Origin of the sequence: Noviherbaspirillum soli (assembly GCF_015352955.1) — a bacterium.
Taxonomy (GTDB): Bacteria; Pseudomonadota; Gammaproteobacteria; order Burkholderiales; family Burkholderiaceae_D; genus Noviherbaspirillum_A; species Noviherbaspirillum_A soli.
Map to the genome: position 1 here is coordinate 57672 of NZ_JACYOX010000014.1, position 56177 is coordinate 113848.

Sequence of the window (56177 nt, forward strand, 5' to 3'; positions counted from 1 at the left end):
TACGCACCATCCTTGACACCGGCAGCTGGTCTGATAACCGTACCGGAATTCGCACCATCAGCATCCCGGGCGCAATGATGCGCTACGACCTGGACCAAGGTTTCCCGGCGGTGACCACCAAGAAGCTGGCTTTCAAGTCCGTGGTCGGGGAACTGGTCGGTTTCCTGCGCGCCTCGCGCAGCGCAGCCGACTTCCGCGCGCTGGGCTGCAAGGTCTGGGACCAGAACGCCAATGAAAACGCCGACTGGCTGGCCAACCCTTACCGCGAAGGCCCGGACGACCTCGGCCCGGTGTACGGCGTGCAGTGGCGCCAGTGGCCCGCCTACAAGCTGCTCGACGCCGATGCCGCCGCCCAGATCGACGATGCGCAGAAGCGCGGCTTTCGCATCATATCCAGCGTGCAGGACGAAGGCCGCAGCAAGATCCTGCTGTACAAGGCGGTGGACCAGATCCGCGACTGCCTCGACACCATCATCAGGAATCCCGGCAGCCGCCGCATCCTGTTCCATGGCTGGAACCCGGCCGAACTCGACGCCATCGCCCTGCCCGCCTGCCACCTGCTGTACCAGCTGATACCGAACGCCGCCACCCGCGAGATTTCACTGTGCCTGTACATCCGCAGCAACGACATCGGCCTGGGCGCGCCATTCAACCTGGCAGAAGGCGCGGCGCTGCTGCACCTGATCGGCCGCCTGACCGGCTACAAGCCGCGCTGGTTCAGCTACTTCATCGGCGACGCCCACATCTATGAAAACCATGTGGACATGCTGAAGCAACAGCTGGAGCGCGAGCCTTATCCGCTGCCGCGCCTGGTCATTTCCGACCGCATCCCCGACTTCGCCCAAACCGGCCGCTACGAGCCGCAATGGCTGGAACAGGTCGAGCCATCCGACTTCTCGCTCGAAGGCTATGTCCACCATGCGCCGCTGACGGCGCCGATGGCGGTATAAAAGCCGGCAGCCGGCGCTCATCCCGGCGCCAGGCGGTTTCCCCCAGGCAGAAGGCTGCCGCAACGTCCAAGCCCCCACGCAGGCATTTGCCCCCATTGAAACCTCGGTCAGGCGTGCCGTCGCCTGCGCATGGCGCATGGCGCATGGCTTAGCGACGAAGCGTGCAGGGAATCTGACCTTCGGACAAATCGCGGCGGCGCAAGAACCATTTCAATGCGCCTGTCTACTCAATCTTGGCAGCGCCGAAATCCGCCATGCAGGCAAGCGCAAAGCAATGTCATTCATTCACTTTCATCGCTGCGGTTACGCCTTTTCTATCGGAGAAACAAGACATGGCTTCCATATTTTCTTCTTTTTTTCGTCTTCTCTCCGCACAGGAGGAAAAGCCGGATCACCTGGAGAACGATAAAAAACCGAAAGGCAGCAACGCACTTCCTGTTCGGGCGCAGCAGACCGGGCAAAGCATTACGCCCAAGGAGATCAAGGGCATCACCGAACGCAAGTCCGTTTCCCTGCCCGCCGTCCTGGGTCGCATATGGGCTACATTGAAATACCGCGCGGAACTGAGTAAAGCGGCATCGGACTGCAGCAAATTTCTGGCGTCTCTTTCAGGATCCAACTTTGAACTGATTACCGCCGCTTCTTTATTTGGACCTTTAAAACATCTGGAGGACGGGGAATTTAAAAAATTATTCGAGCAGACAATCAATGAAACAATTGTGAAGTTCGCAACGAAAACGCATTTCCCCGACTTGCACGCAATAAAAGCCAAATTAGACCAAAACATTGCGGGATTCTTCGACAAGCCAAGACAAGCCAATTACAACAATGCATACCGCATAGCGAACCAATGCGCGGCCGCCCTTGATCTATCCATTGCCGGACAAGCCATAACGGTCAACTGGACAATATTCGAGAAAGGTGACGCTGATGGCAACGGTGATTAGCCAGGCCGGGCGACTGATGCTGCGGCAGTGTGCAGGACGCCTGTGCATGTTCACACGTCTCCATGGAACCCAGGAAGATTGCTGCCTACTCACCTTTGCCTGTCATCCAGACCGCTCTAGCCACCTCCCCAGCCTGACGACAGTCATCACGACATTCATTAAAGGAGACACCGCATGCATGCCCACGACATCGTCCGCGAATTTGGCGCCCTCGCGAAACTTCCCGAATTCTCCCTGGACGACCGCGGCATGGCCCGCATGCAGCTAGACAGCACCATCATCATCGACTTCGAGTACGACGCCACCAATGACGTGCTGCACCTGTACTCCAGCATCGCGCCGGCGCCCGACGACTGTGCAGCGCAGCTGAAGCTGCTGATGGAAGCCAACCTGTTCCTCGACCGCAGCGTCGGAACCACCTTCGCGCTCGACAGCATTACCGGTGAATTCATGTGCTGCCTGCGCCTCGAACCGGAAAAAATGGACGCGGCGGATCTGGTCAGGCAGGTGGAAAGAATGGCCGACGCGGTCGAGCGCCTGCGCGCCGACCTCGACGGGCTGGATGAACCGGAGGAATCAGGCGCACCGGCGGCGCTGTCGGCGCTGGACCTGAACGAGCTGCGCCGGGGGCCGCTGCGCGGCTAGCGCATTTCCAGCCTGGCTGGCATCAACCGGCCAGTTAGTAGGGTGCAATACCCGAAGGGCATTGCACCGCGGTCCCATACCGCAAAGATCATATCAAGGACCTCCACCCGGGGTCCACGCATGGTGCAATGCCCCTTCGGGGTATTGCACCCTACTGCTACTGAACGCGCTTCGCCGGGCGCCGCGCCGTCATGCCGCGCCGTGCAGCGTCAGCCCTATCGTATTGACGCCGCCCGTACTGCGCGCAAACACCGTGCCCCCGTGCATCTTGGCGATGGCTTTCACGATCGCCAGCCCAAGTCCGTGGTTATCCTGGCTGTAGGCGCGCGACGGATCGGCGCGGTAGAACCGGTCGAACAGCCGGCTCAGATGCTCGCCCGGAATTTCAACGCCCGGGTTGGACACCGCCACTTCGATGCCGCGCGCCTCTTCCCGCATTTCCACCCGCAGCCGGCTGCCCGGCGGGCTGTACTGGATCGCGTTGTGCAGCAGGTTGCTCATCGCGCGCCGGAACAGCGCACGGTCGACCGACGCCACCGCGTCGCCCAGGGTCTCCACCGCCAGCGACTTCTCTTCCATCAGCGGCTCCAGGAATTCAATGGTCTTGTGGACCTCCGCCGCCAGCGACGCCTGGGCCAGGCCATTGGCGGTTTCGCCGCGGTCGGCGCGCGCCAGGAACAGCATGTCGTTGACGATGGCGCGCAGCCGCTCCAGCTCTTCCAGGTTGGACTGCAGGGTTTCCTCCAGCTCGGCCTTGCTGCGCTCGCGCGTCAGCGCTACCTGAGTGGCGCCGATGATGTTGCCGATCGGCGTGCGCAGTTCATGCGCCACATCGGCATTGAATCCTTCCAGCTGCGCATAGGCCGCTTCCAGCCGGTCCAGCGCGCCGTTGAAGGAAGCAGTCAGCGGCGCCAGCTCGCTGACCGCCGGCGCATCCAGCCGCTGCGACAGGTTGCGGGCATTCAGCGCCCGCGCGCCGGCGCACAGCCGCGCCAGCGGACGCAGCCCGAAGCCGGATACCCAGTAGCCCAGCATCGCCACGCAGGCAATGCCGCACAGGGAAATCACGGTCAGTGCAATGGCGAAGTCATGCAGCGTCCTGGCCTGCGGCTCGGTGCTGATGCCCACCGCCAGGTAGATTTCCGGATAGTCGGGAAAGGGCTTCAGGGTGTCGCCCAAGGTCTTGAGCGGATAGGGACTGTCCTTCACCGTCACCAGCTTGACCGAGGTGCCGAATTCCGGATGGCCGCCTTCGGGCGTGGAAAAGCCATAGTTCAGCGCCGTGTTCTCGCAGGCGATCCAGAACCGGGTGTTGCCGTCGGTGGTGGTGATGGTGGTCAGCGTATTGCGCAGCTGGTCCCAGCGTTCGACGCTGCGCACCTGGCTGATCAGCCGCGTCGCCACTTCCAGCTTGCTGCGCAGGTCGGTTTCCTGCTGGCGTTCCAGCGTGGTGGCCAGCGCCCGGTACAGCGCAAAGCCGGACAGCGCGAACACCACCGCCGCCACCAGAGCGAAGGTCACGGCCAGGCGCACCGCAATCGAGCGCATCATGCCGCCTCCCCGTCCCGCCGCGCTTCCAGCACATAGCCCATGCCGCGTATCGTGTGCAGCAGCTTGCGCTCGAACGGTCCGTCGATCTTGGTGCGCAGCCGCTTGATGGCCACTTCAACCACATTGGTGTTGCTGTCAAAATTCATGTCCCACACCAGTTCCGCGATTTCCGTCTTGGACAGGATCTGCCCCTGGCGCCGGCCCAGCGTGGTCAGCAGCAGGAACTCCTTGGACGTCAGGTCCAGCCGCATGCCGGCGCGCGAGGCCTTGCGGGCGATCAGGTCCACATGGAGGTCGGCGATCTGCAGTTGCGCCGCGTCCTGCGGCTTGCCGCGCCGCACCAGCGCCTGCAGCCGCGCCAGCAGTTCCAGGAAGGAAAACGGCTTGACCAGGTAATCGTCGGCGCCCGCCTGCAGGCCGCGCACCCGGTCTTCCACCCGGTCGCGCGCGGTAAGCATGATGACCGGCGTCTGCCGGCGCTGGCGCAGCGCCTCCAGCACCCCGAAGCCGTCCACGCCCGGCAGCATCACATCCAGCACGATGGCGTCATAGTCGTTCTCCAGCGCCAGATGGCGGCCATCCAGCCCGTTGCGCGCCACGTCGACGACGCAGCTGTGCTCGGTCAGGCCCTTGTGGAGGTAGTCGGCGGTCTTGGTTTCGTCCTCGACGATCAGGATCTTCATCTGGCAGATTATCCCGTGAATGCAGGTATTGCTGGATTACAAAATTGTCAGATTCGTGACAGGATGGCGTCGGGGTTGCTTCCCTACACTCTGCCCTCATCCGTGCGCAGTAAAACGGATGCGCATTGTAAGCCGGACGGCAGCGAGCCGCCGATCCGGTTTCCACCAACTGGCCCACACTCAAGAGAGCACGACCCATGAAATTTGCATCCCGCCTGTCCCTGTCCGCCATCGCCCTGGCTTCCCTGCTGACCGCCGGCGCAGCCAGCGCCGCCGCTCCGGCCGGCAACTACAAGATCGACCCGGTCCATTCAGTCGCCTATTTTGAAGTCGGCCATGCCGGCGGCATCAGCCGCTTCATGGGTCGCTTCAACGACATGTCCGGCGACCTGGTGGTGGATGCGCCGGAAAAGAGCAAGATCCGCGTCGACGTCAAGGTCGACAGCGTCGACACCAAGAACGAAGGCCTGGACAAGCACCTGAAGAGCCCCGACTTCTTCAATGCGGTGCAATTCCCCACGCTGAGCTTTGTCTCCTCCGCAGTCACCCTGAACAGTAGTGGCGAGGGCACGGTGGCCGGCAACCTGACCCTGCACGGCGTGACCAAGCCGGTCACCTTCAAGCTCAAGGAAATCGGCGCCGGCCCCGGCCCGCGTGGCGACAGCCGCGTCGGCTACACCGCCAGCACGACCATCAAGCGCAGCGACTTCGGCATTGCCTACGGCATCCCGAAAGCGGCTACCGACGAGGTGGACCTGCGCATCAATATCGAAGCCATCAAGCAGTAACGCATCCAGCCCGCTGCCTCGTCTTCCCTGGGCAGCAGCGGGCTTCATTCCCTGCCCCTTTATTCCGTTTCACTCCCATTCGCAGCCGCCATGCCCGATCCCTCTTTCCTGCTTCCCCTGCTTCTGCAAAGCCTGCTGATTCCCGCCGCCGTCAGCGGCGTGATCCTGCTGCTGTTCTCCGCCAGTCATCGGGCCTGGCCGGCGCCGCTTGCCGTCGCGGCTGGCCTGCTGGCGTCCTACATTGCGACCTTTCATGCGCAGTGGTCCTTTCCGCCGCATCAGGCCCTGGACTGGCTGCCGCTGGTACTGGCCCTGGCGCTGGGCGCGATCGCCGCAACGCGCAGCGACGCGCTGGGTCCGCGTTTGGCGCTTGCGCTGCTGGTGGCGGCCGTTGCCGCCATGCCGGCGCTGGGCAGCAACGGCATGGGCAAGACGCTTCTTGTCATTGCCGCCATTGCCGCGCTGATCACAGCCGCATGGAGCAGTCTGACCGCCGCCAGGCCAAATGGACAGGCCGCCTCGCTGGTTCTGGCCATCGTCGCCGGCGGCGCTGGTCTGGCGCTGATGATCGATGCCAGCCAGCTTTTAGGGCAGCTTTGCGGCGCGCTCGGCGTGGCGCTCCTGGTGTGCGCGCTGCAACGGCGTGGCCGCCTGCATTTCGGCACGGCAGGCATCGGCCTGGCGACCCTCGTACTGGGCGCCTTGCTGGCCTACGCGCACATTTATGCCGGCTTTAGCCTGCTGATGGTGCTGCTGCTGGCCGGCGCACTGCTGGCTGCCTCCCTGGCAATGCAACAGGCGTCCGGGCCGCGCGCTTCGATCGCCGGCGTCGTCGTCGCCGCATTGCCAGTCCTTGCCGTCATTGGACTGGCCATCAAGGCCATGCAGGACTCCGGCGGCTATTGATCAGGCCGCACGCTTTCCTGCGCGCGATGCACACTCCACTCATCTTCTTTCAGGGCGGGCGGTCGATTTTCCATTAGCCTCTGGCTGCTTCACAAAGCGCCGGTTTCCTGCATGGTCCATGCATCAACTGGCGCTTGCGGGTTACGGAGGTAGGAAAGGATTCGACCATGCCTATTTCCACACCCGCCGTGCGGCGGCTTTTCTGGCTCGCGCTGGTTGCGCTTGCCGGCTGCGGCAGCGGCACTGACTCCCGGGACTCAGCCCGGCAAGCCGACGCGCCGGCAGTGCTTTGCCCTTATGGCGACGCAGGCAATGCCAGCGCAGTCATCCTCGTTTCTCCGGATGGCAGCGACAGCGACAGTTGCGGCGGCAGCGCCGAGACGGCCTGCGCCACCATCTCCGCCGCCATTGCACGCTGCAGCGTTGCAGATTGCGCCGTCGCGGTCCGGCATGGCCTGTACCCGATCACACAAACCATCGTCCTGCGCGACGCCGTCAGCGTGCATGGCAGCTGCCGGTTTGGCGATGAACCCGACCATCACTACCGGACCGTCATCGAAGCTGCGCCGCCGGCAGGCATGCCGGCGATCGACGCTAACGCCATCAACTCCAGCACCATCATCAGCGGCTTGCTGGTGCTGGGCAAGGATGAAACAGCACCCGGGGAAGCCAGCGTCGGCATGCGGGTGAGTGCAAGCAAAGGCTTGACGCTGGCGGCTGTAACGCTGGCGTCGGGAACCGGAGGCGACGGCGCGGCGGGCAAGGGCGCCAACGGCGGAACGGGAGGCAATGGAGAAGCACCACGCTTTGCCAGCACTGCCGACAATGCGCCTGGCGGGCTCGCCTGTCCGGGCGAACCGTCACAGGCGACGGGCAGAGGTGGACTCGGTACGGAATCCTTTGATTTCACAGCCGCTCCGTCAAGTTGCGGGTTTGCCTGCAACTGTTATCCAGTGGAACCAAAAAAGAAAGACCCGGCACTTGCTTCCCTGTTCATGGGGCAAGGCAGCGGAGGGGCCAGAGGCGGAATGTATGGAGAAAACGGCAATAGTGGCCCGTCCTGCAATCCTTATGGCGTGCCTCCGCCAACAGCTGGCCAGCCCGGGAACAACGGCGAATTGGGGGACTGCGGCCAAGCCGGCGGCAAGCGCAATGAAGAGGAACAACCAGCCGGTCCACCGCGCCTTGTCGATGGCCGCTGGCTTGCCTCGTTTGGCGCAATGGGTGAGCGCGGCGGCAATGGCAGTGGCGGCGGCGGCGGCGGCTCGGGAGGCTATGCCTATTACAACGCTGAAAAAGAAATCTACTACCGCGGCCTGCCGGGCGGCGGCGGCGGCGGCGGCGGCTGTGGCGGCGCAGGCGGCAGCGGCGGCCAACAGGGCGGCGCCTCCATTGCTCTTATTCTCGTCGACACCACCATCTCCGGGCTTGCGAATGCCGTCCTGATCCCCGGCAAGGGCGGACATGGCGGAGGCGGTGGAAACGGTGGCGGCGGTGGCCCTGGAGGATTGGGAGGTGCGGCGCCTTTCCCACAACAGCCGTGGCCCGTTCTGGGCGCTTTCAAGGTGCCAGGCCTCGGCGCAAAAGGCGGTGACGGAGGCGCGGGTGGCGCTGGCGCCGGCGGTGCCGGCGGCAACGGCGGCCCCACGCCTGCCGTGGCGCTGGCAGGCAATTCACCGGCGCCGGACCTGACGGCAGGCATCGTCTATTCCGGCACGCCCGGCATGCCGGGCGCACGTGGCATTGGCGCCACCAATCCAGCCAAGACCAACAACCCCAATAGCCAATGCCGGGCCAGCGATGGCGAGGACGGCGTCGCTGGCAGTGCTTCATCCACGCTTCGTATCGAGGGAACCAACTGATGCGCAAATGCCATTTCACCAGATGGGTTCAGCTGCCCCTGCTCTTTCTGTTGATGATATCGGGGTCATTGTTTCTTTTACCGCAATTACAGGAAGGCGCGATCGACTCTCCCTTCAACACCGCCCATGGCCAGCCGGCACCAGTGTCCTGCCCCAACCTTCCTGGCAATCCGGCTGGTCCTGACTTCAGCAACCAGGACCTCTCCAACATGAACTTCAGCCGACGCGACCTGCGTGGCGCCAACTTCAGCGGCGCCACCCTGAAAGGCACCGTATTCATCGGCGCCAATCTGGAAGGCGCGAACTTCAGCAATGCCCGGGTGCAGGCAAGCGACCGGGAAGACCTGCGCCCCACCGACTTCACCAAGGCCAATCTCAACCGCGCCTGCTTCAGCAACATGACATTCAGCGGCCGTACCTATTTCACTTACGCCGACATCAGTTGCGCGGATTTCTCCCGCACCAATCTTGCTGCGGGCCTGGCTATCTTCGGACCAAGCCCGCTAAGGATCGATGACAATACCTGCAAGCCCTCCTTCCGCGGCGCAGTGATGCACTGCGAGTTCGTGGCGGACTGGCCGCGGCTCGACCTGGGTTCCATCAGCGAGACCATGCGCACCGACCTCAGCGCATGCGCCAGCCAGCTCGGCAAGCTGAGCCTGGACAAGGCAGACCTGAACTGGGCCGTGTTTGGCAACGCCGTGCTGGACGGTGTCAGCATGGCCGGCGCCAATCTTGCCGGTGCCGATTTGCGCGGCGCCAGCCTGGGATGCAGCAACGGCAGATGCGCCAACCTTGCGGGCGCGGTTCTCGACAAAGCCAGGCTCAGCAACGCAAAGCTGGATGGAATCAATCTCGCTGGCGCCAGCATGATCGGCGCGCAGCTTGATCGCGCCAGCCTGCAGTGCGTCGAAAAGCAATGCGCCAACCTGCAGCAGGCAGTTCTGCATGGCGCCAATCTGGCAAAAGCCAATCTTTCCGGCGCCAACCTGTACGGAGCAGCGCTGAGCAAGGGCAGCATCGGGGTCGCCGCGAACCTTGCAGGCGCCCATCTGAAGAACGCAAACCTGTCGTTTTCGCTGCTGACAGGCGCTGATTTCAGCGCTGCGAACTTCTATAGCGATTATCCCGGCCTGTGCGCCACAACCGGGCCCAACCATGGCGGAACAACCAGGCAATGCGCCAGCGCCTATAAAGCGCAAATGACCGACACGAATTTTTCCAGGGCCTATCTGTACGGCGTCGACTTCAGCGGCGCACAGATTCGCGGCGGCCTGTTTGACAATGCGGTCCTGACCGCAGCCAGCTTCGCTGGCGCATCGATCGATGCCAACAGCGACGGCGTCCGGACCCGCTTTGCCAATGCCCGCCTCGAAGGCACCGACCTGGCTGGCGCCGCCTTGCTGGAGTATGCGGATCTGAGCAACGCCTATCTGGATTTCAACGCCCGGGGCAATCTGCTCTATCTGAACCTTGCCGCCTCCCTGCACAACAGCTTCGCCTGCCCGCCACAGGGATGCACGCCACCCGCAGCGAGCGATGTCTGCGTCCTGCTGGCCTACCTTCCAACACCAGTCCCGTTATCCGGAACGATCATCTGCCCCGACGGCGCCGCCGCGGGCGCGGACGGCGCGCCAGGTTGCGGCCCGGCGCAGGCCGATGGCAGCAACCCGCGCTGGAAGTCGCGCGTTGCCCAGAGTGATCCCGCTGCCTGGTATGCCGGTGCTGCCACTTACACACCCGCCGCCGCGCCGGCCAGTGTTTGCAACGGGTATCCGGACCGCGCCCGCGCCAGCTGGTAATCCGCCCTTTTCCGGTAAAGAGGACAACTGATGAACACAGAAAAATACGCACTCCTTTCCCGGCTCCTCAATAGCAGCCGCCTCACACGCCGCCAGTTCCTGACACGCGCCGGCGCCGCAGGCATGGCGCTCGGCTTGCCGCCTGCCCTGTCCGGCTGCGGCGGAACGTCCGATAGCGCAAGGACCATGGAAGAGCGCACCCTGTTCTTCAATCTGTCGCATCTGGGCTCCGGGCCCGACACCCATGTGCTGCATATTGCAGGCAAGCGCTTTCCGTTAACGCCCATCGCCGACGCGCCGCATGTGCTGGCACGTGCCAGCCAGGCCAACGCCTTCTTGAATGATGCCAATGTGGCCAGGCACATCACGCACCATGTCGAGTCCGTGTCCCTGCCGGCCGACGCGGTGATGCTGGCCTATCTGACCTCGATGGAAGACCCCGAAAAAGGCACCTGGCAGATGAACATGATTCATCTCGTGCTGCCACCACAAGCGCACCAGCGTGCCTATGCGGCGATATCGGCTGGCGCCACCGGCGCCTTTCCCCACTCCGCCAAGCGGATGCGTTATGGCTTGCCTGCGGCCAGCAGCGCGCGTGAACTCATGGAAGAAAGCATGCTGGTCGATGTAAGCGATCATGCCCAGACCCTGATCGGCATGCATGCCGAACTGGCCAGCCTCGACCCCGATACCGCCGCCCATGTGCATGGCAGTTATATTGCGCCCAGCCCTGCCACGTTCAGGCTGGCCCGGCAGCTTGCCGACCTGGGCCCGGCGACGGTGCAGCAGGCGGCTGGCCAGGCCAACCAGAACGGTTGGGCCACCCTGGTGCCCATGATGAACAACCGTGTGCAGCCGCCAGCGCCCTTCAAGAAAGGCGACGGCAGGCTCAATCTGTATCGTCCGGATTGGAACAGCCAGGTGGATATGGGGGTGGCCTATGCGCTGCGCTCCATCAAGCCCCTGGTGGCCAATGATCCCGCGCTGGGCATGGATGTCACTTCGGTGACCAAGGGCCAACCCTTGCAGCCCGAAAAAATCAAGGGAAAGCTATGGAGCTGGCATCAGGGCGAGGCTTATCGTGAACGTAGCCCGGTCACCGCAGGTGAAGCGGCCCCGACGCTGACGATCAATAGCATCACGACAGAAACAGGGCTGGCTGTGGGCCAGCCTACCGTCAGCAATGAAGGCGGCACGGTGAAGGTCACGCTGGACAACGTCAACAATTGGTACCTTCGCTGGCTGGGCGTGTGGCTTCAGTTCCGGCGCGCCGGCAGCAACGACCTGATCCCGATTGCCAGCTTGCCGGCCGACACGCTGCAAGGAAGAACCGGGCCATCTCCCATGGACAGGCCGTATGCCATGTTTGCCGGCATGATGCCCCCGGTGAGTGTGCTGGCGGGCATTCCCGTCGACCCGGGAAGCTTCGCGCCCACCATCAGGATTCCCACGACCGCCGCGTCCACAGAAGTCCTTTATGGCGGCCTTGGCCTGTCTGGCGTCAAGTCGGGCCTGGTCAGCGACGCCGACCTTGCGGCGCTGGTCAAGCCCGGGGTGATGATGACGGTACTGGTCAATTACGTACTGGTCGAACTGTTCATGGCGCTCGGCGCCACGCCCATGCCGGATACGATCTCGACAATCGTGGAACTGGTGGCGGAAGGGCTGGCCATCGTCCTCGTCGACCTGATCACCGAAGTGGACTTTAACAAGGCCAGCCCCGGCGAGGTCATCAAGGCGATCGTCACAGACCTCGCCCTGATGATAGTCACCAAAGGTGTGAACGAGCTGATCGACAAACTGATTGAAAAAGTGGTGCCCTCCGCCTTGGCCCAGCAGATCATTGATTCCATGCCTGTCGTCGGCGTGATTGCGCGCGCGGTGGCTGACGGGCTGGATCTGCTGGAAATTGCCGAAACCACCGTAGAAATCGCCATTTCCCCGCCCATCTATAGCTTCAGCATGGTGCTGACCCGCAAAGTCACGGTGACGCTCCTGCCCGATGCAACATCGAAATCGTTTCCAACGAAGGAAGACAGCCAGGCCTTCTATTACAAGCTCAGCTATCAATTCGACAGCGGCCCATCGCATGTGCTCACTGCGGTCGACCTGCCGTCCATCGGAAAGGGTGCTGCATCGCTGGCCATTGTCCTGGACGGCATCCCGCTCGGCGGCAAGGTGAATGTTGCGATAGCGATCTATGTACGCAATGCGTCAACGCCCGTCGGCCAGAGCGACTGGTGCGCCGCGCAGGCCAGCAGCGGGCTGCAGGCAAACGACGCCAGCCTTGCGCCGGTTCTGACGCTGACCAACAACAAGATTCCGATCAATGCCGGCACGACCTATCTCCATCGAAGACGCAGCGTGCTGGCCGGCGACGGCACGCATCGCTGGCAGAACGACGGCAATGCCCCGCCCTACCTGCCTCCGCCCGGCGACCAGCAGCCTGGCCTGGGCGCCTTGCGCAATATCACGGTGCGGGAGATGACGGTCCGCAACGAAGGCTATGTCGGCTACGCCTGGCAGGCATTCAGCAGCGGCGTGCCGGGCTGCGGCACCGACCAGGGACAATACGACTACCTTGCCAATCTCAACACGGATAGCGCCAGTGCGCAGCAGGGTTATGCCAGCAGCCCATGCGGCCTGCAGAGCGGCGCCCAACTGAGCTACAGCCTGCTGTCGGACGACAACCTCAATCTTTACCTGGACCCTGGCCAGCTTTACCTGCGACCGGTCCAGCTGGGCTCGTCTCCTTCCTTTGCCGGCACCGGGCTTGCCTTTGGCCAGCTCAACGTGGCGCCGACTGCGCTGCTGCTGCATCCGGCAGGACATGTCGTCAGCATTAACCAGGAACACCATATTCTGGAAACACTGCGCCTGCCTTCCGCGGCGGTGGACGAAGCCACGGCAGCCGTCAATCACCGGGCGCGGGTGCACTCCGGATTGGGATCGCGGCCCGGCCTGATGAACAAGCCCGTGGCGGCCGTGGTGTCTGGCGACGGCATCATCCTGGTGCTGGAAGCCAGCGATACCAACAACCGCATCCAGGCTTTCGATCTCGGCGGCAATCCGGTGCCTTACTTCAAAGGCCAGACCGAGCCCTGGTTCCTGCGCCTGAAGACGCCCGCCGGCACGATTTATCTCGATATTGCCGTCGAATTCGGCGGCTACATCTACGTGCTCTCCCGAGACGATAGCGGCATGCACCGGCTGGACATCTATGCATCGCAGCAGCAGGGCATCGACCCCGTCTGCACGACATTCAACTTCAATGCGGCGGCGATTGCCGTCGACTATGCGCGTACCCTGTATGCGCTCAATTACCAACCACTGACCTTGCCGGGCGGCGCCCTGCCGGCGCTTACTGAACCCTCGGTCAGCCAGTGGAGCCCTCCCCTGCCCTGAAGCGCATTGCCCCGCGCACTGCTCACGCGAAGCGCCGTGCCGCGTCCAGCGCCAGGCCGGTGCCTATGCTGCCGAACAGGTCGCCCTCCACCCGCTGCGCCTGCGGCACCTGCGCGGCAATGCGCTCGCGCAGCAATTGCACGCCGCTGGCGCCGCCCGTGAAGAACACTGTATCCACCGTATCCGGTCCCACGCCGGCATCACGCAGCAAAGCCTGGACTGTGCGCTCCACGGTATCGACCAGATGCGACACCGCGCGCTCGAAACCCGCGCGGGTCAGCGCCAGATCGATCGGCGGCGCCAGGCGGTCCAGCGCCAGCGTGGCTTCCGGTCGGGCCGACAGGGCGATCTTGCCTTCCTCGACTTTCAATGCCAGCCAGTGGCCGGCACGCTCCGCGATCAGGTTGCGCAGGCGGTCCAGGGCCACCGTATCGCAGGCATCCCGGTACAGGTCCTTCAACTGCAGCACCGCTTTCTGCGTGTAGGCGAAATTGATGGTGTGCCAGGTGGCCAGGTTGAAGTAGTAACTGGATGGCACCTCGCTGCCGCTTTTCAGACGGCTGCCCAGGCCGAGCAGAGGCATCACGGCCGCCAGGCTCAGGTACTTGTCGAAGTCGGTGCCGCCGATATGCACGCCGCCGTTGGCCAGGATGTCTGCACGGCGGTCTGTCATCTGCGCGCGTTGCGGTGATAACCGTACCAGCGAAAAATCCGAGGTGCCCCCGCCGATGTCGGCTACCAGGACCAGTTCTTCCCGGGCAATGCGCGACTCGTAATCAAAGGCGGCGGCAATCGGCTCGTACTGGAAAGCCACGTCACGGAAGCCGACCGCCAGCGCAATCTCACGCAGAGTGTCTTCAGCCAGGCGATCCGCCTGTGGATCGTCATCGATGAAATGCACCGGGCGGCCGAATACCGCGTGCTCGAACTGGCAGCCGGCCGCTGCCTCGCCACGGCGCCGCAATTCGCCGATGAACTGGGCCAGCAGGGCGCGAAATGGCAGCGCCCGCCCCAGCACCTCGGTCTGGCCATCGATCAGCGGCGTGCCAAGCAGGCTTTTCAAAGAGCGCATCAGGCGTCCCTCATAGCCGGCAAGATACTCGGTCAGGCCGGCGCGGCCAAAGCTGGCGCGTTCTTCCTCGGCATTGAAAAACACGACGGATGGCAGGGTCGGCTTGCCATCCTCCAGAGCCAGCAGAGCGGACTCACCCGGCCGCTGCCAGCCCAGCGTGGAATTGGAAGTGCCGAAATCGACGCCGCAAGCAGATGCCATGACCATGTCCGGGAGAATGGGGAAGGCCGGGATTTTAAAGCAGATTCGTCTTCACTGGCTTGTACCGGGCCGAGGCGGACTGTCACTGAAAATAGGCTTGCCGGCATGCGCTGGCGGCGCCACCGCAGTGGCGGCGCAATCTCGCTGGCGCCGCCGGGAGGCTCCCCAATCCGGGCCTGTCTTCAAGCATACTCGCTGGCGCCGCATGGTTTGTATCCGGACGTAACAAACAGGCAGCAAGGTTCAAACGGATTTACACTTTTACTATTGCATTTCTGGAGATCGTCGTGAAACCCGCAAGATTGATTCTGGCCGCGACGCTATTGCTCGCCGGGCTCGGTGCCACCGGCAGTGCATTGGCGCATGGCGGGCATGGGCATCGTGGTGGCCATGCAAGCCTGGGACTGTACTTCGGTGTGCCGCTGGCAGCGCCTTACTACTATCCGCCTGCGTATTATTATCCGCCGCGCTACTATTACCCGGCGCCAGTGGTCGTGGCGCCTGCCGCGCCAACCTATTACCTGCAGCAGGATACGCCGCCGCCCCCGCCGCCTGCCGGCTACTGGTACTACTGCCGCGATCCGCAAGGCTATTATCCGCAGGTGCCGCAATGTCCCACGCCCTGGCAGCAAGTGCCGGCACAACCTTCAACCCGATGAGCGCATCTCCATGTCACTTCTGAAAAGAACCCTTCCATTCCTCGGCATCGCGGCGCTTGCCGCCTGCACCACCATGCCCAGCGGACCAAACGTGATGGTGCTGCCGGGCAGCGGCAAGAACTTCGACCAGTTCCGGGCCGACGACTTTCAGTGCCGCCAGTACGCACAGTCGCAACTGGGCGGCGCCACGCCGGAAACGGCAATGAGCGATAGCGGCGCCCGCAGCGCCGCCCTGGGCACCGTGCTCGGCGCAGCGGCCGGCGCGGCGCTCAATGGCGGTCGCGGCGCGGCGGTGGGCGCCGGCACCGGCCTGGCTTTCGGCGGACTGGCCGGCACCGGCACTGCCCAGGCATCCGGCTATGGCCAGCAGCGTCGCTACGACTATGCCTATATGCAGTGCATGTATGCCCAGGGACACCGGGTACCGTCGGCCGGAGGTTATGCCAGCGATCAGCGCATGACGCCGTCCTATGCACCGCCAAGCGGCTACACTGCGCCCTCTGGCGCTAGCTCCGCCTACCCGAGTCCGCCTCCGCCGCCGCCTGGCCCGGCCCCGGCCCCGCCACGCTGATCACCACGATAGGCGTCCGTCAGCGCCAGCGTCGTCAGCGCATTCGGCACGGCGGCGCCGCTGGCGGTGTTATCAAATATGCACCACACTTCCCGCCCCTGGCGCTGCTGCCGCGCCAGCCAGGCCGCGTTGCGGCGCAAACAGTCTTCCGGGTAATCCGAGTGGTAGATGACTGGGGAGCCGTGCAACCTTACGTACACCAGTTCCTGATACAGGGCCGGCGTGGGGTCCAAGGCCACCTGCGGGTCTGCCAATACCCTTCCCACCTTGAACTTTGCCAGCAATGCCGTGGCTTTCTCGCCAAACCAGCTTTGGTGACGCGGCTCGCAAGCAATGCTGGTCCCCAGGCGCTCCCTCAGACGGGCAAATAGTGCACTCGCGGCATCCTGGTCGAACGCCAGGCTGGGCGGCATCTGCACGAGCAGGCAACCGAACCGGTCGGCAAGTTGGCTGGCTGCGTCCAGGAATGCGGCCACCGGCTCGGCGATGTCGCGCAGCCTGCGTTCATGGGTAATTTCCCTGGGCAATTTCAGGGAAAACCGGAATCCGGGCGGAACACTGTCGCGCCAGCGGGCATAGGTGGAAGGCTTGTGCGGTCTGTAGAACGATGAATTGATTTCCACTGCGGGAAACACTTGAGCATAACGCTCGAGGTGGCTGCCTTCCCCCGGAAAGCGCGGCTGTACTGCCGAGGAAAGACTCCAGCCGGCACAGCCCACCATGATTCCGGCAGGCGGCGCCGGTCTCGCTTGTTCATCGAATAATATGCCTTGCTGCGCCTGGTCTGACATGCACACCTTCTTCCTTGGGAGACATGGCAGTCATCTTGCCCTGGCCGTCCCCTCGCCTGCTTTGCGGGCATGCAATACCGGCTTAGTTTTCCGTTATTCCTACATCGCTATGGGTCGATGTCCGATTCATCAGTTATCTGTCGACTGATAGGCTGGCGCCAATCAATGCATGCAAACCGATCAATTGCTTGTTCAGACATCGGAGAACGTGATGGGCAAATACTTTTTGGCATGGCTGCTTGGCGTACCAGCCATCGTGCTGGTGTTGATTTATTTCTTCATGCATTAAATGACGGCGTAAAAGCAGCTTGCCGGCCCGGACAGGGTTGTCCCGCTGCTTCGGAAAGCCAGGACAGGAATGCAATGATGGAGCAATACCGACTCGAATCAACTGATTATGTTGAAGCAACGTGGCAACAACAAACAATGCAGAAAGCCGCGGTGCCGGGTCGGATCGTTGGTTTGGTAAACAATCAAGCCTTCCGCATCCTGCTGATTGACGATAACCGTGATGCGATTGATGCGATGGGCGCTCTGCTGAGCCTGCTCGACTACGACGTGCGTACCGCGGAAGATGCGGAGTCCGGTCTGGAAATTGCGCAGGATTTCTCGCCCCATCTGATTCTGTCAGACATCGGCTTGCCCGGCATGGATGGCTATGCGCTGGCGCCGGAACTGCGCAAGGCGGCAGGTTCGCGCAAGCTGATCCTGGCCGCCGCCACCAGTTACGGACTGGCCAGCGACAAGCGCCGGGCGCGCGAGGCTGGCTTCGACTATCATCTGGTCAAGCCGCTGGATGCAGACTTTCTGATCAATTTTGTAGCAAGGCAACAGAACGAATTCTGAGCATCATGCCGGAACTGGCCGCCGCATGATGCGCCACCGACGAGAAATGTTTTCCTTACAGCCTGACTGGTTCTTTTATCGGAGCATCCATGAACAGCACCTTTTTCACCGGCATCGCAATGATCTGCGCTGGCAAACTGCAGCAGGGCGCTGGCTGGCTCATCGGCAGCCGCAAGCATCAGATCCTTGGTTTCGATCGGGAATTGCGCGGCAAGACGACCATCGCGCTGAGCCAGGCCGACCGCGCGCTGCGGATGTCGCAGCAATTGGTCCCGGTGCGTATACGGCAACAGCGCCGCACCGGCGAACGCCGCTGAAATGGCAAAAGCCGGCATGGAAGCCGGCTTTCTCTATTCTGGTGGGAAGTGCTGGTTTCGAACCAGCGACCTATCGCGTGTGAGGCGATCGCTCTACCCCTGAGCTAACCTCCCGGGTCGGCGCGAATTATCGCACAGATACGCTGACGAAATCAATTGGCCGTCAAAGTACGCCAGATACAGCTGCCGCGTACTTCCTTGTCCAGGCTGTTCATCACCAGTTCATGGTCCGCGACTTCCTCTTCCGAGGCGCGCATCACCAGCACCTCGGCTAACGCGCCGCTAATTGGTCCGGCATCGCCCCGCGCCGCGGTTTCCTCGACTTCCAGGTCGATGGTCAGGCTGTTCTGGCCACGCGTCATTGCCAGATACACTTCCGCCAGCAGTTCCGCATCCAGCAGCGCGCCGTGCAGAACACGGTGCGAATTGGAAATACCATAGCGATCGCACAGCGCATCGAGTGAATTGCGCTTGCCCGGATACATGCTCTTGGCCTGTACCAGGGTGTCGATGACTTCCGCCACATGCTCGGTGAACGGCGCCACGCCGAGCCGAGCGAATTCCGCATCCAGAAAGCCGATATCGAACGGCGCATTGTGAATGATGATTTCCGCGCCGCTCAGGTAGTCGAGCAATTCTGCCGAGACCTGGGCGAACTTCGGCTTGTCGCTCAGGAATTCCGTAGTCAGGCCGTGGACAGCGAGCGCGCCTTCTTCCGAATCCCGTTCGGGATTGATATAGAAATGCAGGTTGTTGCCGGTAAGGCGCCGGTTGATCATCTCGACACAGCCGATTTCGATGATGCGGTCGCCGGAACGCGGGTTCAGGCCGGTGGTTTCAGTGTCAAGGACGATCTGGCGCATGGGTTGATGGATTGATTGCTTGTTGGACGGGAGGCGATTTTACCGGCACGGAGCCGGGATTCACATGACAGAAGCGCAACCCCGGTTGGCCAGTTGATCGGCGCGTTCGTTGCCGACATGGCCCGAGTGGCCGCGCACCCAGCGCCACTCCACCTGATGCCGCGCCTGCGCCGCATCCAGCGCCTGCCACAGATCGGCATTCTTGACCGGCTCCTTCGATGCCGTCTTCCAGCCGCGTTTCTTCCAGCCGTGTATCCATTCGCTGATGCCCTTCTGCACATACTGGCTGTCGGTGTGCAGTACGACATTGCAGGGCCGGGTAAGCGCGCTCAATGCCTCTATGACCGCCATCAGTTCCATGCGGTTGTTCGTGGTATTTCGCTCGCCGCCGCAGATTTCCTTCTCGTGTTCGCCGGTTTTCAGCCAGGCGCCCCAGCCGCCCGGACCAGGATTGCCCTTGCAAGCGCCGTCGGTAAAAATTTCAACCTTGTCCATACTCATTCTTGTGATTGATATGCTTGTTGGCCACCGGCACCCGCTGGCGGGCGCTGGCCTTCTTCTTGTTCCAGGCAGGACCGATCAGCCGCATGCCCTTGACCCGCTTGATGGCCTGCACTATATAGACACCGCCCAGAAATGGCCACCAGCGCGCGCCGGCACGCTCCATGAAATCGAAGCGCTGCAGCCAGCGTTCGGTGTCGCAGGGCGGCGCGTAACACCCGAAATGGCCGGGGTAGACTTCCATGTCGAGCAGCTTCAGCCAGTCCTTGATGCGCGGCACCCCGATCAGTTCGCCGCTCTCTGGCAGGAAAGGCTGTTTCGTCAGGCGGGTGGCGGCCTGGCGCGCGCCCCACAGGCTGGCGGGATTGAAGCCGGTGACGATCACCTGCCCTTCCGGGATCAGCACACGGTCGACCTCGCGCAGGATCTGGTGCGGTTCGTGCGCAAATTCCAGGACATGCGGCAAAACCACCAGGTCCAGGCTCTGGGTGGCGAAGGGCAACTCGGCGAAATCATGCATCACGATCGCCTGCAGGCTGCTGCAGCGCGGTATGTCCGTGTCGGCAATCCAGCGGTGCGGCATGCGGCTTGCCGCCAGCCCGTCGATTTCGGGCACTCCGATCTGCACGGCATTGAATCCGAAAATATTGGTGGTCAGCGCCGCGAGTTGTGCCTCTTCCCATGTCCGCACATAGAGCCCGGCCGGGCTGGTGAGCCATGATGCGAGCGCTATAATTGGTTTTTCGCTAACCGAACTGTTCATGCCTATGTCGCTCCCCAGACCTCTCAGTGTATTGGCTGTTCCTGCATTTGCCGACAACTATCTGTGGCTCATCCATGACGGCGTTCATGCCGCCGTGGTTGATCCCGGCGATGCCGCCCCGGTTTTGAACACCTTGCAGGACCGTGGTCTGGCGCTGACCGCCATTTTACTCACCCATCATCATGCCGACCACGTGGGCGGCGTGCCGGAACTGCTGGCGCATTATCCGGTGCCGGTGTACGGACCGCGCAACCCCGGGATTGCAGGCATCAGCCATCCGGTGTCGGAGAACGACCAGGTATTCCTGCCCGAACTTGGCCTGAAGCTGGATGTCCTGGCAGTGCCGGGCCATACGCTGGACCATATCGCGTATGTTGCGCCGGAGCGGGCGTGGCTGTTTTGCGGTGACACCCTGTTCGCAGGCGGTTGTGGCCGTCTGTTTGAGGGAACGCCCAAACAGATGATCGAATCACTTGCCAAGCTGACAGCATTGCCAGATGAAACAGCAGTCTACTGCGCCCACGAGTACACACTTTCCAATTTGAAATTCGCACGGGAAGTCGAGCCGAATAACGTGGACCTTTTGGCAAGAATTGCTGCCGAAGAGAAAAAACGTGAACAAAATCAGCCCACTGTGCCTACTTTCATCGGTCTTGAAAAATCCACCAACCCGTTTTTGCGTTACACTGAGCCCGCAATTCTGGACCGGCTGACAACCAGTGGCCGGCTCGCAATACAGGAAGCGGTTCCGGCTTTCGCAGCCCTGCGGGAGTGGAAAAACTCCTATCGGTAACACTCTTAGGCGCCGAAACGGATTTGTCGGAAATCCACCTGCCAGCATGGCGGCAGGTGGATTTCCTGCAGCGCATCGCCGCTGCAGCTAGCTTCGGCATTCCCTGTGTGTCCGGCTGTCACAGCCGGGAAACAAGAAAAAGTGATTCCATGCATCGACAATCTATCAAGACTGCGGTCTGCGCCGCATTTCTATCGCTGAGCGCACCCTTTACAGCATACGCGAACGACATTTCCATCTTTTCCTATCTGGCCAGCCAGCCGCTCGACCCCAATGACCCCTTGATGCAGGTCATGTCGATGGAAGAGGTTGATGTCTGGGCCCGCATCCGCAAGGGCTTTGCGATTCCGGATCTCGACAATCCGCTGGTCACCACCCAGACCACCTGGTACAGCTCCCGCCCCGACTACATTGACCGCACTACCACCCGCGCCTCGCGCTATCTGTTCCATGTCGTACAGGAACTGGAAAAGCGCAACATGCCCACCGAACTGGCGCTGCTTCCCTTCATTGAATCAGCCTTCAACCCGCAAGCCCTGTCCACGGCCAAGGCTGCCGGCATGTGGCAATTCATGGCCGCCACCGGGCGCGATTTCAACCTGAAGCAGAACATGTTCCAGGATGAGCGGCGCGACGTGCTGGCCTCCACCGACGCGGCGCTGAATTACCTGGAAAAGCTGTATGGCATGTTCGGCGACTGGCAGCTTGCGCTGGCCGCCTATAACTGGGGCGAAGGCTCGGTGCAGCGCGCGATCGCCAAGGCCACCGCTGCCGGCCAGCCGACCGACTTCAACAGCCTGTCGGCCTATATGCCGGCCGAAACCCGCAATTACGTGCCCAAGCTGCAGGCGGTGAAGAACATCATCGCCACGCCGGCCGAATATGGCATCGTGCTGCCGCGCGTGGACAACCAGCCGTATTTCGTCACCATCCGCAAGACGCGCGACATCGACGTGCAGGTCGCCGCCAAGCTGGCCGAACTGCCGATCGAGGAGTTCAAGGCGCTCAATCCGCAATTCAACCGCCCGGTGATCGTCGGCAGCCCGGATACCCAGATCCTGCTGCCCAAGAGCAATGCCGAGAAGTTCAAGGCCAATCTCGGCAAATGGACGCAGGCGCTGTCCTCCTGGACCGCGCACAAGGTCACCACCGCACGCGAACGCATCGAGACCATCGCCGCGCGTTTCCGCACCACGCCGGAAGTGATTCGCGAAGTCAACAATATCCCACCGCGCATGGTGCTCAAGGCCGGCTCCACCATCCTGGTGCCCCGTCCGGAGGAGCAGGACAAGGACATCGCCATGGAAGTGGCCGAGACAGCCACGCTGGCGATGGAGCCCGACCGTCCGGCCACCCGCCGCATCAACGTCAAGGTGGGGGGCAACGACACGCTGTCCTCCATTGCCGCCCGCAACGGTGTCTCCGTGGCTGACATCAAGGAATGGAACAGGCTCTCGCGCGACAGCGTGTCGCGCGGCCAGATCCTGGCGCTGCAGGTTCCCAACCAGGTTCGCGTGATCCGGGCCGCCACGCTGTCCAAGCAGCCGTTGCGGCGGCCAGCGACCCGCATCGCGACAGCCAAGGCTTCGCCCAGCCAAGCGCCGCGCACGGTGCTTGCCGGTGGCCCGCGCAATTTGCGCTAAGCCGCCCAGGCCCCTTCCGAACGGCAGCGCTAACGCTGCCGTTTTTTTTCGACCCATCGCAGGCCGACCGAACCTTTCCCGGAAGCCGCGGTACCCACGCCAAGCATTCTTAAGAGCGCCTAACAAATATCCCGGGATTCGTTATACCGGCTTGCCCGGCCGGCAGGATTTCATCAGGCGCTCCAGGGACAACCAACATTTCGCGGGCGGAGGTTACATGGCAAGATTCTTGAGGCTCTGGATGGCGAGGCTTCAGTGCGACGAGCAGGCAAAAACCTGCATCGCTTGCCTGCTTGCGTTCGTCGCGGGCGGCGTCAATGTCATCAGCTTCCTGTCCACGGAATGGTTTGCATCCCATTTGTCCGGCGCCGTCACCGGGGCATCCGCTGCCCTGTTCGACAGCAACAGGGAACTGGCCATCGGCTACGGCACCCTGATCTTCAGCTTTATCTGTGGCTCCGCATGCGCTGCGTGGCTGATCGCCTGGAGCCAGGCCCGGAACATGCGCAGCGAGTATGGCATTGCCCTGCTGGTCGAGGGATGCCTGCTGCTTGGCCTTGGATTCAGTGCGGAGCATGTGGCGCACAGGCAGTTCATGTTCGTGCCGTTACTGATCGTCGTGCTGTCCTTCCTGATGGGCATGCAGAATGCGCTGATCAGCAAGCTGGCCCATGCCAGCGTGCGGACCACCCATGTCACCGGCATGCTGACCGATCTCGGCATCGAACTGGGCAGGCTGGGCAAGCGCCTGATCATGCGGCGCCGCGCCCTTCAGGAAAACCATGCGGCAAACCTGCCCAGGCTGGCGCTGCTGACCCTGATGGCAATGCTGTTTTTCGCCGGCGGGCTTGCCGGTTCGCTGGGCTTCCAGCATGCGCGCTACCTGACGCTCGAGCCGCTTGCGGCCATGCTGATTTTCGTGGCATGGGCCTCGGCCGGGAAACATGCAAGCAGTCCGGCCCGACAGCAGCACCGCTGACCGGCGCGTGCTATCGCGGCGTGGCGCTTCAGCACGGCTGGCCTCCTTCTGCCAGAATTGCGCTTTCTTCCCAGATGGAGCCGCCTGATGAGCCAGTTGTTTACCCCTTACGCCCTTGGTCCCCTGACTGTCCGCAACCGCATCGCGATCGCGCCGATGTGCCAGTATTCCGCAGAAAACGGCGATGCCACCGACTGGCACATGATTCACCTTGGTCATCTTGCCCTGTCCGGCGCCGGCGCGCTGTTCATCGAGGCGACCGCGGTCGAGCCGGAAGGCCGCATTACGCCAGCCGACCTCGGCCTGTGGTCGGACCAGAACGAGATCGCGCTGCAGGACGTGGTGCGGGCGATCCGCCGCCATTCCTCGATACCGCTGGTGATCCAGCTCGCGCATGCCGGCCGCAAGGCGTCCAGCGCAGCGCCCTGGGAAGGCGGGCAGATGCTCACGCCGGAACAGGGCGGCTGGCAGACTGTAGCGCCGTCGGCCCTGCCGCATGCGCCAGAGGAAGCGCCACCGCTGGCGCTGGACGCGGTTGGCCTGCGTCGCGTCCTTGCCGGCTTTGTCGACAGCGCCCGGCGGGCGCATCGCCTTGGGCTGGAAGGCATCGAGCTTCATGCGGCCCATGGTTACCTGCTGCATCAGTTCCTGTCGCCGCTGGCCAATGCCCGCAGCGACAGCTATGGCGGCACGCTGGAGAACCGGATGCGCTTTCCGCTGGAAGTGTTTGACGCGGTGCGCGCCGCGGTGCCCGGGACGATGGCGGTGGGCGTGCGCATTTCCGCCACCGACTGGGTCGACGGCGGCTGGGACATCGAGCAGAGCGCGGCCTTTGCCAAGGAGCTGAAGAAGCGCGGCGCGCACTTCATCCATGTGTCCAGCGGCGGCGTGTCGCCGCTGCAGAAGATCCCGGTGGGGCCGGGCTACCAGGTGGCGTTCGCTGCCCGCATCCGCACCGAAACCGGGCTGCCCACCATCTCGGTGGGCATGATCACCGATCCCTCCCAGGCGGAGTCCATCATCGCCAGCGGCCAGGCCGACATGGTGGCGCTAGCGCGCGGCATGCTGTACGACCCGCGCTGGCCTTGGCATGCGGCTGCCGAGCTGGGCGGCACCGTGGAAGCGCCGCAGCAGTACTGGCGTTCGCAGCCGTCACAGTACAAGCAGCTGTTCGGCGCCACCCGCACCGGGCAACGCTAGAGCGAATTTGGCCAGACTAGCCTCATGCCGCAGGTTTAGGCGCGGCGCATCCTGCATCCTGCACATACCCCTGATGCTGTAGGGTGGAATACCCCGAAGGGGCATTCCACCATGCGTGGACCACAGAAGGTCCTTGAGATGGTCTTTGCGGTATGCGGCCGCGGTGCAATGCCCTTCGGGTATTGCACCCTACTCACCCTCGGCCGACTCTTCCAAAGGCAATCCTGCTTGGCCGGTGGATGCCAGTCAGGCTGGAAATGCGCTAGGAGCCTGAATGCGCCCGGCCGGTCAGGCGTCGAGCGCGGCCGTGCTATAGGTCGATGCCGCCAGCAGCCTCTGGGTGTAGGGCTGCGACGGCGCCGACAGCACATCGCCGACATCGCCCTGCTCGACCACGCGGCCGTCCTTCATCACCAGCACGCGGTGCGCCATCGCGCGTATCACCGCAAGGTCATGGCTGATGAACAGATAGGCAATGCCATGCTTGCGCTGCAGTTCGGCCAGCAGCTGCAGCACCTGCATCTGCACCGATACATCGAGCGACGAGGTCGGCTCGTCCAGCAGCACCAGCGCCGGCTTCAATACCAGCACCCGGGCAATCGCGATGCGCTGGCGCTGGCCGCCGGAAAACTCATGCGGATAGCGCTGCATCATCGCGGCCGACAAGCCTACCTCCTCCAGCGCCGCGGCGACGGTATCGCGCAAGTCCTGTGGGCCCAGTTGCGGCTGGTGCAGCGCCAGGCCTTCGCCGACGATCTGCTCGATCGTGCGGCGCGGCGACAGTGACGCGAACGGGTCCTGGAACACCACCTGCATCTGCGAGCGCAGCGGCCGCAATGCATTGGCCGACATCTCGCTGATGGCATGCTCGCGAAAACGGATCGCGCCCGACACGCGGGCCGCCGACAGCCGCAGCAGCGCCATGCCCAGGGTGGACTTGCCCGAACCCGATTCGCCGACGATGCCCACTGTCTCGCCCGGCCTGAGCTCAAGCGTCACATCATCGACGGCAAGGAAGTTGCGCCGCTTGAACCAGCCTTCCTTGATCTCGAAGGTGCAACGCACCTGCCGCGCTTCCAGCAGCGGCGCGCCGGCGGCGTCGACCTGGTTGACCATGCGCTGCGGATGGCTGGCCAGCAGCTTCCTGGTGTAGGCCTCGCGCGGATTGGCGAACAGATCATGCACCGGCGCGGTCTCGATCAGCCTGCCCTTTTCCATCACGCCCACGCGGTCGGCGAAATGCCGCACCAGATTCAGGTCGTGGCTGATCATCAGCACCGCCATGTTTTCCTCGCGCTGCAGCTGGTCCAGAAGTTCGAGGATCTGCACCTGTATCGTCACATCGAGCGCGGTGGTCGGCTCGTCGGCGATCAGCAGGTGCGGCTTGCAGGCCAGCGCCATTGCAATCATCGCGCGCTGGCGCTGGCCGCCGGAGAGCTGGTGCGGATAGGCCAGCGCGCGCCGCGCCGGCTCCGGTATGCCGGTCTTCTCCAGCAGCTGCACGGTGCGCTGCGCCGCCGCCTTCGCCGACAGGCCTTCATGCAGCATCAGCACTTCGGCGATCTGGTTGCCTATCGTGAACAGGGGATTCAAGGCCGTCATCGGCTCCTGGAAGATCATCGCCGCATCCTTGCCGCGCAGCCTGCGCAGTGCGGGCTCGGACATGCTCAGGATGTCTTCGCCGTTGAACAGGATGCTGCCCTTATAGCGCGCATCCTGGTTCAGCCGCAGCGCCGACAGCGCGGTGACGGTCTTGCCGGAACCGGACTCGCCGACCAGCGCGAACTTCTCGCCGGGCGCAATGCTAAAACTGACATCCTCGACCACGACGGCATCGCCGAAGGCAACGCTCAATCCCTGTACATTCAGCAAGCTCAAGACTTCCTCCGCACGTCCAGCGAATTGCGCAGCGCATCGCCGATATTGGTCAGCAACAGCAGCGTGACCGTCAGCACCATGAAGGTCGACAGCGCGATCCACCAGGCGTCCAGGTTGTTCTTGCCCTGCGCCAGCAGCTCGCCCAGGCTGGGGGTCGAGGGCGGCACGCCCAGGCCGAGGAAGTCCAGGCTGGTCAGCGCAAGGATCGCGCCGCTCATGCGAAACGGCAGGAAGGTCACCACCGGCGTGAGGCTGTTGGGCAGCACATGGCGCCAGATGATCTGGGCATTGGACAGCCCCAGCGCGCGCGCCGCCTGCACATACTCCAGGTTGCGGTTGCGCAGGAAGTCGGCCCGCACATAGTCCGACAGCCCCATCCAGCCGAACAGGGAAAGCAGCAGCAGCAACAGGCCGATGCTCGGGTCGAAGATGGAAGCGAAGATGATCAGCAGGTACAGCTCCGGCATCGAACTCCAGATCTCCATGAAGCGCTGGAACAGCAGGTCGGTGCGGCCGGCGAAATAGCCCTGCACCGCGCCGGTGATCATGCCCAGCAGCACGCCGGTCACGGTGAGCGCAATGCCGAACAGGATGGAGACGCGGAAGCCGTACAGCAGCCGCGCCACCACGTCGCGGCCGCGATCATCGGTGCCCAGCCAGTTTTCGCCGGAAGGCGGCGCCGGGTTGGGCGCCTTGGCAAAATAATTCAGCGTGTCGTAGCGATAATGATTGGGTGGATACACAGCCCAGTTGCCATCCTTCTTGAACTGGTCCTGGATGAAGGGGTCGAGGAAGTCGGCCGGCGTGTCGAAGTCGCCGCCGAAGGCCTTTTCCGAATAGGTCTGCGCGATCGGGAAAATGATCTTGCCGTTGTAGCGCGCCACCAGCGGCTTGTCGTTCGACAGCAGCTCCGCGCCCAGGCTCAGCACGAACAGCACCAGGAAGAGGACCAGGCTCCAGTAGCCGCGCCGGTTCTGCCGGAAGCGCAGCCAGATGCGGCGGCCGGGGGAAATGGATGCGGTGCTCATCGTGCCAGGCTTTCAAACTGGACCCGTGGATCGGCCCACACATAACAGAGGTCGCCCAGCAGCTTGACCACCAGGCCGATCAGCGTGAACAGGTAGAGCGTGCCCATCACCACTGGATAGTCGCGCCGCACCACCGACTCGTAGGACAGCAGGCCCAGGCCATCGAGCGAGAACAGGGTTTCGATCAGCAGGCTGCCGGCGAAGAAGGCGCCGATGAAGGCTGCCGGAAAGCCGGTCACCAGCGGGATCAGCGCATTGCGAAACACATGCTTGTACAGCACGGTGCGCTCCGACAACCCCTTGGCGCGGGCGGTGAGCACGTACTGCTTCCTGATCTCTTCGAGAAAGGTGTTCTTGGTCAGCATGGTCATCACCGCGAAGGCGCCGGCCACCGATGCCGTCACCGGCAGCGTGATGTGCCACAGGTAGTCCAGCACCTTGCCGCCCCAGGACAGGGTTTCCCAGTTGTCGGATGTCAGGCCGCGCAGCGGGAACCATTGCACGAAACTGCCGCCGCCGAACAGCACCAGGAGCAGCACGCCGAGCACGAAGCCGGGTATGGAATAGCCGATCAGCACCAGCATGCTGGTCACCATGTCGAAGCGGCTGCCCTCGCGGATCGCCTTGGCCACGCCCAGCGGCACCGAGATGAAGTAGGTCAGGAAGAAGGTCCACAGGCCGATGGATATCGATACCGGCAGCTTGGACTTCACCAGGTCCCACACATCCTTGTGGTGATAGAAGCTCTGCCCCAGGTCGAAGCGGGCGAAACCCTTCAGCATCTGCCAGAAGCGTTCAAGCGGCGGCTTGTCGAAGCCGTACAGCGCCTGGATCTCCTTGACCCGCTCGGCATCCACCCCCTGCCGTCCGCGGTATTGCGAGGCGCCGCCGCCGCTGGCTTCGCCGCCGCCGGTGGCCTGGCCCTTGCGCAATTCCATCAGCGCCTGCTCGACCGGACCGCCCGGCACGAACTGGATCACGGCGAAGGTGATCGCCACCACGCCCAATAGCGTCGGCACCATCAGCAGCACCCGCTTGGCGATATAGGCCCACAGATTCATGCTTGTCCTTTCATCGTGGCCTGGCCTGCCACCAGGTGGAAATCACATAGGGGTCGGCCTGGTAATACAGCGGCGCGGTGGCCGGGATGCCGAAGCGGTTGCGGTAAGCCACCCGGTGCGTCGAGGAATACCAGTGCGGCACCACGATGTACTTATGCATCAGCACCCGGTCCAGCGCCCGCGCCGCCGCCACCAGCTCGCGCCGGGTGTTGGCCGCCACCAGCGCATCGACCAGCTTGTCCACCGCAGGGTCCTTCAGGCCCCAGGCATTGTTGGAGCCCTTCTCGTCGGCAGCCTTGGAGCCGAACATGTCGTACATCTCATTGCCCGGGCTGGTCACGTCCGGGAAGCGGTTGGTGGTCATGTCGAAGTCGAACTCTTCCATGCGCTTTTGCAGCAGCGCGAAATCGGCAGTGCGCTGGTGCACCTGCACGCCCAGCTTCTGCAGGTTGCGCACATAGACGCTGATGACCCGCGACAGCGCGCCCTGGTCGTCGATGATCTCGAACGCCAGCGGCTCCCCCTTGGCATTGCGCAGCGCGCCGTCCCGGTATTCCCAGCCGGCCTGGCGCAGCAATTCGCGCGCCTGCATCAGGTTGGCGCGCAGCGACGACGGCGGCTCGGTCGACGGCGGCAATGGCGCCGGGCCGAAGACCGCCGGATCGAGTTTGGCGCGCATCGGCTCCAGCAGCTTCAGCTCGTCTTCCGACGGCATGCCGCGCGCGCCCAGCTCGCTGTTGTTGAAGAAGGAATGGATGCGCTTGTACTGGCCGTAGAACAGTTGGCGGTTCATCCACTCGAAGTCCAGCGCCAAACCAAGCGCCTGGCGTACCCGGATGTCCTGGAACTGGCCGCGCCGCAGGTTCATCACGAAACCCTGCATGCCGGCGCCGTTGGAGTGGGTCAGTTCACGCTTGATGATCTCGCCGCTGCGGAACTTGGGACCGTTGTAGGCGCGCGCCCAGTTCTTGGCGCTGTACTCCACCACCACGTCGAACTCGCCGGCCTTGAAGGCTTCCAGCCGGGCGGTATCGTCCTTGTAGAAACGATAGAAGATGCTGCCGAAGTTGAACATGCCGCGGCGTGCTGGCACCGCATCGCCCCAGTAATCCGGGTTGCGCTTGTAGGTGATGGCGCGGCCGACATCATAACGCTCGATCAGGTAAGGCCCGCTGGCGATCGGCGCTTCCAGCTGTATCTTGTCGAAGCTGGTCCTGGCGCCCCACTTGCGCGAGAACACCGGCATGCCGCCGGCAATCAGCGGCAGCTCGCGGTTGAGCTGGCGGAAGTCGAAGCGCACGGTGCGCTCGTCCACCACCACACATTGTTTTATGTCGGCAAAGACCGACTTGAACTGCGGCGCGCCCTTGGCCATCAGGGTGTCGAAGGAATGCTTCACGTCGGCCGCCAGCACCGGGTCGCCATTGTTGAAGCGGGCTTTCGGATTCAGGCGGAAGGTCATCGCCATCCGGTCCGCCGCCAGCTCCATGTCCTCGGCCAGCAGGCCGTACATGGTGGCGGTTTCGTCGGAGGAACTCACCGCCAGCGTTTCGAACATCAGGTTGGAAACACCGGCCGCGGCCACGCCTTTCAGAGAGAAGGGATTGAACTTGTCGAAGCTGGTGCGCCGGTCCGGGTTGGCCAGGTACAGTTCGCCGCCCTTGGGCGCGTCGGGATTGACATAGTCGAAATGGTGGAAGCCGGCCGGATACTTTGGCGTGTCATACAGGGCGAATGCGTGCGCCGCCAGCGCGTTGTTGCTGCCGGCAATGCCGGCGGCCAGAAAAAGAGTTGCCAGTAGTTTTGCCATGCCTTGTCGGTCACCCCATGTTGGATGCTGGTCGCCGTGGGCGGCGCCGGGGTATTGTACCGAAAGGCATTGGGCTTGGTCGTTGCGTTCGCTCTGCGCCAAAGAGGCAGATTTATCAGGCGTTTTCAGCATCGGCCCGGATGCGACAGGCACGGGTGTCATTGGACCGACTTCGATAGCCGCCGTACTTGGCCATTGGGACGAACCGCGGCCGCATCCTGATGCAGCAGGCGGCGGCAGCAGGCCGGAGAACTATTGCTGGATAGAGCGACTGACGGAGCTGTTGGTCTCTCGCGTATGAAAAAACCGGGACCGCCGAAGTTGCCCTCCCCGCGACTACCCCCTACAATCTTGCCGGTTCAAAACCGGCGTCTTTCGCCCACCGCCCACTTTCCTGGAGTTCCCATGGCTTTCCTGCAAGGCAAAAAAATCCTGATCACCGGCCTGCTGTCGAACCGGTCCATCGCCTACGGCATTGCCCAGGCCTGCAAGCGGGAAGGCGCGGAGCTGGCATTTACCTATGTCGGCGACCGCTTCAAGGATCGCATCACCGAATTCGCCAAGGAATTCGGCAGCGAACTGGTGTTCGACTGCGACGTCGGCAGCGATGAGCAGATCAATGCGCTGTTTGCCGACCTGGCCAAATCCTGGCCCCAGCTCGACGGCCTGGTGCATGCGATCGGCTTCGCGCCGCGCGAGGCCATCGCCGGCGACTTCCTCGACGGCATGACCCGCGAGAACTTCCGCATCGCCCATGACATTTCGGCCTACAGCTTCCCGGCCATGGCCAAGGCGGCCGCGCCGATGCTGTCGCAGCATTCGGCACTGCTGACCCTGAGCTACCTCGGCTCGATGCGCGCCCTGCCCAACTACAACACCATGGGCCTGGCCAAGGCTTCGCTGGAAGCCAGCGTGCGTTACCTGGCCGAATCGCTGGGCAAGAAAGGGGTGCGGGTCAACGGCATTTCCGCTGGCCCGATCAAGACCCTGGCCGCCAGCGGCATCAAGGACTTTGGCAAGATCCTCAATTTCGTCAAGGAACATGCGCCGCTGCGCCGCAACGTGACGATCGAGGATGTCGGCAATACCGCCGCCTTCCTGCTGTCGGACCTGGCTGGCGGCATCACCGGCGAAATCACCTATGTCGACGGCGGCTTTTCGCATGTCGTCGGCGGCATGGCGGAGTAAATCCGTTTCTTATGCGAATCAGCCGGGTATCCCGGCCGGTTCGCAAACCGGCGGTAATAAAGGGTGGACAGAACACTGCCATGGCAGTTACAATACGGTTTGTGCGATGCAATAAAGTCCGCACTTCCGCAGCACCGCGAACCCTTAGCATTAACGATAAAGCCCTCCCGCCTCCTGGTGTCGAAGTAACCTGACACCGTCCCGGCGCAAAGCTTTTGTGCCGAAATCTCTTTCGAGTTTTCCTCGCTGTTTCGTTGGTTGGCGATGCATCTTCGCGCCCAGCACTGTGATGGCCCCGTTGCCAGCGTGCCGCGCTGATTTACGATTTACGAAAGAAACTGATGACATTCGAAGCACTAGGCCTGCACGCGTCCGTATTGAAAGCATTGACCGAAGCTGGCTACACAAAGCCGACCGGCGTCCAGGAACAGGCTATTCCCGCGGCCCTCGCCGGCCGCGACCTGCTGGTCTCTTCTCAGACCGGCTCCGGCAAGACCGCGGCATTCATGCTGCCGGCGCTGCACAAGTTTGCCTCGGCCGAGCCGAGCGCCGAAGCCGCCCGCACGCCCAACCAGCAGTCCCAGTCCGCCCGCGCCCGTGGCGAGCGCCCACGCTTCCGCGCCGCCCAGCCGAAGATGCTGGTGCTGACCCCGACCCGCGAACTGGCACTGCAGGTCACCACCGCCACCGACAAGTACGGCGCCTACATGCGCCGCATTCGCGCCGTCTCCATCCTGGGCGGCATGCCTTATCCGAAGCAGATGCAACTGCTGGCCAAGAACCCGGAAATCCTGGTGGCGACTCCCGGCCGCCTGATCGACCACATGGAGTCGGGAAAAATCGACTTCTCGCAACTGGAAATCCTGGTGCTGGACGAAGCTGACCGCATGCTGGACATGGGCTTCATCGAGGACATCGAGAAGATCGTGGCCGCCACGCCGGACTCGCGCCAGACTATGCTGTTCTCGGCCACGCTGGACGGCGTCGTCGGCAACATGGCCAAGCGCATCACCACCGAGCCGACCATCATCCAGATCGCCAGCTCGTCCAGCCGCCATGAAAACATCCAGCAGCGCGTGCACTTCGTCGATGACCTGTCGCACAAGAACCGCCTGCTCGACCATCTGCTGCGCGATGAAACCATGGACCAGGCGGTGGTGTTTACCGCCACCAAGCGCGATGCCGACACGATTGCCGACCGCCTGAACATCGCCGGCTTTGCCGCCGCCGCACTGCATGGCGACATGCACCAGGGTGCGCGCAACCGCACGCTCGACAGCGTGCGCCGTGGCCAGGTCCGGGTGCTGGTGGCGACCGACGTTGCCGCCCGTGGCATCGACGTGCCGACCATCACCCACGTGTTCAACTACGATCTGCCGAAATTCCCGGAAGACTATGTGCACCGCATCGGCCGCACCGGCCGCGCCGGCCGCAACGGCCTGGCGATCTCGCTGGTCAACCATGCCGAAGGCATGCATGTAAAGCGCATCGAGCGCTTCACCAAGCAGCTGATCCCGGTCAACGTGATCGAAGGCTTCGAGCCCAAGCGCACCGCGGCGCCGCGTCCGCACAAGCCCAACGGCTGGAAGCCGGGCGACAGCCGCGGCGGCAAGCCGGGCCAGCGCAGCTTTTCCAAGCCCGGCGCGCCGCGCCGTGAAGGCAGCAGCTATGGTTCCGGCAATGGCAGCAGCTTCGGCAAGGGCCCGCGCGGCGCTGACGCTGGCGCCCGCCGCTCCTACGGCGATCGCTGATTGAAATACCGGCCGCAGTCACGGGCCGGTGAAAAAAGCCCCTGGCGCTTTCCGGCGCCAGGGGCTTTTCCTTTATGGACGTCACAATGCGCAGGTGCGAAAGCCAATCAGGATGTCATTGCGCTCGGGCAGATAGAAATTGCGGTATTTCGGTGACCGCATCCGTCCCCGGGTGGCAAAGGAAGCGCCACGCACCGCCTGATGGCTATGGAACCAGGGCGCCGAATATTCGCGGTAAGCGTCGGCGGTGAAGCCCGGATACGGTTCGAACGGTGAGCAGGTCCATTCCCACAGGTCGCCCCAATGCCAGGCCGGATGACCGGCCATCGCGGCATATTCCCACTCCCCCTCGGTCGGCAGCCGGCGCTCGGCCCACATGCAGTAGGCCTGCGCCTCGTACAGGCTGACATGGCGCACCGGGTCGTGCGGCGGCAGCGTGGCGGGCTGGCCGAAGCGCACGCAGCGCCAGTGCCGGCCGTCCCGTTCCCAGTCGCGCGGGGCCGAATGCTCCTGGCGCATCAGCCACTCGCGCCCTGCCCGGCTCCAGAACTGCGCCCGGTCGTAGCCGCCGTCGGCGATGAATTCCGCAAACTGTTCGTTGGTGACCAGCGTGGAATCCATCACGAAGGACGGCACATAGACCGGATGCGCCTGGCGCTCATTGTCGAACACGAAGCCTTTGCCAGCAGCGCTGCCCATCTGCAGGGTGCCGCCGGGGAAGCGCACTTCCCCTTCCGCCCAGGGGCGCGGCAGCCGCGCGTCTATGCCTTGCGGCAAGGGCACGCCCAGGGTCTGCATCGTGTAGAAGAACGCTTCGCCGTGCATGTCCTCGTGCGCCAGCGCCAGCCGGTAGGGATATAGCGCGTCATCGTCGTCACCCGCCTGGCTGAGCCGGTCGAGCACCCGGTCCAGCACTTCATGGCAATAGGTCTTGATCTGGCCGGCCGACGGCAGTCCCAGCTTCCAGCGGGCGTCGTGCGGCACGGTGTTGGAGTCGAACCAGTCGTCGCCCTTGGTCAGCAGGGAATGGCCCTCGGCGGCGTCGGGTGCGCTCGATGTCGCGCGCCGCAGGATGTACCACTCGGCGAACCAGGCGAGGTGACCCAGCTCCCACAGCGGCGGATTGACCACGGCCAGCGGCGGCACCCGGACGGGATCGTCCAGGCCGGCGTCGCTGAAACGGTCGAACAGCGCCAGCGTATAATCGCGGGCATCTTCCAACGCACCGGCCAGTTCGGCTGGCGTCGCGGTTCGAAAGGAAAAATTCATCAGGCTCCACAGGCATAACGATGTTGAACAAGTCGCGCATTCTGATTGCCAGTCCGGCTTCGGCGGCCTCCAACAATGGCAACTGGCAGACTGCGCAGCGCTGGGCGCGCTTCCTCGAGCCACAATACCATGTCGAAATCGCAAGGGGCTGGGACCGCGCAAGCAACCGGCCCGATCTGCTGATTGCCCTGCATGCGCGGCGCTCCGCCGATTCGGTGGCCGCATGCGCCGCCGTCGGCCGGCCCTGCATCCTGGTGCTGACCGGCACCGACCTGTACCGCGACATCCGGCATGATGACGATGCCCGCCGTTCGTTGCAACTGGCCGGGCATCTGGTGCTGCTGCAGGAAGCGGGTCTGGCAGAGTTGCCGGCTGAATTGCATTCCCGCACTTCCATCATCTACCAGTCCGCTCCCGCCCTGCCGCCGCTGCCGGCCGACGATGGCAGCATCAATGTGGCGATGATAGGCCATTTGCGCACCGAAAAGGATCCTGCAACCTTCATGCGCGCGGCTGAACTGGCGTCGGCGCACGGGCTGCATTTCATCCAGATCGGCAGTGCGCTGGAGGAAACGCTGGCGCAGCAGGCCCGGCTGACCGAGGCGCGCTGCCCGGCCTATCGCTGGCTTGGCAACCTCCCCCATTCCGACACCCGCGAACTGCTGCGGCGCAGCCAGCTGCTGGTGGTGCCTTCGCTGATGGAAGGCGGCGCCAATGTGATCATCGAGGCGGTGACCAGCGGCATACCGGTGCTTGCCTCCGATATTTCCGGCAACCGCGGCATGCTGGGCGCCGGTTATGGCGGCTATTTCCCGGTCGGCGACGCCGCCGCGCTGACCGGGCTGATCGAGCGCTTTGCCGACGACGCCGCTTTCGCGCAACGGCTCGGGGCAGAATGCGCCCGGCGAGCGCCGCTGTTCGCGCCCGAACGCGAGCAAGCAGCCGTGCTGCGGCTGGTGGATAATGCGCTGACTTCACACAGGACCTCATCATGAACGCACCGGACAACCTCCCAATCAAACTCACTTCCTTTTCGCACGGCGGCGGCTGCGGCTGCAAGATCGCGCCCGGCGTGCTGTCGGAAATCCTCAAGAAATCCAGCGGCTTCCCGGTGCCGCCGCAACTGCTGGTAGGCATCGAGACCGCGGACGATGCGGCGGTCTACAAGCTCAATGACGAGCAGGCGCTGATCGCCACCACCGACTTCTTCATGCCCATCGTCGACGATCCCTACGACTTTGGCCGCATCGCCGCCACCAATGCGATTTCCGATGTCTACGCCATGGGCGGCACGCCGATCATGGCGCTGGCGCTGGTCGGCATGCCGATCGACAAGCTGCCGCTGGATACGATAGGCAAGATCATCCAGGGCGGCGAATCGATTTGCGCCGAGGCCGGCATCCCGATCGCCGGCGGCCACACCATCGATTCGGTGGAGCCGATCTATGGCCTGGTGGTGATGGGACTGGTGCATCCTTCGAAGGTCAAGCGCAATGCCGATGCCCGCGCCGGCGACAAGCTCATCCTCGGCAAGCCGCTCGGCGTGGGCGTGCTGTCGGCGGCGCTGAAGAAAGGCGCGCTGGATGCGGCCGGCTACGCGGCAATGATCGAGAACACCACCAAGCTCAACAAGCCGGGCAAGGCCCTGTCCGAACTGCCGGGCGTGCATGCGCTGACCGACGTCACGGGCTTTGGCCTGCTGGGCCACCTGCTGGAACTGGCCCGCGGCGCCGGGCTGGAAGCGCGGCTGGACATGGATCGCATCCCGCTGCTGCCCGGCGTGCAAGAACTGGCGTCCGGCGGCTTCGTGACCGGCGCTTCGGGACGCAACTGGGCCGGCTACGGCCACCAGGTGCAGCTGGCCGGGCGCATTACCCCGGCCCAGCAGATGCTGCTGACCGACCCGCAGACCTCGGGCGGCTTGCTGGTGGCCTGCGCTCCCGATACGGTGGACGAGGTGCTGGCGCTGTTTGCCCGGGAAGGCTTCGCGCATGCGGCCGTGATCGGCGAGATGCAGGCCGGCGAGGCCGGCGTGAAGGTCGGGTAGGAGCCGCCCCTCAGTTCTGAGGCGACGGGCGGGCATCGTCCGCCGCCGGTTCCTTGAGCAGATCGGCGCGCGGCAGTCCCCATTGCGGCACGCCGCGCTCGCAGCCGCGCTCGCCGGGCTCGACCAGCATCAGCGTGGAAAAATTGCCGCGCGGGCTGCTGGCATAGCGGGCATCGGAGGCGCTGTCGCGTTCGAGCCAGGGCATGCGCGCAAAGCGCAGCCAGTCATGAAAGTAGCAGTCCCTGCGCGCCAGTTCGCGCAGGCGCGCCAGCGGCGTTTCCTGCCGGGCCAGCAAGGCGATTGCGGCGGTGGCGTCGGCAGGCAGCGCGCCTTCCACGAAAGCCGGCGGACAGGCCGGCACCGGCAGCGATGCCGGGGCCAGGCTGACGATGCCGCGGCTGACCCGGAAGTCACGCCGCCCCGCCGCGCGTTCGATGGCAACGAAATTCCAGCAGACCGGATTGGACGGATAGGGCGACATCGCCGCGTCCAGCAGCACCGCCTGCGGGTCGGCGGCCTGAAGATAGCCCGCCACCACCTGGCGCGCCTGCGTCGACATGGCAGCCTGCACCGCAACGAAGGCCAGTCCGAACGCCGCGCCTGCCAGCAATGGCGCCAGCCGCGGCCGGCCGTCATGGTTTCTGGCGCCCGCCAGCGCCAGCGCCGCACCCATTGCCAGCAGCACGGCCAGCGATTGCCACGCCAGAAAGCCGCGCCAGCCCAGGTAAATTAGCGCCAGCGCCGCAGGCAGCAGCAGCCAGCGCATGGCGGTGCGGCGCGCGCTCATGATCATCGGCACGCCGAAGGCAAGCCAGAACACCGGTTCCAGGATGAACACCATATCGCCGTACAACCAGCGGGAATCGACCGGATGGAACGGATGCAATCCGTAGGAGTTCAGATAGTCCATCAGCAGATGCAGCGCAAAGCCAGCCACCAGCGCCAGCAGGAAACCGATACGCGCGGTGGCACTCGAACGCAGCAGGCGCCGGGCATTCGGCCACAACGCCCATGTCAGTGCGGCCAGCAGCAGCATCTGGGGCAAGGCGTACAGGAGGGTGTGGGTATGACCCCGGTGATGCAGCAGATACCCCAGCGGCGCCGGCAGCAATGGCGTCAGCAGCAGGTCGAGATCGGGAAAGTTGCCCGCCAGCGCACAGGTGGCGAGCATCAGCCGGCGGCGCAGGCCCTGGCTGTTTTCATCCGCCTCCGGCGCCAGGCTGCGATGCATGATTTCACCGGCAAGCAGGCTGGCGACCGAATGGCTGAGATTATCCATGGCTAGATGTTACCGAGCAGGGTAGAGAGAGAAGAGAGAATTTTACTTCTTGTTTTTACGAAGTAAAAATGCGATTTATTTCGGTTTTTACGGTGCACTCTACAGCTTATCATAGTGCTCGCTTGATAGTTTCCGCACAAATTTCCAATAAGCGGACAATGAACAGGCATGTCGCGAATTGCTGCAATTCGCTGTTTCAGGAGAAAGATGATGTCCGAACAAAAGTTTGAGCAAACCGAATGGGAAGTCGTGGAAGGCATTGGCCCTAAGGCGTCCACCAAAACCTCGCGCGCGGCCATGATGCGGGCCATGCTCGGTCCCTGGTGGCGCTGGAAGATCGCCGGCCTGGTCACTGCAGGCTGCATCATCCTGGCGCTGGTGGCAGCGCTTGCCAGCGTGTTTTTCGTGGTCGGCGTGGCGGTGCTGCTGGTATCGCTTGTCGTCGCGAAGGTCAGGCAGATGTTGCGCCAGCACGGAAACTCCGTGACGCCGCGCTAGCAGGCACGGAACGATAGCCAGCCATGACTATCGAACTGGTTTTGGAGGCGCCATGCAAAACCAGCCCAGCAATCAACCGCGCCCGGCGGCAGATCGCGACGATGTCGTTCCGGAACAGCGCGACGATGTAAAGCATGTGATCGACACCGGATTGCCGCCAGGCATCAATCCCGATGAAGCAGCAGACCCGGGCAGCCAGACGCCTGGCGCCTCGCCCGACTTCGTACGCGGAAAGTAAAACTCCAGGGCGGACGGCTTTTTGTAACAGGCTTGATGCAATGCCGACATACGGCCGACAAGCCTGGGGCGCAGAGTGAAGCTGCATGCGATCATGCATGCCTTTTCCTGTTCCGGATGTCCGCCATGCATCACCCTACCCGCGCCCTGATCGTCGATGACGACAAGGAAATCTGCACCCTGCTGTGCACCTATCTCGCCGACTTCGGCATCGAGGCGCGCGGCGTGCATGACGGCGCCGCGATGCGGCGCGCCCTTGCCGAGCAGGCGCCGGACGTCATCATCCTCGACCTGATGCTGCCCGGCGAAGATGGCCTGACGCTGTGCCGACATCTGCGCGCCACCGGCAATATCCCGGTCATCATGCTGACCGCGCGCGGCGAACCGGCCGACCGGGTGGTCGGGCTGGAGCTCGGCGCGGACGACTATGTTGTCAAGCCGTTCGATCCGCGCGAACTGGTGGCGCGCATCCACACCGTGCTGCGACGCACCCGCGGCGACCGGGCCGCGCCTGCCGGCGGCGAGAGCGAGCGCATCAGCTTTGAAGGCTGGACGCTGGACGTGAACACGCGCGAGCTGACGACGCCGCGCAAGATGGTGGTGCCGCTGTCGAATGCGGAATTCAGGCTGCTCTGGACCTTCATCGAACGGCCGCGCCGGGTGCTCAACCGCGACCAGTTGATGGATGCGGCCCGCGGGCAGGCCAGCAATGCCTACGACCGCAGCATCGACCTGCTGGTGTCGCGGCTGCGCCAGAAACTCGACGACGACCCGCGCGACCCCAGGCTTCTGAAGACCATCCGCGGCGAGGGCTATCTGTTCGACGCCCGCATCACGCGATGACGCGCCTGCTGCCGGATACGATCTTCTCCCGGCTGTTCCTGCTGGTGCTGGCCGCCATCGTGATCAGCCACCTGATGACCTTCGTGCTGCTGCTCGGGGTCTACGGCGACCGTCACCGGCCGCCGGGGCCGCCCCCCGGCATCAGCGCAGCGGACAGCCCGCGCCCGCCGCAACGCCCGCCGACGCCCTATCGCCGGCCGACGATCGAGATCGCCGGCCACAGCGTGCGCACGCCGCCGCCGGCCTTCTGGATCGGCCTGATCAGCCAGCTGGTTGCGCTGAGCCTGGCGGCATGGCTGGGCGCGCGGATGCTGGCGCGGCCGATACAGAAGCTCGGCCAGGCGGCCGCCGAACTGGGCGTGGACCTGAACCGGCCGCCGATCACCGAAACCGGCACCGCGGAAGCGCGGCAGGCGGCGCGGGTGTTCAACCGCATGCAGCAGCGCATCCGCCTCAACGTGGAAGAGCGCGGCCGTTTCCTGGCGGCGGTGTCGCACGACCTGCGCACGCCCCTGACGCGCATGAAGCTGCGGGTGGAGCGCATGCAGGACGATGCGCTGCGCGACAAGCTCAAGGAAGACATGGCCGAAATGGCCGCCATGCTCAACGCCACGCTGAGCTACCTGCGCGACGAGGCTTCCAACGAAGCATGGCAGATGATGGACGTGACGGCGCTGCTGGAATCGATGGCCGAGGACGAGGCCGATGCCGGCCATGATGTCAGCCTCAGTGGATCAGCCCGGCCGCTGCTGACTCGCCCGCTGGCGCTGCGGCGCTGCCTGTCCAACCTGCTGCAGAACGCGCTGCGTTACGGCCAGTGCGCGCATATCGTGGTGAGCGACAACGCCCAGGGCCTGCAGATCGAGGTGCGCGACCACGGACCCGGCATACCGGAAGACAAGATGGAAACCGTGTTCGAGCCGTTTGTGCGCCTGGAAGATTCGCGCAACCGCGCTACCGGCGGCGTCGGGCTCGGGCTGGCCATCGCCCGCGAGGCGGCATCCCAGTGCGGCGGCACGCTAAGCCTGGAAAATGCCGCAACCGGCGGGCTGATTGCGCGGCTGATGCTGCGGCGCGCATAGGACTTGGCGCGGCCGCCGGGTGCAAGCATAGCGATTGTGTCAATTTTGATACCAGCATTACATACTGGCGACACAGCGACAGGCGACACTGACGGTTCAGGCAGACCTGCGCCGTTCCTGGCAGAACGCTGGCGGCTTGCCTGCATGCATGAACTGCAATCTCCTCCCTTTGGATATCCTGGCAGATATCCCTTGCCCGCCTCCCGGCGGGCTTTTTTTATGGATTCATGCGGAATGTAGCCAGCGCATGGCACTGTATCTGCGGTCTCTGTAGGGCGGAATACCCCGAAGGGGCATTCCGCCAATGGTCGATGAGAGGAAAGTGCCAATATCGCAAATGCGGTTTGTAATCGCATGGTGCAATGAACCTACGGGGTACTGCCCCTACTACGCATGCGTCCTTAAACCGAAAAACCCCGCTCCCGCAATACATCGCGGGCTTTCGATCGCGCGATGGCGGCGAAGTACAGGGCGGTACGGTACTGATGCGCCTCGCGCTCCGTAACGTCGGCATCCTCAAATTTCCGGAGCGCTTCGGTGCGCATGAAAAGCTCATGCAACGTCAGGGCGAGCTGCTGGTTTCCTGCTCCAGCGGGTCGTTCAGGCTTCCGGCCTTGAGGCCCAATGCAAGCGTGGAGAGGTTCGCCGTCAAGGCCGGGAAAGAAACAATCACACCCCGCCACGAAAAAAACGCCGGCTCGCGCCGGCGTTCTTCAACAGCAAGACATTGTTCAGGCAGGCACCGCAGTCTTGTCTTCCGCCCTGGCCGGCTCCGCGCCATCGGCAGGCGCCGACGTGCGGATCAGGTGATCGAAGGCCGACAACGCTGCCTTGGAGCCCTCACCCATCGCGATCACGATCTGCTTGAACGGCACCGTGGTGGCGTCGCCGGCGGCGAATACGCCTGGCACCGAGGTGCGGCCATGGGAATCGATCTCGATCTCGCCATGCCTGGACAGCGCCACCGTGTCCTTGAGCCAGTCGGTGTTGGGCAACAGCCCGATCTGCACGAAGATGCCTTCCAGGTCGACGCGGTGCGATGCGCCGGTCTGGCGGTTGGTGTACTGCAGGCCGGTGACCCTGTTGCCGTCGCCATGCACTTCGCTGGTCAGCGCCTGGGTGATCACGGTCACGTTCGGCAGGCTCATCAGCTTGCGCTGCAGCACCGCGTCGGCACGCAGCTTCACGTCGAATTCCAGCAGCGTGACATGGGCGACGATGCCCGCCAGGTCGATTGCTGCTTCCACGCCCGAGTTGCCGCCGCCGATCACCGCCACGCGCTTGCCCTTGAACAGCGGGCCGTCGCAGTGCGGGCAATAGGCCACGCCCTTGTTCTTGTATTCCTGCTCGCCCGGCACATTCATCTGCCTCCAGCGCGCGCCGGTGGCAAGTATCACGGTCTTGGCCTTCAGGCTGGCGCCGCTCTCGAGCTTGACCTCGATCACCTCGCCCGGCACCAGTTCCGAGGCGCGTTGCAGGTTCATCACGTCGACATCATAGGCCTTGACGTGCTGCTCCAGCGCCGAGACCAGCTTCGGTCCCTCGGTTTCCTTGACCGAGATGAAGTTTTCGATGCCCATGGTGTCCAGCACCTGGCCGCCGAAACGCTCCGCCACCACGCCGGTGCGGATGCCCTTGCGCGCCGAATAGATCGCCGCGGATGCGCCAGCCGGGCCGCCGCCGACGATCAGCATGTCAAACACATCCTTCTGCGCCAGTTTCTTGGCGTCGCGCTCGGCGGCGCCGGTGTCGACCTTGGCCAGGATCTCTTCCAGGCCCATGCGGCCCTGGCCGAAGATCTCGCCGTTCAGGTACACGGTCGGCACGGCCATGATCTGGCGCGCATTGACTTCATCCTGGTACAGCGCGCCGTCGATCATCACATGGCGCACGTTCGGGTTCAGCACCGCCATCAGGTTCAGGGCCTGGACCACTTCCGGGCAGTTCTGGCAGGACAGCGAGATATAGGTCTCGAACAGGAAGTCGCCCTCCAGGTTCTTCACCTGCTCGATCACGGCGGCGTCGGCCTTGGGCGGATGGCCGCCGACCTGCAGCAGCGCCAGCACCAGCGAGGTGAACTCGTGGCCCATCGGGATGCCGGCGAAACGGATGCCCATGTCGCTGCCGGTGCGGTTGAGCGAGAAGGAAGGCGCCCGCTCGCCGTCGGCCGGACGCTCGGCCAGCGTGATCCTGCTCGACAGCGCTGCGATGTCTTTCAGCAGCGCCAGCATTTCCTGCGATTTGTCGGTCGTGTCCAGGAAAGCCACGATCTCGATCGGCTGCGTGACTTTCTCGAGATAGGCTTTGAGTTGGTTTTTCAGGTTGGCATCCAGCATGATGGCTCGCTTCTCTAAAAGGGTTGCTACGGTATGGTGGAGTGCAGTACTACCGCCCAATCAGCCTCGGCTGCCGGGAAAAAAGGCTGATCGGGGGGTGGCACTGCCGCCGGGCCGCTGTTCCGGCCCGGCGTTGCGTCCCGCGGCTGTGGCTGCGCGGGACGGGAGGGTCAGAACTTAGATCTTGCCGACCAGGTCCAGCGACGGTGCCAGGGTCTCGGCGCCCGGGGTCCACTTGGCTGGGCAGACTTCGCCCGGATGGGATGCAACGTACTGGGCAGCCTGCACCTTGCGCAGCAGTTCCTTGGCATCGCGGCCGATGCCGTTGTCATGGATTTCACACAGCTTGATCTGGCCTTCCGGGTTGATCACGAAAGTGCCACGCAGCGCCAGGCCTTCTTCCTCGATCATCACGTCGAAATTGCGGGTGATCGCGCCAGTCGGGTCGCCGATCAGCGGATACGTGATCTTGGCGATGGTTTCCGAGGTGTCATGCCATGCCTTGTGGGTGAAGTGGGTGTCGGTCGACACGCCGTAGACTTCCACGCCCAGGGACTTGAAGGTGTCGTAGTTGTCAGCCAGGTCGCCCAGTTCGGTCGGGCACACAAAGGTGAAGTCTGCCGGGTAGAACACGACTACGGACCATTTGCCTTTCAGGTCGGCATCGGATACCGGGACGAACTTGCCGTTGTGGTAAGCGGTGGCGTTGAAGGGCTTGACGGTAGTATTGATCAGTGACATGGAATTTCCCTTTGGTTGAAGAATTGGTAGGAAGAATGATAGGGTAGATTTATCGAAACGTGAAATCGATAGTTCCAATTAATGCCATAGCTTATGTTTATCGCATTAACAGGCCGACATCCTATCAAGAACAGATCGTGTCGTTTTCGCTGAACTCAAGCCCTTTTTCAGACACATTCCGGCTGGCAAGGCGTGCCCAGCATATCAGCCACCAGAGGCAGGCTTTCCTGCAGCGGCAGCGTGACTTTCAATGCATAGAGCGGGTCGGCGCGGGTCTTGCCGGCGGTCAGTGCCGCCAGCGGCTTGCCGGCTTCCGCCGCGCGGGTACAGAGGCGGTAGCCGGAATGCACCATCACCGAGGAGCCCAGCACCAGCAGCGCGCTGGCGCGGCTGACCAGTTCGCTGGCGGCGGCGGTGCGCCCGGCGGGAACCAGGTCGCCAAAGAACACCACGTCGGGCTGCAGCATGCCGCCGCAGCGCGGGCAGTCGGGTGTGCGGAAGCTGTCCAGCCATGCCGGGTCGAGATGGGCGTCGCCGTCAGGCGCCGGCGCTGCGGTGACTTCGACCATCTGCGGGTTTAAAGCTTGCAATTGCGCCTGCACCTCCGCCCTCGCCTGCCTGGCGTCGCATTGCAGGCAGCGCACGGTGCGGATGCTGCCATGCAGTTCCAGCACATCGCTGCTGCCGGCGCGCTGGTGCAGGCCATCGACGTTCTGGGTGATGATGGCGCCCAGCCAGCCATGGGCCTGCAGGTGGGCCAGCGCGCGATGTCCGGCGTTCGGCAATGCCTGATCGATCACGGGCCAGCCAGCAAAGCTGCGCGCCCAGTAGCGCCGGCGCACCGCTTCGGATGTGCGGAATTCCGGCCCCTGGATCGGCGCCCGGCCACGGCGCACGCCGTCCGCATCGCGGTAGCCGGGAATGCCGGAGGCGGTGCTGATGCCGGCGCCGGTCAGCACCAGCGTGTCCGGATGGCGTTCGATGAAACGGGCCAGCTGCTGCAGGCCGTCGTCGGTGGTGCTCAAGCTGTTCTCCTGGTGGCGGGCGGGCTTCCTGCCGGGGTGAATGCCGGTTCCGGAACATGGTCATCAGCATGCATGGCATGACAGCCATGCATTCATGCATCCCTTGCGCCGGCGTTTTCTGGCGGGGTCCACGCTACTGGCGGCCGCACCCATCGTCAATAGCATGCCATCGTCTGGCCAACTCCATTTGCTGGGTGATTCGATTTTCGACAATGCCGCCTATGCCGGCGGCCAGCCGGATTCGACGTCCTGGGTGATAAGCATTGGCGGCAAGGATGCGCTGATGCGGCAGGAGCTGCTGGACACGCCGGTGCGCTCGAGAGCCGCGGCGCGCTGCTGCCGGGGGAGTAATACCAAACCCAATCCCTAACGTCCCGGGTGAAACCGATGGATTTTTTGGTCTGGCAAGACGGTTGAGGAGTCGATAGCCCAGCTATTGACGACGATCCCGACGCAGCCAGGCGGAAAAAGACCCGGTTTCATGGGACGTTATGGATTGGGTTTGGTATAAGGCAAAGCCTCTCAGGCGGCCTGGCGCACGTCTGTCCGGCTTTGGGGCAGGAACAGTTCACGCTGGCTGCGCGCGCCATTGGACACTTCGGCCACGCGATAGCGGCTCAGGTCGAAACCCGGATACCCCGCGCATTCCTGTTCGATCGCCACCACGATGTCGAGCCAGTCGATCGTGCCGGCCAGCCTGGCCGAGCCATGCAGCGCAACCTTCAGTTCGATTTCGCACGGACGTCCCTGATGGTTCCGATAGAACACCGTAAAGCAGGTGCCAGCCGCATTCCCGCGAACCTGCAGCACTTCGTCCTGGCCGATATCCTCGGCCCAGAAAAAACTCTCCCGCAGCAGTCTTCCATGCACCGGCACTTCGAATGCCTGGTAGTCCTCGCGCCGGATGTCGGCGCAGCGCGAGAACTGCTTTTCCACTGCCTGCAGGATTTCCGCCGGCGTGCTCCAGCCGGAAGCGCAGGCCGGACGGGGCAGCGACTTGTCGACATGGTTGCGCATGTCGATGCCGAAGCAGCCACGCGAACCATCTGCGGCGATGTAATCGATCAGGAAGCTTTCAGGCGTCATTTTTCCGGCTGCCGAATGCTTTTGCCGCACGCGCAGGGTCTTGTGCTGCCTGGCTTGCATGGCCCAGAGCGGCAGGCGGTTGAATGCGCCGTGCCGGCAATCGTTCAGGATGTCCGCATAGACTTGCCGGTAGTCGGCCGGGTTGGCCACGGTAACTACCGGGAATTCCTGCGGCGGCCCGAAACGCTCGGCGATGGTATCGAGGTAGGCAAGCGCCAGCGGCATGCCCGTGCCGGGATTCTTGCCGCCCAGCGCGCGTTCCGCGGAGAAGCCGGGCATCTGCCGCAGCGGTGTGATCGCCAATGGATAGACCTGGTAGCACAGCGTGCCATTGCCATCGGTAAATGGCGCCGCCGCATCGTAATGGTAAGCGCCATAGATTGCGCCGCCGGCAGCGTCGAGCAGGGCGGCGTCGGCGCACTGGGCGCTGACGTCCACCACGATGACGCGGGGCCGGATGATGACAGGCTGGACGGAATGCATGATGGATGGCCTCGGTTGGCAGGGCTGACCCATCCGATTATATCCATGAGGCAACTTGTGTAAAGCGAACTTTCCGATCGATTGGCCGAACGTCGACTAAACAATACAGTTGTTTATCGAATGACATCCTGGCCAGCGCGCGGCGCCGGCAGCAGGGCAAAGGCCAGGACGCCAGCGGTCAGCATCGCGGCGATCAGCGACAGCGCAGCCGAGTGCGGATCGGCATGCCAGGCCGGCGCGGCTGAAGCCACTACGCCGCTGAGCCATTGCACCAGGGCCACACCGAGGAACATGGCCATGTTCAACAATGCCATCGCGCGGCCGATCTGCGCCACCGGGTAGGAGGCGCGGACATCGGCGTACTGCAGCACGACGAAGCCGGACAGAAAGCCGACCAGCACCGAACAGCACACCACCACCGTGCTGCTCGACACCATCGCCATGACGGCGAACAGCGCTATCAGCGCCAGCGTGAAGGCAACGATGCAACGGCGCCGTCCGGCGCCTTGCGGACCGAAGCGTCCGAACAGCGGCGGCCCAAACAGCGACACCACCGATACCAGCAGGGCCACATTGCCGCTCTGCACCAGGGTGTAGCCATAACGCCCGATCAGCAGCGGCCCCAGCCACAATCCGCGCAGCGCCATGAAGGCGGCATAGGTCACTGCGCCCAATGCCATGATGCCCAGCGTATGCGGCAGCAGCAGCAAGGCGCCCAGCCCGCGCAGCGCTGTCGCCAGTGATTCATGCCGCCGTTCCTGGCCTTGCGCCGGCTCCCGGACCCGGATGAAGATCACCAGCCAGGCCAGCACCGACAGGCCGGCCAGCATCATGAAGCCGGCCCGCCAGGACGCTTCCTGCACGACCCAGGCCAGCGGCGTGGCGGTCAGCAGCATGCCGCCCCCGCCTATGCCCAGCACCAGTCCGGACACGGAAGCGAAGCGCTCCTGCGGGAAATGACGGGTGATGAAGACGGTGCAGACCAGGAAGGCAGCCGCGCAGCCGACGCCGATCAGCACCTGGCCCAGCACCAGCATGGCGTAACTGTGCGCGAAGGCGGATAGCAGCGCGCCGACGATGGCTACCGGGAAGGAGGTCAGCATGGTCTTGCGCACGCCGTGCAGGTCGATGCCCAGGCCCATGAACAGCTGCATCGCGCCGAACGCAAAATGGAATGCGCCGGCATAGCTGCCGAGCTGCTGGGGCGACAGTGAAAACTCGGCCTGCAGGCGGCTGGCCATCATCGCGGCGGCGGTGCGATAGGCCTGGCTCAGCATGAAAGCCATGCACAGCGCAGCCAGCATTGCCCACAGGGAACGGACGGTCGGCGCCGCGGCAGCGCCGACGGAGGATTGCAGGGGCATGTCTCTTCCTTTTTATTGTGGCCGTATCTACTCTTTCCATCATTTCCGATACGGCAAGCGCGCCACTTTAATGCAAGGCGCCCCAGCGTTCCACTGCCGGCTCGGCGCTGGCCCATTTCCAGCCGCTTTCCTGCAAGCAGACATGAGCCGCGAACCAGGGCCGCGCCGTGCCGTCGGAGGCAGGCGCCGCATTGGCGTCATTCACGGTAAACATGACTTCCTTGCAATTGGCCAGCGGCGTGATGATGGAACGGATAATCTGCATGTCGCCCTGGTTGTTTCCATAGGGAATTTTATGCCGCACCTGCCATGGCCGCACTTCGCCTTCCCGCATCATGCCGGCCAGCGCAGCGATCTCGTCCTGCTCATCCTGCTGCAGGGAGCGCAGCAGATTCTTCATGCCGGCGTCGGTGGCCGCCTTGACACTGACCGACACCGCTATGCCGATCGCCGGATTGCTGGTGAAGGAACCCGTGGCGATGCCGGCGACCGTGCCGGCCAGGCCGCCCACTGTGGAACAGGCCGACAAGCCCAGCGCCGCCGTGGCCATGGCGACCCTGGCGGCCAGCCGCAGCGTTCTCATTGCAGCGATCCCCAGCGTTCGGTCGCAGGTTCCGCGGACGCCCATTTCCAGCGCGTGCCATCGCGGCAGATCATGGCCACGTAAAAGCCCTTGCTGCTTTCCGCGCGCGGTCCATTTTCCACGGAAAACACGATTTCCCGACAATCCAGCGACCGCGCGCCCACGGTGCGGCTGACCGTCACTTCCCCGCGACTGGCCGGCTCGATCGGGACCGGATGCTTCACCTCCCAGCTGCCCACCTCGTTCACCGCCAGGCCGCCGGCGACAGCCGCAATCTGGTCCTGCAGGGTGGTATGCACCGCCTTCTGGGCTCTCTGCACCCCGGCCTGGGCAAGCGACTGCACGCCCACGCCTATGCCGGTTGCCACGGCGGCATCGGAGGTGACGCTGGCTGCGACGGCGGCGCCTCCCACGCCTGCCGCAGCGCCCGCGCCCTGCTGCAGGAAGGAACTACATCCGCTCAGTACGCCGAGGGCTCCGATCGCCAGGACGGCAAATGTCGAACGTGAAGGAAAAAAAGTCATTATCTGGTGCGTTTATCGCCGGCATGTAATGGGAAAAATTATAGCCAGAGGGAACAAGAGTCCTCATTCCGGCAGCGCGCCGGTATCGATTCCCTTAAACACTCTCGCTTGTTCATTAAAAGTTGCCTTTGTTAAAAGTTATCTTATATTAACTTTTACACCAGGAAAGACAGTAAGATTTCCAAAAGAACAACTCATCTTCAGCACTTCGATGTCATTCATGTTTCTCCTTTAAAGGAACTTTTATGGACTACGTGCAATTGATGCCGGGACGCACCTTCAGGCCATGGCAGAGCCTGATGTACTACGCGCAGCGTGCCGTGACACCCCGGCGGCTGCGGCGAGCGGTTGCCACCGGCGTTGCTGGTTATCTGCGTATCAGGCATGGCATGCCAAACTTCGGCAATGTGGCCGGCACGGATGAGACTGCCAGCTTCCAGACCTTGCGCGCCAATGGCCTTGCGATGCTGCCCAGGCTGCTCGACCGTGCGCAGATTGACGATATCCATGACTACCTGCGCAACCGGCCGCTGTCGCCGCATGGCCGCTCTACGCCGCTGTTCCTGGCCGACGCGCCGCCGCCGGAGGTGCGCATGGCGGAATACAGCCTGGCTGACGTGCTTGGCTGCCCGCACTTGCTCGAACTGGCTAACAGCGCACCACTGATCAGGCTCGCTGCCCAGTACATAGGCTGCAAGCCGACGATTTCCGCCATCGGCCTGCGCTGGTCATATCCCCGGGAAGGCACCGGCACCGGATTGCAGGGCTTTCACCGCGACTGCGACGACTGGCGCTTCATCAAGGTGTTCGCCTACCTGACCGATGTCGACGAAGACGCCGGCCCGCATGTCTATGTCAGCGGCAGCCACCGCGAGCGTTGCAGCATGCGTCTGGCGCCCTATGCGGACGAGGAAGTCGCGGCGCGCTACGGCCAGCAGAAGATGGTCAGGGTCACCGGGCCCGCCGGCACCTTCTTCGCTGTCGATACCCATGGTGTGCACAAAGGCCTGCTTCCAAGCGGCAAGCCCCGGCTGCTGCTGCAGATCCAGTACTCGCTGCTACCGGTCTACATGTATGACTATGCGCCGGCGGCCGGGCTGCAGGCGGCGAAGATCGATGGCTACATAAACCGGCTTTTGTTGAAAAGGACCAAGGCGTAGGGCCACAATGGCCATGACAATCGCGCATCAGGTGTCGTAACATGCGGACACGATTTTCGCCGCAAGCCATCAGTTGCTCCGGCGATTGCCCTGGGACCGGAGATGGATGACAGAGGCGCTTCAAGACTCATCAGAACGTGCGTTGCAGTGGCGTTTATCGTCATGGCGGGATTTGTCGGCTGGGATACCGCGCGAACGCTCTCGATGATGTCCTCGGCCAGGCCGACGCTGGGAAGTGCGCTCGGCCACCTGGTCGAGATCAGCCTGCACGTTCCGGCCACCGGCTTGCAGGATCGTGAGCAAGTCAACGCCGCGCTGCTCGCGCTGAACGACGATCTGGCAGGCTATCCCGCGCTGCAGGACCGTGTTGCGCAATTGCGCGCGGGTTTGCAGGACACATCACAAGCACAGGCAGCGCGCATCGCTTTCCTGGCAGCCGAAGTGACGTCGGAGGTGGGCCGCGACGATGCCGGGCTGCAGGCGCGGTTTTATGCCGATATGGCGGCACTTGCGTTGCTGTCCGGCTTGCTGGGCGCATTGCTCGTTCTGTCCTGGCGCGGCAGGACGAACGGCGCCGGCGCGGCGGACCATCATGACGGCCTGCTGCACCAGGCGCTGCAAGCCCTGCCCTATCCCTTCTGCATGGTCGACCGGGACGGCCAGCCAGTGATCGTGAATGCGGCCGCCCAGCGCTTATGGACGGAGGACCTGGCCCAGCAGCGCGAGTGGCGGCGACCGGACCTGGAGATGCGTCCCGAGAACCGCGCGCTCTTTCTGGCGCTGCGCCGCGGCATCGGGCGCAACATGGACCCGGTCGACATCGTGGCCCAGGATGGCTCCACCAGGCGGCTGATGGTCAGCGCGGCACCGCTGCGCGACGCCAAACGCAAGGTGGTTGGCGCCTTTGCGATCTATCTCGATTCCGGCGCCGCTTCTCTGGCCGCGCCAGGACGCAAGCCTGCAGAGGCGCCCGGCATCGCTGCGCTTCCCGTTCCGGACTATGGCGTTGAAAACCGTCCTGGCGCGGTGCAGCCGTCGCATGTGTTCCTGCTCGACCACGACGGCAGGGTCCTGATGGTCAACCAGCCACTCATCGAATTCAGCGGCATGGACTGCACTGGCAGCAATTACCTTGATGTGTGCGCCTCGTCGGCGGCGCAGGGCGTTGCTGAAGCGGCGCGCATCGCAGCCGGCATACGCTCGGTGGCAGCGGGCGAAACGCCCATGTTTTCGATGGAATACATCTGCCGCGGCACCGGCGAGTTCTTCTGGTGCCGCGCCACGGTAAGCCGCATGGGCAGCAGCGGCGGGCGCAATATCCTGGTGGTTCACGAGAACATCACGCAGCACAAGGCGACCGAGTCGGCGTTGCGCGCCTCGGCGGTATCGATGCGCGAACTGGCCGAGCATCAGGAATCGGTGCGCGAGGAAGAGCGCAAGCGCATCGCACGTGAAATTCATGACGAACTCGGCCAGCAACTGCTGGCGCTGAAGATCGATGTCTCGATACTCCAGGGCCAGCTGTCGCATGTGCCGCAGGCCACCGCCCAGCTCGATGGCATGCTGCGCAGCATGACCACGCTGATGCAGAGCATGCGCGCCATCATCAACGATCTGCGGCCAGCCGTGCTGGACCTCGGCCTGCATGCGGCTGTCGAATGGCAGACCAGGGAATTCCAGCGCAAGACCGGGATTGCCTGCACCCTGCTGTCCGACGGCGAAGACATCGCGCTGCCGGATGCCTGCGCCACCGCGCTGTTTCGCACGCTGCAGGAATCGCTGACGAATGTGAGCCGCCATGCGCATGCGAGCCATGTCGATGTGCAGCTCTACGCGACCGAGGAAAGCCTGCTGATGCGCATCTCCGACGATGGCATCGGCCAGCTCGGCAAGCAGGACAAGCCTGAGGCCTTTGGCCTGCGCGGCATGCGCGAACGCATTGGCTCGCTCGGCGGCAAGCTCACCATCACCGCCGCGCCTGACCAGGGTGTGACCGTCACGGCGGCGATACCGCTCAGTCCGGAACTGCAGATGCTGGAACCAGGCTTCGACCGCAGATCCGCCACGGACCGGCGCGCGCGCGCACGCGTGAATTAAGCCCGGCCGGGCAGAGCCGCGCCGCGGGTTTCGCATGATCGCCTGGCGTTCTCCGCTCCTTGCGGGCGCATGTATGCCGGCATCATTGATGTTTCTCAAGAGAGCATGACTCAACGTCAATACCATGGTCTGGTGATCCAGGGGAGACAGACCATGCACAGGAGCGTATTCACCCGCCGCGACTTCCTCAAGGGCGCGTCGGCACTGCTGGCTACCGCCTTGCCTGGCCAGCGCCTGCTGGCGCAGACCAGCGCGGCCCGTCGGCTCGACTGGAATACCTTCCGCAACACGCGTGACTATGGCTCGCTGGTCGACGGCATCTCGCGCATGCGTGAAAACACCAATGCCAGCGACAAGCGCAGCTGGGCATACTGGACCAATGTCCATCTCAATTTCTGCCCGCATGGCATCGCGTATTTCCTCGCATGGCACCGCGGCTATCTGTACTACTTCGAACAGCAGCTGCGCGCCGTGTCGGGCAACAAGGCGCTGGTGCTGCCGTACTGGGACTACTACAACACGCCGGAGATACCCGGTGAATTCACCAACCCGTCGCCTTTCAATTCGCTCTACCTTTCACGCCAGAACAGCAATGTGATCGACGCGCTGAGCCTTGCGCCTTTTGCCGGCACGGTCACCAACATGCAGCGCGGACTGACCAATCCCTTCGAGGTCCTGATGGAGGACCAGCCGCATAATCCGGTGCATAACATCATCGGCAGCACCATGGCGACCATGCAGTCGCCAACCGATCCGATCTTCTGGCTGCACCACGCCAACGTCGATCGTCTCTGGTCGGCATGGCAGCAGGCCGGCGGCGGGCGCACCACGCCATCGGCCGGCAGCACTTACTGGGCCGGCACCTTCACCTATGCCAGCCGGCTGACAATGCAGCGCAGCCGCACGATCGATACGCGCAGCCAGCTGTCCTACTATTACCAGAACGAGACCATGCCCACGTCCCTGCCAGCGGCGCAAACCGCCCAGGCCGGCACGGGCAACTTCATGCTCGCCTCGATGCGGCAGGATGACATGGCGCTGCAGCTGGCGCAGCTTGGCCCTCGAACCAGCGGCGCCGCGCCGCGCCTGCTGGCGCGGCCAGCCGTCGCCGATCTCGCCGCTTCCCCAAGCCGTCAGATCAGCGGCAGCCGGCTGTCAGTGGGCGGCGTGCTGCGCATACCGCTGAATGAAAACTCGATCAGCGTTAAGTTGCAGCCCGACCAGGCCAGCGCCGACCTGCTGCAGCGCACCCTCGGCGCCACCGCGCCGCAGGCAACCGGCCCATACCGCTCGGCGCTCGTGGTGCTGGACAGCGTGCGCATCAGCGGCAATGGCGACATGGGCGGCTATTTCTACCACCTCTACCTTGACCTGCCTTCGAGTACCGACGTCAGCAGCGCCAACGCCTACCGCATCGGCAGCGTCGGGCCATTCGAGATCGCCGCGGCCGAGCACCGGGTGCACATGCGGCAGGATGCCGGCGGCAGCGAACCCGGCACCGTGACGCTGACATTTGCGCTCAACCGGGAACTGAGCGCGCTGGTGGCAGCCGACCCGCGCAACGTCACATTGTCCTTCGTCCGCGTCAGCGGCAACAGCGCGCCTGGCGGCGAAGTCATCCGGGTAGGAGAGGCGCGGCTGGAGCTGTCGACCGAGACGCCGCAATAGCCCTGCGCCGCCCGGCGCGGCAAGACATGCCATAAGGGGCTGCACCGCAGCGTTGCAGCCCAGCCTGTGATCGTCATTTCCCTTCTGGCCCTTCCCCCGTCCGCTTTTTCCGGTACAGGCGCACATCCGCAGCCACCTTTTCCAACCGGTTGACGGTTATCCGAGCAAGTCGGTGCAACCCTTCCAGCGTTGCAAAAACCAAACTTTTCTGTTTTCTTCTTTACAAGGTTTTACAGCCGCCTTAACATTTCCATGCCGAATTCGAAACCGTGTTTCGCACTGCAGAACACTGATTTCGCCGGTAGCTTTTCAAAAATTATTCCAATGACTACGGAGACTGTTTTAATGAAACAACCAGTACGTTCCGCACTGAGTCTTGCAGCGCTCACCCTTGTGCTGTCCGCCTGCGGCGGCTCCAACGATCCCGCCCCCGAAGCACAACGTCCCCAGGACACCCGCACCTTTGCCGTCACGGAGGCCAGCCTGCCTTTCGCCGCGCTGCCCGGCGCGCCTGAAGCAGACCGCTGGTCGGGCACGCTGGAAGGCGCGGGCTATCGCATCGAAGTGCCAAAGAACTGGAATGGCAAGCTGGTCATGTATGCCCACGGCTATGCCGGCACCGGCTCCGCCCTCACCGTGAGCAATCCCGCCATCCGCCGCTACCTGGTCGAGCAGGGCTATGCCTGGGCCGCATCGAGCTATTCCAAGAACTACTATGACGTCCGGGCCGGCGTGGAAGACACGAATGCCCTGGCGCTGGCATTCAACAAGATCGCCGCCGCCAACGGCCGTCCGCTGGCCGCGCCCAGCAAGATCTATATCACCGGCGTCTCCATGGGCGGCCACGTGACTGCGGCGGCGATCGATGCCGAGGCGCTTGAGTATGCGAACCACAAGGTCAGCTACAACGGCGCAGTGCCGATGTGCGGCGTGCTGGGCGACACCGAGCTGTATGACTTCTTCGCCGCCTACCAGGCAGCCGCGATGCAGCTTGCCGGCGTGCCCGCCACCAGCTGGCCGGTGACGAACTGGGCCACCCTCCAGCCCACGGTCAAGAGCGCGTTGTTTGCGACCTTCCCCAGCACCACCGCAGCCGGCGTGACCACGGCGCAGGGCGACAAGCTCAAGACCATCGTGCAGAACCTGACCGGCGGCCAGCGCCCGATGTTCGATGTCGGCTTCGCCGGTCCCTACACCGATACGGTCTGGGGCACGTTCGGACGGGACGGCAAGATGGTGGGCATCCTGAACGACGACGTGGTGTCGACCAAGGACTTCGTGTATCAGCTGGACAATTCACCGGCGCTGTCGGCGGAGGAAACCGCCTTCAACAATACGATCTACCGCGTGCAGGCAACGCCCGACGCGAACCGGTTGCGTACCGACGGCCTGCGCTGGGTGCCCAAGACCAATGCGCGCTTCAACATCCCCGTCGTGACCATCCACACGCTGGGCGACATGTATGTGCCATTCAGCATGGAGCAGATCTTCAAGAAGCGCGCCGATGCCCAGGGCACATCGGGGATGCTGGTGCAGCGGGCGATCCGTGGCGTGGCGCACTGCGACTTCACCGTCAATGAGCAGGTGAAGGCATTCCAGGACATGGTGACCTGGGAAAGCGGCGGCGCCAAGCCGCAGGGCGATGACGTGCTGACCGCCTCGACGGTGGCCGATCCGAAGTATGGCTGCAAGTTCACCGACAACACGCTGACCGTCGATGAGCCGGCAAGCTCCGCCATCGCCACGTCACGCGCCAAGCTGGCCGCGGCCTATTCCTGCAACTGACGCAAGCTGTCATCTGCCGGGCCGCCGCCGATACGGCGGCCCGGCGTGGCATATCACGCTTCCGGCGCCGGCTCGCTCCAGAGCCTGCCGCCGGTGGCCCAGTTATCGCGGCTGACATCCTGGATGATGATGTCCACGCTGCCGGGCGCGCAGCCCAGGCTTTTGCAGGTCGCTTCCGTCACCGCCTGCACGAAAGCGCGTTTCTGCTCCAGGGTGCGGCCTTCAAACATCTGCACGTTAATGGTGGGCATGGCTGTTCCTTATTGCTGGTAAGTGGGATCGATGTCATTCAACAGGCGCAGCAGCGCCGGCCATTCCAGCGCGCCTTCCGGGGCGCCGTCGCCGATCAGTTCGCGCCAGGTCTTGCGGCATATCTCGGGCGAGGGCTGCACCAGCCTGACGCCGCCGGACTGGCCCTTCAACTGGTAGGCGCAGGCCTTGTCCAGCGTATCCATCAGCACGAAGGCTTCGGCCACGGTACGGCCGCACACCAGGGTGCCATGGTTGCGCAGGAACAGCGCCGGAAAGCCAGCGAGCCGCTGCACCAGCCTGCCCTGTTCCTGCGCCGACAGCGCAAGGCCTTCATAGTCGTGATAGCCGACCTGCTCGTAGAAGC

52 protein-coding genes and 1 tRNA gene (2 of these 53 cut by a window edge) are annotated in these 56177 nt (G+C 63.6%); 29 read left to right on the plus strand and 24 right to left on the minus strand.

Features of this window, described 5'->3' with window-relative positions:
* The 3 genes from IGW04_RS12525 to IGW04_RS12535 all read left to right on the plus strand — a co-directional run.
* Positions 1 to 950 carry the 3' portion of a thymidylate synthase gene (locus tag IGW04_RS12525; RefSeq protein ID WP_194713416.1) on the plus strand. Its footprint begins 22 nt before the window's first position, so only the last 950 of its 972 coding nucleotides appear in the window; its start codon lies off the left edge, out of view; it ends in the stop codon at positions 948 to 950.
* A 332-nt stretch (positions 951 to 1282) separates the two neighbouring features.
* Positions 1283 to 1897 (plus strand): hypothetical protein, encoded by a 615-nt coding sequence (locus IGW04_RS12530; protein WP_194713417.1) that lies wholly within the window; start codon positions 1283 to 1285, stop codon positions 1895 to 1897.
* A 174-nt stretch (positions 1898 to 2071) separates the two neighbouring features.
* Positions 2072 to 2542, plus strand: coding sequence for a type III secretion system chaperone (locus IGW04_RS12535; protein WP_194713418.1), 471 nt, complete (start codon positions 2072 to 2074; stop codon positions 2540 to 2542).
* A gap of 189 nt (positions 2543 to 2731) precedes the next feature.
* On the opposite strand, the gene IGW04_RS12540 is transcribed toward IGW04_RS12535, so the two are convergent.
* The gene (locus IGW04_RS12540) at positions 2732 to 4093 is read right to left on the minus strand and encodes a heavy metal sensor histidine kinase (protein ID WP_194713419.1); all 1362 of its coding nucleotides are present in this window, start codon (positions 4091 to 4093) and stop codon (positions 2732 to 2734) included.
* A complete protein-coding gene (locus tag IGW04_RS12545) occupies positions 4090 to 4776 on the minus strand; it encodes a heavy metal response regulator transcription factor (RefSeq protein WP_194713420.1) in 687 nt (228 codons plus the stop codon). The genes IGW04_RS12540 and IGW04_RS12545 overlap by 4 nt, the downstream gene beginning before the upstream one ends.
* A gap of 197 nt (positions 4777 to 4973) precedes the next feature.
* On the opposite strand from IGW04_RS12545, the gene IGW04_RS12550 reads away from it, so the two are divergent.
* The 5 genes from IGW04_RS12550 (at position 4974) to IGW04_RS12570 (ending at position 13539) form a co-directional block, all read left to right on the plus strand.
* Positions 4974 to 5564: a YceI family protein gene (locus tag IGW04_RS12550; protein ID WP_194713421.1), complete on the plus strand. Its 591-nt coding sequence runs from the start codon at positions 4974 to 4976 to the stop codon at positions 5562 to 5564.
* Positions 5565 to 5654: 90 nt separating this feature from the next.
* Positions 5655 to 6470: a hypothetical protein gene (locus tag IGW04_RS12555; RefSeq protein ID WP_194713422.1), complete on the plus strand. Its 816-nt coding sequence runs from the start codon at positions 5655 to 5657 to the stop codon at positions 6468 to 6470.
* 167 nt (positions 6471 to 6637) lie between these two features.
* Positions 6638 to 8332 carry a hypothetical protein gene (locus tag IGW04_RS26055; protein WP_194713423.1) on the plus strand — a complete coding sequence of 565 codons (1695 nt, stop codon included), beginning with the start codon at positions 6638 to 6640 and terminating at the stop codon, positions 8330 to 8332.
* 53 nt (positions 8333 to 8385) lie between these two features.
* Entirely contained in the window at positions 8386 to 10134 is a 1749-nt protein-coding gene (locus tag IGW04_RS12565) for a pentapeptide repeat-containing protein (protein ID WP_228527067.1), read from the plus strand.
* A gap of 30 nt (positions 10135 to 10164) precedes the next feature.
* Positions 10165 to 13539: a twin-arginine translocation signal domain-containing protein gene (locus IGW04_RS12570; protein ID WP_194713425.1), complete on the plus strand. Its 3375-nt coding sequence runs from the start codon at positions 10165 to 10167 to the stop codon at positions 13537 to 13539.
* Between the two features lie 22 nt (positions 13540 to 13561).
* On the opposite strand, the gene IGW04_RS12575 is transcribed toward IGW04_RS12570, so the two are convergent.
* Complete coding sequence (locus IGW04_RS12575; RefSeq protein ID WP_194713426.1) at positions 13562 to 14812, minus strand: Hsp70 family protein; 1251 nt, start codon at positions 14810 to 14812, stop codon at positions 13562 to 13564.
* Between the two features lie 287 nt (positions 14813 to 15099).
* Between IGW04_RS12575 and IGW04_RS12580 the strand changes: the two genes are divergently transcribed.
* Together IGW04_RS12580 and IGW04_RS12585 are read left to right on the plus strand one after the other, a co-directional pair.
* Positions 15100 to 15471, plus strand: coding sequence for a hypothetical protein (locus IGW04_RS12580; RefSeq protein WP_323744852.1), 372 nt, complete (start codon positions 15100 to 15102; stop codon positions 15469 to 15471).
* Positions 15472 to 15481: 10 nt separating this feature from the next.
* Positions 15482 to 16042 (plus strand): glycine zipper family protein, encoded by a 561-nt coding sequence (locus IGW04_RS12585; protein WP_194713427.1) that lies wholly within the window; start codon positions 15482 to 15484, stop codon positions 16040 to 16042.
* Here IGW04_RS12585 and IGW04_RS12590 read toward each other — a convergent pair.
* Positions 15988 to 16833, minus strand: coding sequence for a DUF72 domain-containing protein (locus IGW04_RS12590; protein WP_194713428.1), 846 nt, complete (start codon positions 16831 to 16833; stop codon positions 15988 to 15990). The two genes, IGW04_RS12585 and IGW04_RS12590, sit on opposite strands and share 55 nt — an antisense overlap.
* A 165-nt stretch (positions 16834 to 16998) precedes the next feature.
* Between IGW04_RS12590 and IGW04_RS12595 the strand changes: the two genes are divergently transcribed.
* On the plus strand, positions 16999 to 17679 hold the full coding sequence (locus IGW04_RS12595; protein WP_194713429.1) for a response regulator: 681 nt from the start codon (positions 16999 to 17001) through the stop codon (positions 17677 to 17679).
* 89 nt (positions 17680 to 17768) lie between these two features.
* Positions 17769 to 17996, plus strand: a complete 228-nt coding sequence (locus tag IGW04_RS12600; RefSeq protein WP_194713430.1) for a hypothetical protein — start codon at positions 17769 to 17771, stop codon at positions 17994 to 17996.
* A gap of 39 nt (positions 17997 to 18035) precedes the next feature.
* On the opposite strand, the gene IGW04_RS12605 is transcribed toward IGW04_RS12600, so the two are convergent.
* The 4 genes from IGW04_RS12605 to IGW04_RS12620 all read right to left on the minus strand — a co-directional run bounded on the left by IGW04_RS12605 (position 18036) and on the right by IGW04_RS12620 (position 20123).
* A tRNA-Val gene (locus tag IGW04_RS12605) sits at positions 18036 to 18110 on the minus strand.
* A 38-nt stretch (positions 18111 to 18148) separates the two neighbouring features.
* Positions 18149 to 18859 (minus strand): DNA polymerase III subunit epsilon, encoded by a 711-nt coding sequence (gene dnaQ, locus IGW04_RS12610; RefSeq protein WP_194713431.1) that lies wholly within the window; start codon positions 18857 to 18859, stop codon positions 18149 to 18151.
* A 60-nt stretch (positions 18860 to 18919) separates the two neighbouring features.
* Positions 18920 to 19354 (minus strand): ribonuclease HI, encoded by a 435-nt coding sequence (gene rnhA, locus IGW04_RS12615; protein ID WP_194713432.1) that lies wholly within the window; start codon positions 19352 to 19354, stop codon positions 18920 to 18922.
* Positions 19341 to 20123: a class I SAM-dependent methyltransferase gene (locus IGW04_RS12620; protein WP_194713433.1), complete on the minus strand. Its 783-nt coding sequence runs from the start codon at positions 20121 to 20123 to the stop codon at positions 19341 to 19343. The genes rnhA and IGW04_RS12620 overlap by 14 nt, the downstream gene beginning before the upstream one ends.
* Here IGW04_RS12620 and gloB point away from each other — a divergent pair.
* The 4 genes from gloB (at position 20122) to IGW04_RS12640 (ending at position 24738) form a co-directional block, all read left to right on the plus strand.
* On the plus strand, positions 20122 to 20916 hold the full coding sequence (gene gloB / locus IGW04_RS12625) for a hydroxyacylglutathione hydrolase (RefSeq protein WP_194713434.1): 795 nt from the start codon (positions 20122 to 20124) through the stop codon (positions 20914 to 20916). The two genes, IGW04_RS12620 and gloB, sit on opposite strands and share 2 nt — an antisense overlap.
* A 149-nt stretch (positions 20917 to 21065) precedes the next feature.
* Positions 21066 to 22559 (plus strand): transglycosylase SLT domain-containing protein, encoded by a 1494-nt coding sequence (locus IGW04_RS12630; protein WP_194713435.1) that lies wholly within the window; start codon positions 21066 to 21068, stop codon positions 22557 to 22559.
* A gap of 217 nt (positions 22560 to 22776) precedes the next feature.
* The gene (locus IGW04_RS12635; protein ID WP_194713436.1) at positions 22777 to 23538 is read left to right on the plus strand and encodes a YoaK family protein; all 762 of its coding nucleotides are present in this window, start codon (positions 22777 to 22779) and stop codon (positions 23536 to 23538) included.
* 87 nt (positions 23539 to 23625) lie between these two features.
* The gene (locus IGW04_RS12640; RefSeq protein WP_194713437.1) at positions 23626 to 24738 is read left to right on the plus strand and encodes an NADH:flavin oxidoreductase/NADH oxidase; all 1113 of its coding nucleotides are present in this window, start codon (positions 23626 to 23628) and stop codon (positions 24736 to 24738) included.
* 288 nt (positions 24739 to 25026) lie between these two features.
* Here the strand turns inward: IGW04_RS12640 and IGW04_RS12645 are convergent, their stop codons facing one another.
* From IGW04_RS12645 to IGW04_RS12660, 4 genes are read right to left on the minus strand one after another with little or no spacing between them, the layout of a single operon-like run.
* Positions 25027 to 26616, minus strand: a complete 1590-nt coding sequence (locus IGW04_RS12645) for an ABC transporter ATP-binding protein (protein ID WP_194713438.1) — start codon at positions 26614 to 26616, stop codon at positions 25027 to 25029.
* Complete coding sequence (locus IGW04_RS12650) at positions 26613 to 27644, minus strand: ABC transporter permease (protein WP_194713439.1); 1032 nt, start codon at positions 27642 to 27644, stop codon at positions 26613 to 26615. The genes IGW04_RS12645 and IGW04_RS12650 overlap by 4 nt, the downstream gene beginning before the upstream one ends.
* The gene (locus IGW04_RS12655; RefSeq protein WP_194713440.1) at positions 27641 to 28705 is read right to left on the minus strand and encodes a microcin C ABC transporter permease YejB; all 1065 of its coding nucleotides are present in this window, start codon (positions 28703 to 28705) and stop codon (positions 27641 to 27643) included. The genes IGW04_RS12650 and IGW04_RS12655 overlap by 4 nt, the downstream gene beginning before the upstream one ends.
* A 10-nt stretch (positions 28706 to 28715) precedes the next feature.
* Positions 28716 to 30515, minus strand: a complete 1800-nt coding sequence (locus IGW04_RS12660) for an extracellular solute-binding protein (RefSeq protein ID WP_194713441.1) — start codon at positions 30513 to 30515, stop codon at positions 28716 to 28718.
* Between the two features lie 405 nt (positions 30516 to 30920).
* On the opposite strand from IGW04_RS12660, the gene fabI reads away from it, so the two are divergent.
* Together fabI and IGW04_RS12670 are read left to right on the plus strand one after the other, a co-directional pair.
* Positions 30921 to 31703, plus strand: coding sequence for an enoyl-ACP reductase FabI (gene fabI / locus IGW04_RS12665; protein WP_194713442.1), 783 nt, complete (start codon positions 30921 to 30923; stop codon positions 31701 to 31703).
* A 341-nt stretch (positions 31704 to 32044) separates the two neighbouring features.
* A complete protein-coding gene (locus IGW04_RS12670; RefSeq protein WP_194713443.1) occupies positions 32045 to 33454 on the plus strand; it encodes a DEAD/DEAH box helicase in 1410 nt (469 codons plus the stop codon).
* Positions 33455 to 33535: 81 nt separating this feature from the next.
* On the opposite strand, the gene senA is transcribed toward IGW04_RS12670, so the two are convergent.
* A complete protein-coding gene (gene senA, locus IGW04_RS12675; RefSeq protein ID WP_194713444.1) occupies positions 33536 to 34723 on the minus strand; it encodes a selenoneine synthase SenA in 1188 nt (395 codons plus the stop codon).
* Between the two features lie 20 nt (positions 34724 to 34743).
* Between senA and senB the strand changes: the two genes are divergently transcribed.
* Positions 34744 to 35718, plus strand: coding sequence for a selenoneine biosynthesis selenosugar synthase SenB (gene senB, locus IGW04_RS12680; RefSeq protein WP_194713445.1), 975 nt, complete (start codon positions 34744 to 34746; stop codon positions 35716 to 35718).
* Entirely contained in the window at positions 35715 to 36770 is a 1056-nt protein-coding gene (gene selD, locus IGW04_RS12685; protein WP_194713446.1) for a selenide, water dikinase SelD, read from the plus strand. The genes senB and selD overlap by 4 nt, the downstream gene beginning before the upstream one ends.
* A gap of 10 nt (positions 36771 to 36780) precedes the next feature.
* On the opposite strand, the gene IGW04_RS12690 is transcribed toward selD, so the two are convergent.
* The gene (locus IGW04_RS12690; RefSeq protein WP_194713447.1) at positions 36781 to 38049 is read right to left on the minus strand and encodes a metal-dependent hydrolase; all 1269 of its coding nucleotides are present in this window, start codon (positions 38047 to 38049) and stop codon (positions 36781 to 36783) included.
* Positions 38050 to 38256: 207 nt separating this feature from the next.
* Here IGW04_RS12690 and IGW04_RS12695 point away from each other — a divergent pair, with 207 nt between their 5' ends.
* From IGW04_RS12695 to IGW04_RS12710, 4 genes are all read left to right on the plus strand, one after another.
* The gene (locus IGW04_RS12695; RefSeq protein WP_194713448.1) at positions 38257 to 38547 is read left to right on the plus strand and encodes a hypothetical protein; all 291 of its coding nucleotides are present in this window, start codon (positions 38257 to 38259) and stop codon (positions 38545 to 38547) included.
* Between the two features lie 52 nt (positions 38548 to 38599).
* Positions 38600 to 38785: a hypothetical protein gene (locus IGW04_RS12700; protein ID WP_194713449.1), complete on the plus strand. Its 186-nt coding sequence runs from the start codon at positions 38600 to 38602 to the stop codon at positions 38783 to 38785.
* A 125-nt stretch (positions 38786 to 38910) separates the two neighbouring features.
* The gene (locus IGW04_RS12705) at positions 38911 to 39627 is read left to right on the plus strand and encodes a response regulator (protein WP_194713450.1); all 717 of its coding nucleotides are present in this window, start codon (positions 38911 to 38913) and stop codon (positions 39625 to 39627) included.
* Positions 39624 to 40709, plus strand: coding sequence for an ATP-binding protein (locus tag IGW04_RS12710; RefSeq protein WP_194713451.1), 1086 nt, complete (start codon positions 39624 to 39626; stop codon positions 40707 to 40709). The genes IGW04_RS12705 and IGW04_RS12710 overlap by 4 nt, the downstream gene beginning before the upstream one ends.
* Before the next feature lie 401 nt (positions 40710 to 41110).
* Here IGW04_RS12710 and IGW04_RS12715 read toward each other — a convergent pair whose 3' ends face one another.
* From IGW04_RS12715 to IGW04_RS12730, 4 genes are all read right to left on the minus strand, one after another.
* On the minus strand, positions 41111 to 41254 hold the full coding sequence (locus IGW04_RS12715; protein WP_194713452.1) for a hypothetical protein: 144 nt from the start codon (positions 41252 to 41254) through the stop codon (positions 41111 to 41113).
* A gap of 186 nt (positions 41255 to 41440) precedes the next feature.
* On the minus strand, positions 41441 to 43045 hold the full coding sequence (gene ahpF, locus IGW04_RS12720; protein ID WP_194713453.1) for an alkyl hydroperoxide reductase subunit F: 1605 nt from the start codon (positions 43043 to 43045) through the stop codon (positions 41441 to 41443).
* Positions 43046 to 43222: 177 nt separating this feature from the next.
* Positions 43223 to 43786, minus strand: a complete 564-nt coding sequence (ahpC, locus tag IGW04_RS12725) for an alkyl hydroperoxide reductase subunit C (RefSeq protein ID WP_194713454.1) — start codon at positions 43784 to 43786, stop codon at positions 43223 to 43225.
* A gap of 167 nt (positions 43787 to 43953) precedes the next feature.
* Positions 43954 to 44811 (minus strand): NAD-dependent protein deacetylase, encoded by an 858-nt coding sequence (locus tag IGW04_RS12730; protein ID WP_194713455.1) that lies wholly within the window; start codon positions 44809 to 44811, stop codon positions 43954 to 43956.
* Between the two features lie 40 nt (positions 44812 to 44851).
* Here IGW04_RS12730 and IGW04_RS12735 point away from each other — a divergent pair, with 40 nt between their 5' ends.
* Entirely contained in the window at positions 44852 to 45181 is a 330-nt protein-coding gene (locus IGW04_RS12735; RefSeq protein WP_194713456.1) for a hypothetical protein, read from the plus strand.
* Between the two features lie 152 nt (positions 45182 to 45333).
* Here the strand turns inward: IGW04_RS12735 and IGW04_RS12740 are convergent, their stop codons facing one another.
* The 4 genes from IGW04_RS12740 to IGW04_RS12755 form a co-directional block, all read right to left on the minus strand.
* The gene (locus tag IGW04_RS12740) at positions 45334 to 46380 is read right to left on the minus strand and encodes a hypothetical protein (RefSeq protein WP_194713457.1); all 1047 of its coding nucleotides are present in this window, start codon (positions 46378 to 46380) and stop codon (positions 45334 to 45336) included.
* A 113-nt stretch (positions 46381 to 46493) separates the two neighbouring features.
* Complete coding sequence (locus tag IGW04_RS12745) at positions 46494 to 47744, minus strand: MFS transporter (protein ID WP_228527062.1); 1251 nt, start codon at positions 47742 to 47744, stop codon at positions 46494 to 46496.
* Positions 47745 to 47811: 67 nt separating this feature from the next.
* Positions 47812 to 48327: a hypothetical protein gene (locus IGW04_RS12750; RefSeq protein WP_194713458.1), complete on the minus strand. Its 516-nt coding sequence runs from the start codon at positions 48325 to 48327 to the stop codon at positions 47812 to 47814.
* Positions 48324 to 48851, minus strand: coding sequence for a hypothetical protein (locus IGW04_RS12755; protein WP_194713459.1), 528 nt, complete (start codon positions 48849 to 48851; stop codon positions 48324 to 48326). The genes IGW04_RS12750 and IGW04_RS12755 overlap by 4 nt, the downstream gene beginning before the upstream one ends.
* A gap of 245 nt (positions 48852 to 49096) precedes the next feature.
* Here IGW04_RS12755 and IGW04_RS12760 point away from each other — a divergent pair, with 245 nt between their 5' ends.
* From IGW04_RS12760 to IGW04_RS12775, 4 genes are all read left to right on the plus strand, one after another.
* A complete protein-coding gene (locus IGW04_RS12760; protein WP_194713460.1) occupies positions 49097 to 50011 on the plus strand; it encodes a phytanoyl-CoA dioxygenase family protein in 915 nt (304 codons plus the stop codon).
* A 162-nt stretch (positions 50012 to 50173) separates the two neighbouring features.
* Positions 50174 to 52108, plus strand: coding sequence for a PAS domain-containing sensor histidine kinase (locus IGW04_RS12765; RefSeq protein WP_194713461.1), 1935 nt, complete (start codon positions 50174 to 50176; stop codon positions 52106 to 52108).
* A 105-nt stretch (positions 52109 to 52213) separates the two neighbouring features.
* Positions 52214 to 53776 carry a tyrosinase family protein gene (locus tag IGW04_RS12770; protein WP_194713462.1) on the plus strand — a complete coding sequence of 521 codons (1563 nt, stop codon included), beginning with the start codon at positions 52214 to 52216 and terminating at the stop codon, positions 53774 to 53776.
* Between the two features lie 345 nt (positions 53777 to 54121).
* Positions 54122 to 55561 carry an alpha/beta hydrolase family protein gene (locus tag IGW04_RS12775; RefSeq protein WP_194713463.1) on the plus strand — a complete coding sequence of 480 codons (1440 nt, stop codon included), beginning with the start codon at positions 54122 to 54124 and terminating at the stop codon, positions 55559 to 55561.
* A gap of 53 nt (positions 55562 to 55614) precedes the next feature.
* On the opposite strand, the gene IGW04_RS12780 is transcribed toward IGW04_RS12775, so the two are convergent.
* Both IGW04_RS12780 and IGW04_RS12785 read right to left on the minus strand, forming a co-directional pair.
* Entirely contained in the window at positions 55615 to 55812 is a 198-nt protein-coding gene (locus tag IGW04_RS12780; RefSeq protein WP_194713464.1) for a 4-oxalocrotonate tautomerase, read from the minus strand.
* A 9-nt stretch (positions 55813 to 55821) separates the two neighbouring features.
* Positions 55822 to 56177 carry the 3' end of a class II aldolase/adducin family protein gene (locus IGW04_RS12785; RefSeq protein WP_194713465.1) on the minus strand. Its footprint extends 406 nt past the window's final position, so 356 of the gene's 762 nt are visible here — the last part of the coding sequence; its start codon lies off the right edge, out of view — the gene reads right to left on this strand; the stop codon is at positions 55822 to 55824.

Excerpts from the sequence above, each read along its gene's own strand:
- IGW04_RS12710 (WP_194713451.1), top strand. The coding sequence starts at position 39,624 with ATGACGCGCCTGCTGCCGGATACGATCTTCTCCCGGCTGTTCCTGCTG.
- IGW04_RS12555 (WP_194713422.1), top strand. The coding sequence starts at position 5,655 with ATGCCCGATCCCTCTTTCCTGCTTCCCCTGCTTCTGCAAAGCCTGCTG.
- gloB (WP_194713434.1), top strand. The coding sequence starts at position 20,122 with ATGCCTATGTCGCTCCCCAGACCTCTCAGTGTATTGGCTGTTCCTGCA.
- IGW04_RS12775 (WP_194713463.1), top strand. The coding sequence starts at position 54,122 with ATGAAACAACCAGTACGTTCCGCACTGAGTCTTGCAGCGCTCACCCTT.
- IGW04_RS26055 (WP_194713423.1), top strand. The coding sequence starts at position 6,638 with ATGCCTATTTCCACACCCGCCGTGCGGCGGCTTTTCTGGCTCGCGCTG.
- IGW04_RS12565 (WP_228527067.1), top strand. The coding sequence starts at position 8,386 with ATGATATCGGGGTCATTGTTTCTTTTACCGCAATTACAGGAAGGCGCG.
- IGW04_RS12630 (WP_194713435.1), top strand. The coding sequence starts at position 21,066 with ATGCATCGACAATCTATCAAGACTGCGGTCTGCGCCGCATTTCTATCG.
- IGW04_RS12690 (WP_194713447.1), bottom strand. The coding sequence starts at position 38,049 with ATGGATAATCTCAGCCATTCGGTCGCCAGCCTGCTTGCCGGTGAAATC.
- IGW04_RS12655 (WP_194713440.1), bottom strand. The coding sequence starts at position 28,705 with ATGAATCTGTGGGCCTATATCGCCAAGCGGGTGCTGCTGATGGTGCCG.
- IGW04_RS12740 (WP_194713457.1), bottom strand. The coding sequence starts at position 46,380 with ATGCATTCCGTCCAGCCTGTCATCATCCGGCCCCGCGTCATCGTGGTG.
- IGW04_RS12745 (WP_228527062.1), bottom strand. The coding sequence starts at position 47,744 with ATGCCCCTGCAATCCTCCGTCGGCGCTGCCGCGGCGCCGACCGTCCGT.
- ahpC (WP_194713454.1), bottom strand. The coding sequence starts at position 43,786 with ATGTCACTGATCAATACTACCGTCAAGCCCTTCAACGCCACCGCTTAC.
- ahpF (WP_194713453.1), bottom strand. The coding sequence starts at position 43,045 with ATGCTGGATGCCAACCTGAAAAACCAACTCAAAGCCTATCTCGAGAAA.
- IGW04_RS12550 (WP_194713421.1), top strand. The coding sequence starts at position 4,974 with ATGAAATTTGCATCCCGCCTGTCCCTGTCCGCCATCGCCCTGGCTTCC.
- dnaQ (WP_194713431.1), bottom strand. The coding sequence starts at position 18,859 with ATGCGCCAGATCGTCCTTGACACTGAAACCACCGGCCTGAACCCGCGT.
- IGW04_RS12570 (WP_194713425.1), top strand. The coding sequence starts at position 10,165 with ATGAACACAGAAAAATACGCACTCCTTTCCCGGCTCCTCAATAGCAGC.
- IGW04_RS12575 (WP_194713426.1), bottom strand. The coding sequence starts at position 14,812 with ATGGCATCTGCTTGCGGCGTCGATTTCGGCACTTCCAATTCCACGCTG.
- IGW04_RS12695 (WP_194713448.1), top strand. The coding sequence starts at position 38,257 with ATGATGTCCGAACAAAAGTTTGAGCAAACCGAATGGGAAGTCGTGGAA.
- IGW04_RS12780 (WP_194713464.1), bottom strand. The coding sequence starts at position 55,812 with ATGCCCACCATTAACGTGCAGATGTTTGAAGGCCGCACCCTGGAGCAG.
- IGW04_RS12765 (WP_194713461.1), top strand. The coding sequence starts at position 50,174 with ATGGCGGGATTTGTCGGCTGGGATACCGCGCGAACGCTCTCGATGATG.
- IGW04_RS12590 (WP_194713428.1), bottom strand. The coding sequence starts at position 16,833 with ATGTCAGACCAGGCGCAGCAAGGCATATTATTCGATGAACAAGCGAGA.
- IGW04_RS12700 (WP_194713449.1), top strand. The coding sequence starts at position 38,600 with ATGCAAAACCAGCCCAGCAATCAACCGCGCCCGGCGGCAGATCGCGAC.
- IGW04_RS12535 (WP_194713418.1), top strand. The coding sequence starts at position 2,072 with ATGCATGCCCACGACATCGTCCGCGAATTTGGCGCCCTCGCGAAACTT.
- senB (WP_194713445.1), top strand. The coding sequence starts at position 34,744 with ATGTTGAACAAGTCGCGCATTCTGATTGCCAGTCCGGCTTCGGCGGCC.
- IGW04_RS12640 (WP_194713437.1), top strand. The coding sequence starts at position 23,626 with ATGAGCCAGTTGTTTACCCCTTACGCCCTTGGTCCCCTGACTGTCCGC.
- IGW04_RS12650 (WP_194713439.1), bottom strand. The coding sequence starts at position 27,644 with ATGAGCACCGCATCCATTTCCCCCGGCCGCCGCATCTGGCTGCGCTTC.
- IGW04_RS12770 (WP_194713462.1), top strand. The coding sequence starts at position 52,214 with ATGACTCAACGTCAATACCATGGTCTGGTGATCCAGGGGAGACAGACC.
- IGW04_RS12600 (WP_194713430.1), top strand. The coding sequence starts at position 17,769 with ATGAACAGCACCTTTTTCACCGGCATCGCAATGATCTGCGCTGGCAAA.
- fabI (WP_194713442.1), top strand. The coding sequence starts at position 30,921 with ATGGCTTTCCTGCAAGGCAAAAAAATCCTGATCACCGGCCTGCTGTCG.
- IGW04_RS12670 (WP_194713443.1), top strand. The coding sequence starts at position 32,045 with ATGACATTCGAAGCACTAGGCCTGCACGCGTCCGTATTGAAAGCATTG.
- rnhA (WP_194713432.1), bottom strand. The coding sequence starts at position 19,354 with ATGGACAAGGTTGAAATTTTTACCGACGGCGCTTGCAAGGGCAATCCT.
- IGW04_RS12660 (WP_194713441.1), bottom strand. The coding sequence starts at position 30,515 with ATGGCAAAACTACTGGCAACTCTTTTTCTGGCCGCCGGCATTGCCGGC.
- IGW04_RS12540 (WP_194713419.1), bottom strand. The coding sequence starts at position 4,093 with ATGATGCGCTCGATTGCGGTGCGCCTGGCCGTGACCTTCGCTCTGGTG.
- IGW04_RS12595 (WP_194713429.1), top strand. The coding sequence starts at position 16,999 with ATGCATGCAAACCGATCAATTGCTTGTTCAGACATCGGAGAACGTGAT.
- IGW04_RS12755 (WP_194713459.1), bottom strand. The coding sequence starts at position 48,851 with ATGACTTTTTTTCCTTCACGTTCGACATTTGCCGTCCTGGCGATCGGA.
- IGW04_RS12545 (WP_194713420.1), bottom strand. The coding sequence starts at position 4,776 with ATGAAGATCCTGATCGTCGAGGACGAAACCAAGACCGCCGACTACCTC.
- senA (WP_194713444.1), bottom strand. The coding sequence starts at position 34,723 with ATGAATTTTTCCTTTCGAACCGCGACGCCAGCCGAACTGGCCGGTGCG.
- IGW04_RS12735 (WP_194713456.1), top strand. The coding sequence starts at position 44,852 with ATGCCGGTTCCGGAACATGGTCATCAGCATGCATGGCATGACAGCCAT.
- IGW04_RS12585 (WP_194713427.1), top strand. The coding sequence starts at position 15,482 with ATGTCACTTCTGAAAAGAACCCTTCCATTCCTCGGCATCGCGGCGCTT.
- IGW04_RS12635 (WP_194713436.1), top strand. The coding sequence starts at position 22,777 with ATGGCAAGATTCTTGAGGCTCTGGATGGCGAGGCTTCAGTGCGACGAG.
- IGW04_RS12530 (WP_194713417.1), top strand. The coding sequence starts at position 1,283 with ATGGCTTCCATATTTTCTTCTTTTTTTCGTCTTCTCTCCGCACAGGAG.
- IGW04_RS12760 (WP_194713460.1), top strand. The coding sequence starts at position 49,097 with ATGGACTACGTGCAATTGATGCCGGGACGCACCTTCAGGCCATGGCAG.
- selD (WP_194713446.1), top strand. The coding sequence starts at position 35,715 with ATGAACGCACCGGACAACCTCCCAATCAAACTCACTTCCTTTTCGCAC.
- IGW04_RS12750 (WP_194713458.1), bottom strand. The coding sequence starts at position 48,327 with ATGAGAACGCTGCGGCTGGCCGCCAGGGTCGCCATGGCCACGGCGGCG.
- IGW04_RS12620 (WP_194713433.1), bottom strand. The coding sequence starts at position 20,123 with ATGAACAGTTCGGTTAGCGAAAAACCAATTATAGCGCTCGCATCATGG.
- IGW04_RS12705 (WP_194713450.1), top strand. The coding sequence starts at position 38,911 with ATGCATCACCCTACCCGCGCCCTGATCGTCGATGACGACAAGGAAATC.
- IGW04_RS12715 (WP_194713452.1), bottom strand. The coding sequence starts at position 41,254 with ATGCGCACCGAAGCGCTCCGGAAATTTGAGGATGCCGACGTTACGGAG.